At 29.7% G+C, this 57671-nt stretch carries 52 protein-coding genes and 1 riboswitch (1 of these 53 cut by a window edge); of the genes, 9 read left to right on the top strand and 43 right to left on the bottom strand.

All coding sequences use genetic code 11. The features are described 5' to 3' along the window. Window positions 1-52: 52 nt before the first annotated feature. The 19 genes from cbiB to T483_RS0124950 all read right to left on the bottom strand — a co-directional run bounded on the left by cbiB (window position 53) and on the right by T483_RS0124950 (window position 16034). On the bottom strand, window positions 53-1000 hold the full coding sequence (gene cbiB / locus T483_RS0125040) for an adenosylcobinamide-phosphate synthase CbiB (RefSeq protein WP_026889290.1): 948 nt from the start codon (window positions 998-1000) through the stop codon (window positions 53-55). Window positions 1001-1056: 56 nt separating this feature from the next. Next, window positions 1057-1665: a histidine phosphatase family protein gene (locus tag T483_RS0125035; protein ID WP_026889289.1), complete on the bottom strand. Its 609-nt coding sequence runs from the start codon at window positions 1663-1665 to the stop codon at window positions 1057-1059. A 67-nt stretch (window positions 1666-1732) separates the two neighbouring features. After that, window positions 1733-2122 (bottom strand): bifunctional adenosylcobinamide kinase/adenosylcobinamide-phosphate guanylyltransferase, encoded by a 390-nt coding sequence (locus T483_RS0125030; RefSeq protein WP_026889288.1) that lies wholly within the window; start codon window positions 2120-2122, stop codon window positions 1733-1735. Between the two features lie 17 nt (window positions 2123-2139). Continuing rightward, entirely contained in the window at window positions 2140-2898 is a 759-nt protein-coding gene (locus T483_RS0125025; RefSeq protein ID WP_026889287.1) for an adenosylcobinamide-GDP ribazoletransferase, read from the bottom strand. Beyond that, a complete protein-coding gene (locus T483_RS0125020) occupies window positions 2895-3434 on the bottom strand; it encodes a bifunctional adenosylcobinamide kinase/adenosylcobinamide-phosphate guanylyltransferase (RefSeq protein ID WP_026889286.1) in 540 nt (179 codons plus the stop codon). Before T483_RS0125020 ends, T483_RS0125025 begins: the two co-directional genes overlap by 4 nt. A gap of 38 nt (window positions 3435-3472) precedes the next feature. Continuing rightward, window positions 3473-4003, bottom strand: coding sequence for a cob(I)yrinic acid a,c-diamide adenosyltransferase (locus T483_RS0125015; protein ID WP_026889285.1), 531 nt, complete (start codon window positions 4001-4003; stop codon window positions 3473-3475). Window positions 4004-4385: 382 nt separating this feature from the next. Then, complete coding sequence (gene cobT / locus T483_RS0125010) at window positions 4386-5477, bottom strand: nicotinate-nucleotide--dimethylbenzimidazole phosphoribosyltransferase (protein WP_026889284.1); 1092 nt, start codon at window positions 5475-5477, stop codon at window positions 4386-4388. Window positions 5478-5551: 74 nt separating this feature from the next. Next, a complete protein-coding gene (locus T483_RS0125005) occupies window positions 5552-6517 on the bottom strand; it encodes a glycoside hydrolase family 73 protein (RefSeq protein ID WP_026889283.1) in 966 nt (321 codons plus the stop codon). A gap of 638 nt (window positions 6518-7155) precedes the next feature. Beyond that, complete coding sequence (locus T483_RS0125000) at window positions 7156-7335, bottom strand: transcriptional regulator (RefSeq protein WP_026889282.1); 180 nt, start codon at window positions 7333-7335, stop codon at window positions 7156-7158. Between the two features lie 72 nt (window positions 7336-7407). Then, window positions 7408-7896, bottom strand: coding sequence for an NUDIX domain-containing protein (locus tag T483_RS0124995; protein WP_051560564.1), 489 nt, complete (start codon window positions 7894-7896; stop codon window positions 7408-7410). 186 nt (window positions 7897-8082) lie between these two features. Then, window positions 8083-8532, bottom strand: coding sequence for a GNAT family N-acetyltransferase (locus T483_RS0124990; RefSeq protein ID WP_026889280.1), 450 nt, complete (start codon window positions 8530-8532; stop codon window positions 8083-8085). Window positions 8533-8648: 116 nt separating this feature from the next. Then, the gene (locus T483_RS0124985) at window positions 8649-9413 is read right to left on the bottom strand and encodes a cobalt-precorrin-6A reductase (protein ID WP_026889279.1); all 765 of its coding nucleotides are present in this window, start codon (window positions 9411-9413) and stop codon (window positions 8649-8651) included. Window positions 9414-9542: 129 nt separating this feature from the next. Next, window positions 9543-10265, bottom strand: coding sequence for a precorrin-3B C(17)-methyltransferase (gene cobJ / locus T483_RS0124980; protein WP_026889278.1), 723 nt, complete (start codon window positions 10263-10265; stop codon window positions 9543-9545). Between the two features lie 393 nt (window positions 10266-10658). Next, window positions 10659-13046 (bottom strand): endopeptidase La, encoded by a 2388-nt coding sequence (gene lon / locus T483_RS0124975; RefSeq protein WP_026889277.1) that lies wholly within the window; start codon window positions 13044-13046, stop codon window positions 10659-10661. Between the two features lie 128 nt (window positions 13047-13174). Further along, window positions 13175-13738, bottom strand: coding sequence for a TetR/AcrR family transcriptional regulator (locus T483_RS0124970; RefSeq protein ID WP_026889276.1), 564 nt, complete (start codon window positions 13736-13738; stop codon window positions 13175-13177). Between the two features lie 287 nt (window positions 13739-14025). Further along, the gene (locus T483_RS0124965; protein ID WP_026889275.1) at window positions 14026-14397 is read right to left on the bottom strand and encodes a four-helix bundle copper-binding protein; all 372 of its coding nucleotides are present in this window, start codon (window positions 14395-14397) and stop codon (window positions 14026-14028) included. Between the two features lie 246 nt (window positions 14398-14643). Continuing rightward, on the bottom strand, window positions 14644-15039 hold the full coding sequence (locus T483_RS0124960) for a carbonic anhydrase (protein ID WP_026889274.1): 396 nt from the start codon (window positions 15037-15039) through the stop codon (window positions 14644-14646). 92 nt (window positions 15040-15131) lie between these two features. Further along, entirely contained in the window at window positions 15132-15539 is a 408-nt protein-coding gene (locus T483_RS0124955; protein ID WP_026889273.1) for a VOC family protein, read from the bottom strand. A gap of 54 nt (window positions 15540-15593) precedes the next feature. Beyond that, complete coding sequence (locus T483_RS0124950; RefSeq protein WP_026889272.1) at window positions 15594-16034, bottom strand: YiiD C-terminal domain-containing protein; 441 nt, start codon at window positions 16032-16034, stop codon at window positions 15594-15596. A 202-nt stretch (window positions 16035-16236) separates the two neighbouring features. Between T483_RS0124950 and T483_RS0124945 the strand changes: the two genes are divergently transcribed. Next, window positions 16237-16938, top strand: a complete 702-nt coding sequence (locus tag T483_RS0124945; protein WP_026889271.1) for a hypothetical protein — start codon at window positions 16237-16239, stop codon at window positions 16936-16938. A gap of 72 nt (window positions 16939-17010) precedes the next feature. Here the strand turns inward: T483_RS0124945 and amrS are convergent, their stop codons facing one another. Further along, complete coding sequence (gene amrS / locus T483_RS0124940; protein ID WP_026889270.1) at window positions 17011-17997, bottom strand: AmmeMemoRadiSam system radical SAM enzyme; 987 nt, start codon at window positions 17995-17997, stop codon at window positions 17011-17013. 248 nt (window positions 17998-18245) lie between these two features. Between amrS and T483_RS0124930 the strand changes: the two genes are divergently transcribed. Further along, on the top strand, window positions 18246-18782 hold the full coding sequence (locus tag T483_RS0124930) for a manganese efflux pump (RefSeq protein WP_026889269.1): 537 nt from the start codon (window positions 18246-18248) through the stop codon (window positions 18780-18782). Between the two features lie 128 nt (window positions 18783-18910). On the opposite strand, the gene amrA is transcribed toward T483_RS0124930, so the two are convergent. The 3 genes from amrA to T483_RS31800 form a co-directional block, all read right to left on the bottom strand. Further along, the gene (amrA, locus tag T483_RS0124925; RefSeq protein ID WP_026889268.1) at window positions 18911-20317 is read right to left on the bottom strand and encodes an AmmeMemoRadiSam system protein A; all 1407 of its coding nucleotides are present in this window, start codon (window positions 20315-20317) and stop codon (window positions 18911-18913) included. Between the two features lie 21 nt (window positions 20318-20338). Further along, the gene (locus tag T483_RS31805; RefSeq protein WP_196244923.1) at window positions 20339-20494 is read right to left on the bottom strand and encodes a hypothetical protein; all 156 of its coding nucleotides are present in this window, start codon (window positions 20492-20494) and stop codon (window positions 20339-20341) included. Window positions 20495-20584: 90 nt separating this feature from the next. After that, complete coding sequence (locus tag T483_RS31800) at window positions 20585-20725, bottom strand: hypothetical protein (RefSeq protein WP_196244922.1); 141 nt, start codon at window positions 20723-20725, stop codon at window positions 20585-20587. Between the two features lie 426 nt (window positions 20726-21151). Between T483_RS31800 and T483_RS0124910 the strand changes: the two genes are divergently transcribed. Beyond that, window positions 21152-23152, top strand: a complete 2001-nt coding sequence (locus tag T483_RS0124910; protein ID WP_026889267.1) for a KUP/HAK/KT family potassium transporter — start codon at window positions 21152-21154, stop codon at window positions 23150-23152. A gap of 78 nt (window positions 23153-23230) precedes the next feature. Here T483_RS0124910 and T483_RS0124905 read toward each other — a convergent pair whose 3' ends face one another. From T483_RS0124905 to larA, 3 genes are all read right to left on the bottom strand, one after another. Continuing rightward, on the bottom strand, window positions 23231-23599 hold the full coding sequence (locus T483_RS0124905) for a DUF2809 domain-containing protein (protein WP_026889266.1): 369 nt from the start codon (window positions 23597-23599) through the stop codon (window positions 23231-23233). 261 nt (window positions 23600-23860) lie between these two features. Continuing rightward, window positions 23861-25153 (bottom strand): NlpC/P60 family protein, encoded by a 1293-nt coding sequence (locus tag T483_RS0124900; protein WP_026889265.1) that lies wholly within the window; start codon window positions 25151-25153, stop codon window positions 23861-23863. 473 nt (window positions 25154-25626) lie between these two features. Beyond that, window positions 25627-26919, bottom strand: a complete 1293-nt coding sequence (gene larA / locus T483_RS0124895; RefSeq protein ID WP_026889264.1) for a nickel-dependent lactate racemase — start codon at window positions 26917-26919, stop codon at window positions 25627-25629. 417 nt (window positions 26920-27336) lie between these two features. On the opposite strand from larA, the gene T483_RS0124890 reads away from it, so the two are divergent. Both T483_RS0124890 and T483_RS0124885 read left to right on the top strand, forming a co-directional pair. Continuing rightward, window positions 27337-27615: a CD3324 family protein gene (locus T483_RS0124890; RefSeq protein ID WP_026889263.1), complete on the top strand. Its 279-nt coding sequence runs from the start codon at window positions 27337-27339 to the stop codon at window positions 27613-27615. A 288-nt stretch (window positions 27616-27903) separates the two neighbouring features. Further along, window positions 27904-28563 carry a FusB/FusC family EF-G-binding protein gene (locus T483_RS0124885; RefSeq protein ID WP_026889262.1) on the top strand — a complete coding sequence of 220 codons (660 nt, stop codon included), beginning with the start codon at window positions 27904-27906 and terminating at the stop codon, window positions 28561-28563. Between the two features lie 153 nt (window positions 28564-28716). Here T483_RS0124885 and T483_RS0124880 read toward each other — a convergent pair whose 3' ends face one another. The 3 genes from T483_RS0124880 to T483_RS0124870 form a co-directional block, all read right to left on the bottom strand. Beyond that, window positions 28717-29073: a PqqD family protein gene (locus tag T483_RS0124880; protein ID WP_026889261.1), complete on the bottom strand. Its 357-nt coding sequence runs from the start codon at window positions 29071-29073 to the stop codon at window positions 28717-28719. Then, a complete protein-coding gene (locus T483_RS0124875; RefSeq protein WP_026889260.1) occupies window positions 29060-30982 on the bottom strand; it encodes an OPT family oligopeptide transporter in 1923 nt (640 codons plus the stop codon). The genes T483_RS0124880 and T483_RS0124875 overlap by 14 nt, the downstream gene beginning before the upstream one ends. A gap of 327 nt (window positions 30983-31309) precedes the next feature. Beyond that, window positions 31310-31897, bottom strand: a complete 588-nt coding sequence (locus tag T483_RS0124870) for an ACP phosphodiesterase (protein ID WP_026889259.1) — start codon at window positions 31895-31897, stop codon at window positions 31310-31312. Between the two features lie 452 nt (window positions 31898-32349). Here T483_RS0124870 and T483_RS0124865 point away from each other — a divergent pair, with 452 nt between their 5' ends. Then, window positions 32350-32829, top strand: coding sequence for an S-ribosylhomocysteine lyase (locus T483_RS0124865; protein WP_026889258.1), 480 nt, complete (start codon window positions 32350-32352; stop codon window positions 32827-32829). Between the two features lie 140 nt (window positions 32830-32969). Here T483_RS0124865 and T483_RS0124860 read toward each other — a convergent pair whose 3' ends face one another. Both T483_RS0124860 and T483_RS0124855 read right to left on the bottom strand, forming a co-directional pair. After that, complete coding sequence (locus T483_RS0124860) at window positions 32970-33566, bottom strand: maltose acetyltransferase domain-containing protein (protein ID WP_026889257.1); 597 nt, start codon at window positions 33564-33566, stop codon at window positions 32970-32972. Between the two features lie 113 nt (window positions 33567-33679). Continuing rightward, window positions 33680-36706, bottom strand: a complete 3027-nt coding sequence (locus T483_RS0124855; protein WP_026889256.1) for a glycoside hydrolase family 2 TIM barrel-domain containing protein — start codon at window positions 36704-36706, stop codon at window positions 33680-33682. A gap of 399 nt (window positions 36707-37105) precedes the next feature. Here T483_RS0124855 and T483_RS0124850 point away from each other — a divergent pair, with 399 nt between their 5' ends. Further along, complete coding sequence (locus T483_RS0124850; protein ID WP_026889255.1) at window positions 37106-38653, top strand: response regulator transcription factor; 1548 nt, start codon at window positions 37106-37108, stop codon at window positions 38651-38653. Window positions 38654-38689: 36 nt separating this feature from the next. Continuing rightward, complete coding sequence (locus tag T483_RS0124845) at window positions 38690-40480, top strand: sensor histidine kinase (protein ID WP_026889254.1); 1791 nt, start codon at window positions 38690-38692, stop codon at window positions 40478-40480. A 133-nt stretch (window positions 40481-40613) separates the two neighbouring features. On the opposite strand, the gene T483_RS0124840 is transcribed toward T483_RS0124845, so the two are convergent. The 11 genes from T483_RS0124840 to T483_RS0124790 form a co-directional block, all read right to left on the bottom strand. After that, window positions 40614-41546 carry a ketopantoate reductase family protein gene (locus T483_RS0124840; protein ID WP_026889253.1) on the bottom strand — a complete coding sequence of 311 codons (933 nt, stop codon included), beginning with the start codon at window positions 41544-41546 and terminating at the stop codon, window positions 40614-40616. Between the two features lie 332 nt (window positions 41547-41878). Then, entirely contained in the window at window positions 41879-43972 is a 2094-nt protein-coding gene (locus T483_RS0124835; RefSeq protein WP_026889252.1) for a beta-galactosidase, read from the bottom strand. A 54-nt stretch (window positions 43973-44026) separates the two neighbouring features. Continuing rightward, window positions 44027-44860: a carbohydrate ABC transporter permease gene (locus tag T483_RS0124830; RefSeq protein WP_026889251.1), complete on the bottom strand. Its 834-nt coding sequence runs from the start codon at window positions 44858-44860 to the stop codon at window positions 44027-44029. After that, entirely contained in the window at window positions 44850-45746 is an 897-nt protein-coding gene (locus tag T483_RS0124825; protein ID WP_026889250.1) for a carbohydrate ABC transporter permease, read from the bottom strand. The genes T483_RS0124830 and T483_RS0124825 overlap by 11 nt, the downstream gene beginning before the upstream one ends. 113 nt (window positions 45747-45859) lie before the next feature. Next, complete coding sequence (locus T483_RS0124820; RefSeq protein WP_026889249.1) at window positions 45860-47173, bottom strand: ABC transporter substrate-binding protein; 1314 nt, start codon at window positions 47171-47173, stop codon at window positions 45860-45862. Window positions 47174-47491: 318 nt separating this feature from the next. Then, window positions 47492-48496, bottom strand: a complete 1005-nt coding sequence (locus tag T483_RS0124815) for a LacI family DNA-binding transcriptional regulator (protein ID WP_026889248.1) — start codon at window positions 48494-48496, stop codon at window positions 47492-47494. 934 nt (window positions 48497-49430) lie between these two features. Further along, entirely contained in the window at window positions 49431-49895 is a 465-nt protein-coding gene (gene ribH / locus T483_RS0124810; RefSeq protein ID WP_026889247.1) for a 6,7-dimethyl-8-ribityllumazine synthase, read from the bottom strand. A 158-nt stretch (window positions 49896-50053) separates the two neighbouring features. Then, window positions 50054-51256 (bottom strand): bifunctional 3,4-dihydroxy-2-butanone-4-phosphate synthase/GTP cyclohydrolase II, encoded by a 1203-nt coding sequence (locus T483_RS0124805; protein ID WP_080697149.1) that lies wholly within the window; start codon window positions 51254-51256, stop codon window positions 50054-50056. A gap of 62 nt (window positions 51257-51318) precedes the next feature. Further along, window positions 51319-51972: a riboflavin synthase gene (gene ribE / locus T483_RS0124800; protein WP_026889245.1), complete on the bottom strand. Its 654-nt coding sequence runs from the start codon at window positions 51970-51972 to the stop codon at window positions 51319-51321. 25 nt (window positions 51973-51997) lie between these two features. Next, entirely contained in the window at window positions 51998-53083 is a 1086-nt protein-coding gene (gene ribD, locus T483_RS0124795) for a bifunctional diaminohydroxyphosphoribosylaminopyrimidine deaminase/5-amino-6-(5-phosphoribosylamino)uracil reductase RibD (RefSeq protein ID WP_026889244.1), read from the bottom strand. Window positions 53084-53633: 550 nt separating this feature from the next. Next, a riboswitch (FMN riboswitch) is annotated at window positions 53634-53749 on the bottom strand. A gap of 52 nt (window positions 53750-53801) precedes the next feature. Continuing rightward, window positions 53802-55052, bottom strand: a complete 1251-nt coding sequence (locus T483_RS0124790; RefSeq protein WP_026889243.1) for a DUF6398 domain-containing protein — start codon at window positions 55050-55052, stop codon at window positions 53802-53804. Between the two features lie 388 nt (window positions 55053-55440). Between T483_RS0124790 and T483_RS0124785 the strand changes: the two genes are divergently transcribed. Continuing rightward, window positions 55441-56466, top strand: a complete 1026-nt coding sequence (locus tag T483_RS0124785) for an amidase domain-containing protein (RefSeq protein ID WP_242841926.1) — start codon at window positions 55441-55443, stop codon at window positions 56464-56466. Window positions 56467-56788: 322 nt separating this feature from the next. On the opposite strand, the gene purB is transcribed toward T483_RS0124785, so the two are convergent. Then, window positions 56789-57671, bottom strand: partial view of an adenylosuccinate lyase gene (gene purB / locus T483_RS0124780; protein ID WP_026889241.1) — the 3' portion only. Its footprint extends 548 nt past the window's final position; only the last 883 of its 1431 coding nucleotides appear in the window; its start codon lies beyond the right edge, outside the window; its stop codon occupies window positions 56789-56791.

Genomic DNA, 57671 nt, shown 5'->3' with positions numbered 1-57671 from the left:
ACAGTAACCTCTCTATATTATAACAATCGTTAATCACTCAAATTTCTGACATCTAAAATATTATTACTATTAGCCTTCTAAATACTAAAGTGAACACAAACCCTATGAAAGATGATAAATAAAGAACCTTAGCAGTCTTCTTAACATCATTAATATCAATTTCTTTAATTTCATCTCCTATTGTAGGCTTGCTTACAAGTTTTCCAAAATAGTAATTTGCCCCACCAAGTTGTACACCTAATGCACCGGCTATAGCTGCTTCTGGATGTGCACTATTAGGACTTGTATGATTATATCTATCTCTTCTATATATCTTAAAGCTATTTTTATAATCATATCCTAGAAATGCAGAAGCTAATACTATCAACATGCCTGTTATCCTGGCTGGAATAAAATTAAAAACATCATCCAATTTCGCCGGGAAATATCCAAAATCTATGTATTCATCGTTCTTATACCCAAACATCGAATCTAATGTATTCACCGCTTTATACGCAAATGCAAGAGGCGCTCCAAAAATCATAGCATAAAATAAAGGAGCTATGACTCCATCTGCCATATTTTCTGCTATAGTTTCAACAACTGCTCTTATTATTCCCTCTTTACTCAAGCTTGCAGTGTCTCGCCCTACTATAAATGATAGTTGCTTTCTTGCCCCATCTAAATCATTTCTTAATAAGAACTTAACTACTTTATATCCTTCAACAACTAAGGCTCTCGATGATATGCAAAAATATATCAGAATTCCCTCTAAAATAACTCCAAAGTAAATATTAAATTCTCTCGATAATTTAACAATCGAGAATACAATTGCAAATATTATTATCACAGTAAGCATCCATACAATAAGCCCTGCTGCTTTTAAATGCTTTCTAAATATTCTTCTAAACAGTGTTTCAAGTTTTTTAGCTACATATCCAATCCCTCTAACTGGATGAAATGGATTATTAGGATCTCCAATTAATAAATCCAAAATAAATCCTATACTAAGTTCAATCATATAGTTCTCCTCGTCAATTTCTTTCGTATCTCAAAAATAATTCCAATCATATTTTCTTACTGTATTTGAGATACATTCTCTATTTCAAATTGCTCATCTTCTCTTATTTTTATTATCAATTCGTATCCTTCTCCATTGCCAGGCTGCCACTCATAAAATTTTTTCTTATTATCATAAAACGTTTCTAATATTATACCTATACTTCCTCCATGAATCACTCCAAAAGCAGTATCTATATTTTCTTTAATGAGATAATTTATAAGCTCCACAAATCCATCATTAACTCTTTTTCTAAATTCTACTCTGCTCTCTCCGCTTGGACATTTTATATTTCCTTCTTCATCTTCTATCCAAGTTATATACTCTTTTAACAGTTTTATTTCTTCATATGATTTTAATTCAAAATCGCCAAAATCATATTCAAAAAACTTGTTTAAAACTTTATACTTATTCTGTGGACAAATAATTTCTAATGTTTGATTTGCTCTCTTTGCTCCACTTGTAAAGTAAAAATCACACTTTGTATATTTAACTCTTCCAGAAATTCCCCTCAATTGCTCTTTCCCGCTTTCACTTAGCTCAACATCACTTTTACCACAGTATAATTGTCTTTCATTACAATAGGTTTTTCCATGTCTGACCAAATACAACTTAATTTCGCTCATACCTTTATCCGTTATAGTTTTCCCAATCTAATCTATAACTAAATCCACCTCTTTCTTTAAGGGACTATCAAAAAAGCATCTTATTTTTCAATTCCTCTTCAATGCCAAAAAAAATTCTATATACATGAGAAGAATGCTTTGCTAAGAACTGAAGTAAACGCCCGGTTTCTTCTCTCCATATTCTATCAGATTTTTCAATTGGAACAATTCCAGAATTTATTTCATCGCATATTATTATTTTATTTTCTAATAAATCCATTTTGTCTTTTAAAATTCCTATTGGATTAATCCCATTAGAAACGCAGGCTTTTACAAAAACATGTAATCCACATATGATTTCCTTATTATATTCTATATTTTCATCTCTACAGAAAAAAATCTGTTCATGACTCACTTTATATTTTTCTTTTACATAATCTAATTTTCCATTATAGGCTCCACCAAAAATTAATTTCATAAATGCCATCCTTCCCCTTACGGAATTATTCCTAGTATTAATATTCCAACTACTTCACCTATAACCAAAGCAAATCCGGCAACATCTCCAGATATTCCACCAAATTCTTTTCTGCATTTTTCTACTGACAATTTAATTCCTAAACTCATTAATAAAACTAATATTATTCCATAAATATTTAATAAAATTACTGATATTATTAATGTTATTATCAATGTTATTATCATAATAAGCTTATCATAAACATTGGTCCCTTTTTTAAAATAAGTCCCTAAAGTACTTTCTTTTATGGTCGTTCTGCTTAAAAGATAATACGCTACAACACTTCTGCTTATTATTGGAATCAGAATTAACGTATAAAGATAATTACTCTTTTCTAAAATAGAATATACCCCTCCAAATTGTAAAAAAAACAAAATCACTAGGGATATTACTGCGAACGCTCCTGTAGCTGAATCTTTAAGTATTCTGAGTTTCTCTTCCTTACTTCTTCTTGAAAGAATTGCATCGCAAACATCCATAAAACCATCTAAATGCAGCATTCCTGTTATTACAAATGGTACTATGGTAATTATCGAACTCTTTAAAATTATCGAGATATTTAATATACTCGCTAAATAATATATTATACTCCACAAGATTCCAATTATTAATCCAATCAGTGGGTAAAATTTCATCATATTTTTTACTCCATCATCGTCCCATTCAACATATGGAGTTGGAAGTATCGTAAACATGCTTAATGCCATAATAAATCCTTTGTATAATTTCTTCATAAAGTTACTTTCTCCTCATGTTTAATATACTTAATTAATCCGAAGCTACATTCTATAACATTCCCACAATACTTTGTTAAACCTCTATTTATAATAGCTAGTTCTTTCTTGAAATTTTCAGTTATCTCATCATATTGTATTGCATCATTAAATATGTAATCACTCACAATAACAACATTCTTTGCATTATTCATAACTTGCTTTATATCACTTAATATCTTATGAGAAGGATTTTTTATAATATGATTTTCAACAAACATCTCATTAGTCAAGAGGGAAGTTATACTATCTATAAGTACAGTATCCTTGCAATTAATCATATTAATCACACTATCCAAATCTCGGGGGACTTCCATTGTCTTAAAATTCAATCCTTCTCTGCTGTTTTTATGTTTCTCTATTCTCTCTGCATCTTCTTTATCATATGGATTCATAGTGGCGATATATATAACTTCGTTTCTATTTAAAGTTAGAGCTATTTTTTCCCCAACTTCTGATTTACCACTCTTAGAACCTCCAATTATCAAATAATTCATATACTCTCATTCCAGTCTAAAATACTATTAAAAATAAGTTACTTCTCTATACCTATCCTTGAGCCTATTCCTTTCTCATATGGATGTTTTACAGCTTTAATTTCCGAAACATAATCTGCAAGTTCAACTAACTTTTCATTAGGATTCCTACCGGTTAGAACAACTTCTAATCCTTTTGGTTTGTTTTCTAAAAAATCTATTACTTTACCTAAAGAAATTAAATCTAAATTAGTAGATGCAATTATTTCATCCAATATTAATAAATCAAAATTTTCTTCTATAGCTTTCTTAGTAACTTTGAAAAATCTTTCCTCATGCTCTCTTTTAGTCTCTATTTGCTCTTCTTCACTCATAAATTTAAAAAACTTCGTCACCGGAGCCCCTTTAAAAACTTCAAAGTCATTTCCAAGTTTCTCAATAGAATTCAATTCACCCGTCTCATTATCCTTTAAAAATTGTGTTAATAAAACTTTCTTTTGACGTCCAACAGCCCTTATCCCAAGACCCATAGCCGCTGTTGTCTTCCCCTTTCCATCTCCACAATAAATATGAATAAGTCCCAATTCCATAAAACACGCTCCTTCTTTATTCACAGAAATAAATAATTTTTATATTCAAAAATGCTACTTAATTATCACTCTATAACCGTTTGGCAAAACAAATACATTATTGCCAAATGATTAAAACTCAATACCGTCACTTTTTAACTGCCTTATATAATTATATTTTTACAAAGTATACAGTTATTATAACATATTCTTTAAGTTCCATATTAAACCTGATATGATGGCATTTTACTCCCTTGCCTGATGAAAAATATACACCTTATAAAAAACAGATATATTACATATAAGAACATTCCATGGTATTTTGTGACTTGTTATTTATTTTCATATGTGGTATTCAATTATCAATGGCTAATTAAAGACCTTGCCTTTCTTTAAATATTTATTATTTATCCATAGCCTTAAGTTCATCTAAATAGCTGTCATTGATTTCTGCTTCCTCAAAAGTTGCCATATTATTCATTACTGCACATGCAGATTTCATTATTGAAAATGCTAGCGGACATCCGCTTCCTTCCCCAAGCCCCATATCTAAGTTTAGTATTGGGCTTAAACTTAATTCTTTCATTGCAACTTTAAATCCTGATTCTTTTGAATCATGTGAAGTAAACATATAATCTCTAGTTTTTGAGTTTAATTTAAACGCTATAAGTGCAGCAACTGCTGATATAAAGCCATCAATAACAACCGGAACTTTATAATAAGCAGATCCCAAGAATACTCCTGCCATAGCTGCTAAGTCAAAGCCTCCAACTTTTGAAACTACATCTATTGGATCATCTTTTATTGGATTATTTACCTTTATTGCTTTCTTAATAACTTCCTTCTTTTTCTCAAGCGCTTCGTCTGTGATTCCAGCACCTCTTCCTACAACTGTTTCCACTCTTGCGTCTGTTAATACCGACAATACAGCACTACTAGTAGAAGTATTGCCAATCCCCATCTCTCCAACTCCAAGAATTTCGTAACCTAGCTCTTTCGCGTTCTTAACAGACTCTATTCCAATTAAAATTGCTTTTTCTGCTTCTTCACGTGTCATTGCAGCGCCTTTTGCAATATTATTAGTACTCTTTCTTATCTTTCTATTAATTACGCCAGGATAGCTAAAATCACAGTTAATTCCAACATCAACTACCATAAGTTCAGTATTATTTTCTTTTGCGAGAACTGCTACACCTGTTAATCCTTTTGTGAAATTAATTGTTTGAGCTAAAGTCACCGATTGAGGCGCTGAAGCAACTCCCTCTTCAACCACACCATTATCTGAAGACATTATTATAACCATTTTTTTTGTTATGTTATTTTTCACTTTTCCTGTAATACCAGAAAGTTTTATAGCTATTTCTTCTAACTTTCCTAAACTCTTCAGTGGCTTTGCAAGTGATGTCATTCTTCTATCTGCCTCCGCTATTACGTCAGCATCTACCTCTCTTATGTTATTAATAATATCTCTTAATTCTTTAGAATTAGTATTCATTCTATTTCCCCCAATTGTATATGCTATTATTTTTTGTTTTAATATAACATAAATTCATAAACAATGCGTATAATTTATTTTTTACCATTAAAATAATTCATCTCACATTCGAAATCTAAAAGCTGAAGATTTTGTTCCTGAATAACTCCTATTAGAAGCTTTGAATAAATTTCTTCCCCCTTATCATTTTCCACAGTACTATAGCCAGCCTTTTCTATAGCATTGGCCTGATCTAGATAATTAGCAGCCTGGAAAACTCCACTTTGTTTATACCTTTTATTATTGCTAAGAAATTCTCCATAATCTTTTATTGAATCTTCTTTACTATTATATACTCGGAAATAATCTTCAATTTTTTGTTTATAATATTCTGAAGTACTCATTTTAATTTTTTTCCCTGTCCATCCTGAGTCTGCTTTTATTCCAAATAGATTATTAGCTTTAGTGCTTAAATCCGATTTTCCCCACCCACTTTCTAATATTGCCTGCGAAATAGTTATAGAAGGGAGAATCCCATACTTATCATATACCTCAATTGCTTCTGGATATAAATCATTAATAAATCCTTGCTTAGATTCATCTTTTAAATTATTCTTTTGATACCCAATATATTTCAAATCATCTATATACTTATATACCTTTTCTTTTTGTTCTTTATCGAAAGATAGCTTATCTAACACTGTCTCCAAGTCAACGAGCTTATACTGACTATTTCTAATTTTAACGCTTGTACTACTATTGTTATCTACGAACATATTAGCTAATTGATTTATGCTACCATCTGTTGCTTTAGAAAAATCATTTTTATATCTAACACCATCAATAGCAGCCATGAACTTCCAATTTACTTGAAGCTTACCTTTGCTTGCATTATCTGCATCCTGTATATAAATTTTTGTATTTAAATCCTGCAAATTTATACTATTATATTTTGCCATATAGCCGCTATAAACTCCAAAAACAGCAAAGGCAACAATACCAAATGCTATAATATTAAATACAATTTTTTTTAATCCTCTTTTTCTTTTTCTCGTGTTCATAATGATTCTCCCTTTCATCCCACATAAAAATATATAATTACAAATGAATAATCATAGCTTCCCAAAATTCTCTTAATAAACTTGCATTCAGATTTTCAGTAAACCAGACACTCAATAATGGATCATATTATCTAGAACTTATATATTCAAATTATATAATATAAATATAAATTTCAAATAACTATTTTTATTAAACTTCTATTACTTTTTAAATAATATTTCGACAATCACTTATTCTTTTAAATATATTTTTATGCGTAATCACTAAAAGAATCATTAATGAATTAAAAACTAACTTTTTTGACTTAAACATCATATATCCCGCAAAAAATAAAGAGCCTCTTTTTGTAATATTATCATTATTACAAGAGTACTCTTCACTTCAGGCACAATCAAAAAAAATAATAACCAGTATGTCTGTCTACTTTGCATCTACTAAGGAAGCTCAACTCGCATACTCTCACTGATTAAGCGAATCACACCAAATCGTAGATTTGGATTCTCTGCCCACGTCAGCAAATCCTACTAATAGACACGTCTATGTGCAGAATTCACTTCCTTGTCTGCACAAAATATACTCAGCATCTTTGATCTATTATTTATTTTCAGGTGCCTTAATTATTATGTTTACATGTACATTAGTTTGCTGGTTCCCATTTACAACGAACTGGTGATACAATAGCGCTTTCTTTCTTTAATTCCTTGAATGCATTATCAATTTCTTTACGATCTAAACCAGATAATTTTTCAACCTCACCTGCACTTACTGGCTTTCCAGCTTCTCTCATAACTTCTAAAACTTTTTCTTTAACGCTCATTACTTTAACTCCCTTCAGTACGAATTATTTATTTTCTTTGATTATATTCCAAAAAAATAATTTAATCAATAATCACTTTCCAATAAAATCTATTATCGATTTCAAATATTCTTTCTCATGTATACAGAATTCATGAGCTCTTATATTAAATTTTAACTTTTCATCAATTGAAAAAGCCATAATACGGTCATGGCCATCTAAAATCAACTTTTTAAATTCACTAACTGATAACTTTATCATTTTCTCCACTTCATGTCCAATATTAAATTTAGGATCTTTTACATTATATAAATATACTTCACATATTTCATTATTTAAAAAGCTATTTAGATTCATTTTTTCTCTTATGCTTCCAACAAACCTTAAGTTCTTAGAATTAATTTCTATCCCTATTTCTTCTTCGACTTCACGTTTTAATGCATTTTCTATTTCCTCTCCAATATCAACATGACCTGCTGCTGAGATATCATATAATCCTGGAAAATCTTTTTTCTTATATGATCTCTGTTGAAGATATATCCATTTTTCATTGCTAGACTCATCTACAATCCAACAATGCACAACCTTATGTAGAAGTCCCTTTTCATGTATTTGCGAACGAGAAGCTACACCAATTTCATTTAACTCTTCATCATAAAATGACAGCTTTTCTTCACTTTCCGTAAATATCTCCTCCTTTCATCTGTTTTTATTTCTATCAAAAACACTGTTATAGTATATTAACATCTATATAATGAAATTTTTCTATTAAACAATTTTCTTCATGCAAATACTATTACTATCATTTACATATGGACCATAGTTTTCAGTCAACTTATATCCCATACTCTTGTATAAACTAACAGCCGCCTTTTGTCTGCTTCCTGTCTGCAAAACAATATTTTTAATATTACTCTCAATTGCCAACCTTTCAATTTCTTTTACTATAATCTTAGCTACTCCTCTGCACCTATTTTCTAATGATACATATACCCTCTTCACTTCCGCTAAATCCCAATCAAGAAATTTTAAGCATCCACAACCTATTGGTTTCTGGTTAACATATATTATAATTGTCTTTAACTCACTAACCCTATTGTGTGATGAATAATTATTTTGCATCTCTCCATATATTTCGAATAACTCCTCATCAAGTTGCTTCTCTAAAAACTTAAAATCTACATCCTCCGAAGTGGTTCTTCTGACTATATAATCCATTCTTGCCCCCAATTTATATTTTTTAGTATCTGTATTCTAATAAATTTAATTTATCAAAACCTATATTTGTCTAGTAAAATACTACTCTAACTTCAAGTAATTTTTAAATTAATATATCATTTTTTATCTTTCATCAGAAACTCCACTAATTTTTCTTCATGATTAAATACTAATTCATAATTAAATTTTGGTTTCTCTATCACTATTAATTTGATCTTGGCTTCCCGGGCTGCCCTAAGCTTTTCGAGAACTCCGCCTTCTTTACCACTATCTTTAGTCAAAATCGCCTTAATATTATACTGGTAAATAAATGCTTTCTCCAGTTCATAAGATATCGGACCTTGAAGTGCTATAATATCTTTAATATTAATTCCTTTTTCAACTATCTTCTCTAATACTTTAGGTGATGGCAAAATTCTATGTATTACTCTATGGTTAAACTCTAAGTTTACAAACTTAGAAACATTATTTCCGCCTGTAGTATTCAAAATATTTCCATCTATATTTTTTATAATTTCAATAGCCTCATCATAATCTTTAACTCTTACTATATCTTCCCCATTAATACTCTCAAGAGCACCTAATCTTTCATATCTTATATACTTAATCTTAAGATAATTTGCGCACTCTAATGCAGTCTTGGTAACTTCTTGTGCATAAGGATGAGAGGCATCAACTAGTATATCAATTTGATTGACCTCTATCCATTTTAGCATTTCTTCTGCATTCAAAGGTTTTGTGTTTAGCTGCTTTATATTAAATTCCTTGAGTAACTCTCCTCCATACGCTGTAGCAGTTGTAACAGCAATGTCACTAGTGTATTTATTTATTAACGATAAAATTTTTCTTCCTTCTGAAGTTCCTAAGATAAATCCAATCATACTTTCTCCATTCCAGATTGCCAAGACACATTTAAAAAATAATGAGCCAACCATGCTAATTTATTTCAAATTTATGTAGTGCATCATCAACTCATTATTTTCTTTTATATACCTAAATACAAACTATCTCTATCTTTTATTTTCATAACCTCTAGGTGTTATAAATCTTTCATCTTTATAATAACTTTTTGAATTTCCTACTATTACAATAGACATCATATCTACTATATCTTCATCAAAATCTTTGATAGTAAATAATTTATAACTTTGCCCTTCTCTAAGTGCATGTCTTACTACTGCCACTGGAGTGCTATCCTGTCTAAACTCCCTTATTATATCAATACACTCTCTTAAATAGTCAGGTCTTCCTTTACTTTTAGGATTATATAAAGATATTACGAAATCCCCTTCTGCTGCAAGTTTTACTCTCTTCTTTATATCTTCATAAGGCGTCATTAGATCACTTAAGCTAATATTGCAATTATCATGCATAAGAGGCGCCCCAACTACAGAACCTGCTGCACTACTTGCTGTAATACCTGGAATTATCTCCACATCCTCATCTTTTTTAAGTTCAAGTATCAATCCAGCCATTCCATAAATACCTGCATCTCCAGTACTTATTAATGCAACATTTTTATCTTTACATAAATTTAAAGCTTCCTTGCATCTAGCTTCTTCACCTTTCATTCCTGTCGAATATAACTCTTTATCTTTAACTAAGTCTTTTATCATGTCAATATATTTGTTATACCCTACAACAACATCACTATCTTCAATGGCCTTTAATGCTCTTATACTCATATTCTCAATACTTCCAGGCCCTATGCCTATTACTCTTAATTTTCCCATATTTCAACCAACCTCTTTTCGCTTTATTTTTATCCTTCGAATAAAATCTAATTCTTCTTATCATTATCTAATTCTATATTATAGCATTTCGCTATAATATTAGGTAACTAATTATGTGAGATAATATTTGAACTCTTAAAAATGTAAATTATTTATTGCATATTTTTCTTATTGAAACAATATTAATTATGCGATATCCACTACCTAAAATAAAGTATTATATTTTGAAATATTCCGTTTCTCTGCTTATATTTCTATAGTTATGTGATATATTGGCTCCGAATTTAATGGAATCATCTTTTTTTATTATATTTCCCTTTTCGCAAAAGCAAAAAGAGATGTTGCTTCTCCTACTTGTCAATAAGTAGTTTTCACAACATCTCTTAATATTTCTTATTCTTCTGCTGCCTTGAAAGTTCCTTCAATAAATTTATTAGGATTAAATATATGCTCTATTCTTGGTAGTGAAATTCCCAAAGTTTCTCTTAGAACATCTTCTACTGTTTCTACAGCTATAATAGTTAATTGTTCCTTAACTTCTTGTGGAACCTCATTTAAATCAACTACATTATCCTTTGGAATTAACACTTTTGTAATTCCAGCTCTTTGAGCTCCTAATAATTTTTCTTTAAGTCCTCCTATAGGAAGAACTGCTCCTCTTAGAGTTATTTCTCCTGTCATTGCAAGTTTTGAATCTACTTTTATACCTGTAACAAGTGATGCAAGTGCAGTAAATAATGCAATTCCTGCTGATGGTCCATCTTTAGGAACGGATCCTGATGGAACATGAATATGAATATCTCTTTCTCTAAAGTTTATCGCATTAATTGGCAATCTTGATTTTAATAAACTTAAAGAGATTTGTGCAGATTCTTTCATAACATCTCCTAGCTGTCCAGTTAAAACAATTTGTCCATTTCCCAGCATTCCTGTAGCTTCAATGAAAAGTATTTCTCCACCTACAGATGTCCAAGCCAGTCCAGTTACAACTCCTGGAACATTATCATTTTGAGCCTTATCATGACTTGAGACTTTTCTTCCTAGTAAATCCTCTAAATCATCTTCTTTAACCTTAAAAGGTAATTCAACTTTGTTGGATACAATCTTTTCTGATGTAACTCTTGCAAGCGTCGCTATTTGCTTCTTAAGGCCTCTTACTCCAGCTTCTAAAGTATATTCACTTATAATTCTTTCTAAGGCTTCATCTTCTATAACAAGCTGACTACTATTTAATCCATGATCTTCAAGAACCGATGGAATTAAATGATTTTTTCCTATATGGAATTTTTCATTCATAGTATAACTAGAAATTTGAATTACTTCCATTCTATCTAATAGAGGTCTTGGTATAGTATCTAGTGAATTAGCTGTAGCAATAAAGAATACATTAGATAAATCATAAGGTACATCTAAATAGTGATCAGTGAAAGTATCATTTTGTTCTGGGTCTAGTACTTCTAATAATGCACTTGCAGGATCTCCATTATAGCTAGCCATCAACTTATCTACTTCATCTAAAACCATAACTGGATTTATTTCTCCTGCTTTCTTTATACTTTGAATAATTCTTCCTGGCATTGCACCTACATAAGTTCTTCTATGACCTCTTATTTCTGCCTCATCACGCACTCCACCTAAGCTTAATCTTACATATTTTCTGTTTAAAGCTTCTGCAATGCTCTTTCCTAGGCTTGTCTTACCTACTCCTGGAGGACCTACTAATAATAGAATAGAACCCTTTTTATCATTTTTAAGCTGCATAACTGCTAAATGCTGTATTATTCTATCTTTAACTTTTTCTAATCCATAATGCTGCTCATCTAATATTCTTCTTGCTTCTTCCAAATCAATATCTTTAAATTCTTGCTTTTTCCAAGGAAGCTGAATTAATAATTCTAGGTAGTTTTTAATAACATTGTATTCAGCACTATTTGGACTTTGGCTTTCTAATTTTCCTAATTCCTCTAAAGCAACTTCTTTTATTTCATCCGGCATTTGCGCCTCTTCAATTCTACTTAAGTAGTTCTTGTCCTTTTTAGAAGTTGTACTTTTTCCTTCATTCAATTCTTCTTGAATCGCTTTTAACTGCTCTCTTAATACTGTTTCCCTATAATTCTTATTAGCTTTTTCTGTAAATCTTTCTGCTAATTCAAATTGCAATTTCAAAGATTCTTTTTGTTTTAATAAATAATCTATAAATTTAAGACCTCTATCCTTTAATGATTGAGTTTCCAACAAATCATATTTTTCCTCACTTGAAATTTGCATGAAATGAGATAAATATCCTATAAGCTTATTCAAATCTTTTTGCCCTTCTACAGCTAACATAAACTTTTCTGACCCTTTAAAATTCTCACTAATTTCACGAGTAACTTTTTTAATATACTCTACCATTTCGTCCTTACTTTTTTCTGTAAGATCAATAATATCGGGTGCAAATTCGAATTCGGCTTTAATAAATTCTTCCTCAATACTAAATGTTTTAATTTCAACTCTATCTAATATTTTAATTTCTGCTTTATATCCCTTTTCTGTTTTTTCAATTGCATTTACTTGAAATGTAACACCAACTCTATGAAAATCTTCTTCCTTTAACTTACTTTGACCAAAGTTTTGTTTTAAAGGTAATGCAATATTAACTATATCTTCATCTGATAAACTTTCAATTTGAGTTTCACTAAATTTATTAAATTTTAGTGTATGGTACATTCCAGGTAATAACACTATATCTGACACCGGAATTACTCTTCCTATATTATTTTTATCATCTAAATTTATCATAATAATCATCCTTCCTATTAGAACATTCTTAAACGAGCATTCATTTAAAGATTAGTTAAGCAATAGCGAGATACTTCTGCAATTATATTTTCACAAAATCTCTCGCACTAAAAAACAGTCCTTTTAATTTATATAAGTAATGCATCTTGCACTATTCTAATGAGTTCCTTTAGCAACTCAATTTTTTCATTTTCATCAATACATGAATTAATAGCAATTGATTTTACTGGATAAAAAAGTATTGCTCTTAAATTATCATTTTGAAGATTTTTAAAAACTTTTCTTTCTTTCATTTCATCAAGAAAATTATTTAGGTTATTTATTCCCCTCTTAGTCAAACATTGATTTGATAAAGCTGGGCAATTAGCAAATTGGTCTACGAAATGAAAGACTTCTCCATGCTCCCTAATATAAATAAAATACTCTTTAACAATAATTTCAATAACTTGCTGACCATTCCTCTTATTGTTAAGTTTACTGAGTATGTAATCAAAAATATCTTCAGAATATTCAAGATATATGTCTTGTAACATGACTTCTTTATTTTCATAATATATATATACTGTAGCAGGTGACACCCCTGCCTCTTTTGCTATTTTCGAAATAGACGTACCGTGAAAGCCTTCTTTAAGAATTAATTTAATAACTGCTTCCTTTATGTTCTTTTGCTTTTCATCGTCTTTCCTTCTCATTTAAACACCTCTATTATTATATTTCTATAATAAACGAACATTCTTTTATTGTCAATATATATTCCACCAATTTTATCTTATTAAATATTAATTTTCTTTTAAAATCTACATTAAAAATACTAAAACTATAACTTATTTAATTTTTTAATTTACTAATACATTCATCCTAATTCTCAAATTAATATCGTAAAATATTAAAAATCACTATTAAACTTTAAAATAGTGATTTTTAATACTTTCCAAACTTTTATGTTTAAAATAAGAAGTAACTTAAATCAAACAATATCCTACATATTTAATACGTGTCTACATTCGCTAGCACATTGACTACATACATCAGCACATGTTTGACAATGTTCATCATCGAATCTGCCACATTCTTTTGCACAGCTTTCACAAACTGCAGCACATACAGTAGCTATTTCTCTTATATGCCCGCTTCCTCTTGAAATAAAACAAGCTGTTGTAGAGCAAATTTCAGCACAATCTTGAAGTGATTTAATGCAATACATTCTATCTCTAGCATCACTATGTTGTAAACATAAGTTTAAACATTCCTCACATATTTGTACACATTTGCTGCAAGCATCAATGCAATATTGCATTGGGTTTCCTTCCGATATTAATGAATTTGAATGTCTGGTCATAGTTGCTTCCATTTTTGTTTCCTCCTTTATTATTTTATTGATAACAAAATATATTTTCTTCTAACGCACTAAAAATATACTTTGTAATTTCTGCTTAAGTCGCCTATAAAATTCAAAAAGGATGCATTTGATATTTTTTTATATAAACTTTTTAGTTTATACTTGTTATATCTTAAATCTTTGTACTTAATATATTTGCGCATCAAAAACAGGAGCAGATTAAGTAACATCTGCTCCTAATTTATATATGTTCTATATTTAAATTCTTTTATACAAGCTAACGACATGTACTTCCCAAAACTCATCTACCCATAAACCAACTATTGTATCAACGGAAAAATTCCAATTTTTAATCAAATTTGTGGCTTCTTCTATTTGCCTATAATGCACCTCAGCATCCACTGGATTCGCAGCACAGTCATAATGGCCTACCAATCCAATTATTTTGGATTTATGAGCCTTAACTGAAATATTAATCTTATCTTTTAATCTACTTGAATAAAACGGATTCCCTTCTGACACTATCTTGTCCATTCCAGGCTCAGTTATTAAATCTACATACTCCACATTAAAATTTTCTTTTATCCAATTTATTACTGGAATCTGAGTCCTTCCGTCAATACAATTTAAAACTGTCCCAAAGCTTTTTCTCATTCATACCACCTAAAACTATTATTCTTAGGTAAGATATGAATATAAGTTAGCGTTTGCTATCAATCTCTTCAAATAAAGATGATAAATGAAATCTATATTTCATTTTTATCTCTAAATTCAATTTCTGTACCCTCAGGAGCCTTTAGTTTAAATAAGAAACTATCCTCAACTTTATATATTACTTCATTATTTTTAACCCTAAAATTGTTATAACCTAAACTTTTAATCCTATTAAATTCTTCTTGAACATTATCCACTAAAAAGCACATATGAACTATTCCTTCGCTTAACTTACTCCACTTAGAAAGATTTTCTCCCTTCTTGCTGGTTTGTAACTCAATCATGAATGTTCCTAGTTTTAACCATGTATTATAATCTCTAGTATGGAAATTCTTTGTCTCTTCTACAATCTCAAACCCAAGAATATTTTTATAAAATTCAAGCGATTCTTTGTAACTATTAGTTTGAATGCACACATGGTGCATAGCTTTTATTCCCATTATTTTTCCTCCATAATAAATCTATTTATGCTTGTAAATTTATCCATAACTATTCTATTTAAATACAACATATTGTCCCTCGTACTCTGCGAAAATAGTTTCCTTATTTTTAATAACAACCTTAAGATCTAATCTACTCTTGTTGTGTCTCGTGTATGTTTCGAGAAATTCTCTTCTTGTTTCATCACCAAAAATTTCACATTCTGCAGTGAAATCTTCACGTATAGGAGCTCTATAATTTATATTACTTTTTTTAATTACTATCTGAGCCTTTGGGTCAGTTTCTTTAATATTTACAAAAACCATAGACCATCCGCATATTGTCATCAAAGTATTTATACTTCCTCCAAACGCTGTTAATTTATCATTTATATTAGGTTTTAATTTAGCAGCAAGTCTAACTCTCGACTTAGTAAACTCTGTAACACTTATGCCCATAGCTTCTGTAATTGGTATATTGGTATGTAAAAACTGCTCAAACTCATTCTCACTCATTATCTTACCTCCGATGTTCATCTACATGTATTGTAGACAAAATATAATATTTATAAATTTTATCATATAACTCAATTTAAATCCAATATATGACATAATAGTGCAATCAAATGATTATTATTCTAATATTTAAATATAATTGTCTTAACTTGTCAGACATGCTATTGTTATCTATATAAATTCTAATATTAAAGGAGCAATTATGAAAAATATTACACATTATTTATTAGTTTCATTTATTTTAATTTTATTATCATTTATAATGTTTTTTATTCATTATTTAGTATTTGGGCAATTAGAAAACACAATTTATTACTCTTTTATGAGCCTCTGTTTTATCCCTATAAATATATTAGTCGTAACCCTAGTATTTGAGAAGCTTGTAGAAAGACGTACTAAACTTGAGCGTTTAAGCAAATTAAATATGTTAGTTGGATTATTTTTTAGTGATATTGGTTTTACTCTATTGGAAATAATAGTAGCTGGTGATGCGAATATACAATATTTAAATCTAGATTTTACAGACTTAAAAACTTCTAATAATAAACTAAAATCTTATGAACACATAATAGACTTTGAAAAAATTAATTATCCTAGGCTTGAAAAACTAGTTCTCGAAAGTAGAGATATTTTATCTAACCTTATAAGTAATGAGAATATATTAGAGCATGAAACCTTTGCCGATTTACTTATGTCTCTAATGCATTTAAGAGATGAAATTGTATTTTTACAATATAAAACACTGACAAAAGATGACTCTACTCACATAAAAGGTGATATTTGCAGAGTTTATAGGGCATTAACTTCTCAATGGATAAATTACCTTTCTCACTTAAAGCAATTTTATCCTTATCAATATAATGGTGCCATCAAATTCAATCCGTTTACAGTTACTAGCAGATAATAATTAAAGCAGGAGCTTTAAATTCTCCTGCTACGATTTCTATAATCATTAATTTAAAGTTTAAATCTTATTTTACAATATTATGTTTATTGCCTCACCACATTTTTGGCACTTATTGTCTTTTATAAATACATTAGTTGAATAACCATTCCTCTCAATAAGCAGTTCATTGCAATTATCACAATAAGTATTATTATCCACTCCTTGAACATTTCCTATATATACATGTTTCAAGTATTTCTTTGCTTCATTTTGAGCTTCTGTTATCTTTTCTATTTTTGTAGCCTCATTCTCCATTTTGTATCTTGGAAAATATCTGCTTAAATGAAGAGTTATATTTTCATCAACACTAGCTATAAATTCAGCTATTTGCCTTGCTTCTTCTAAAGAATCGTTCTCTTCGCTGACAAGTAAAGTGGTAATTTCCACATGACAGTATTCACTGCACCTTTTTATAGTTTCTAGAACAGGCTCAAGTTTTGCACCACAAATATTATTATAATACCTATTTGTATATCCCTTTAAGTCTATATTCATAGCATCTACATAAGGAAGAAGCTTCCTAAGCGGCTCTTCATTAATATAGCCATTAGTAACAACCATAACACTCGTATCAGTATTATTCTCTTTTATGCCCTTTGCAGCATCATACATATATTCATACCACATGAAAGGTTCATTATAAGTAAATGCAATACCAATATTATTTTCTATGGTTGGGATAATGCCTATTAGTTTTTCAACGCTTATATATTGGGTTTGTGGCTTTCCCTGGGATATCTCATAATTTTGGCAAAAGCTACAAGTCATATTACACCCAAAGCTTCCAATTGATAAAATATCTTTTGATGGTTTGAAATGATATAAGGGTTTCTTCTCAATGGGATCAACTCCCATTGAAGTTACTTCTCCATAATTTATGGCAATAGGGACTTTAGATTTCAACGTTCTAACTCCACAAATTCCAAACTTCTCTTCATCTATTAAACAATTATGTGGGCATATTCTACATCTTACTTTATCTTTAACTTCCTCATAAAACGGTATCTTTTTTTCCACTATTTATCACCTTCTTTAAATAAAGTATATGATATTCACAAATATCTTTGATTTTTAAAACTATACTATCTAACCTGTTTAAATGATTGTTCTTTGCAGGGAAAAATGTATAACATAATATGCTCTCCATCATATAATATACAAAAAGCATAGAATAACATCCTCATCGTAACTACCAAAACTAGTTTTACTCAACTTTTGTTTGTATAAAATTTCATTCTACTTAACTTATTTAAGGGGTGAAAACTATGCAATTACTATATTTATTTTTAATAGCAATTCTTAATAGTATCGATAATTTGGGAGTAGGAATAGCTGGAATCAAAGTAAAATTTTCTAAAAATCTATTAATAGCCTTTCTTGCTTTTGCAGTATCTTTTATAGCCTCTTTATCTGGACAATTTATATCAACCTTCCTTAATGATGAAGAGTGCTCTATCATAAGTATGCTTCTTTTAGTATTAATGGGCATAAAGATGATATACTCATCGCTTTCTAAAAAGCAAAATGATAATTTTGACAAAGTAAAGGAATTGAGCTATAAAGATGCTTTTTCAATAGGCATTGCTTTAGCACTTGATGATATAAGCAGCTCAGTTAGTTCTGCATTAATAGGATATAGTGCTTTTATGGTATCCTTGCCATATTTCATAATTAGTTTAGCTATATTTTTTTCTGGTAATTTTGCATTGAGATTTATCACAAAGCTAAATATAGGAAATAAACCAACTATTTTAGCCGGGCTATTAATGATAATAATAGGAATATCGCAATTTTTTGAATAAATTTGTTTTACCTTATAAATATTAATTACTAAAATTTATATTCTTTTATTATACTAAAAGAGGCGGTTTTCTAATTCTAAAAATAAGTTTTTAGTTAACCCCTCTTTAACCTTAAGTATATTTATTATCTATGCTTCCTTATACCTTACAACTTCAAATCTTTCTATCTTATAATCCTCATCAAAATCTATATCTCCTTTATCACATGCAATTTGCAATTGTTCATCTACTGTTTCTACCCCTTCAAGATCCGGAAGTAACAGTCCTCGTCTCATTCCTAAAGAAACAATTACTCCATATTTTTTAGGATCTAAATCCTCTTTATTACATGGTTCCGAGTCCATAAGAACATCTACAGATATATCAATATCATCCATTTCATCTTCTGAAACTTCTGGAAATCTTGGATCACTCATAGCCGCTTCTATGGAATTTCTTATTATTTCCTCGCCTACAGAACCTGTTGTGGGTGCAATTGTTCCTATACATCCTCTAAGATTACCAAATTTCTTTAAAGACACAAAAACACCATGTCTTTCATTTAAGAGTTCTTTTGGTAAATCAGAAATATCTTCTATACTTTTTCCGTGAGAAAAATAATAGTTTAGATTTTCCCTTGCAAGTTTTACATAGGCATTGCTCTCATTTAACTTTGTCTTTAATTTTTCTTCTTTGTATCTCATTAGCTCGTCTAAATATTTCCTATCTTGCTGCTGTCTGCTAAGTTTCATTACTCCATAGCCCACTCCAAAAGTCCCTTCATATGATAAAAGTTCTCCTTTTATTTCTTTACCTTCCATTGCTCCAAGAAGTATATAAACTGAGTTCAATCCACATTGTCCAGACTCGCTAATCATAGTTCTATTCATATTAAAAGCTCCTAAAACATCACCTTTTTCAAGGTTACCCAAAAGAGCTTTGTCAAATAGTTCCCCATATGGTGAATATGAATATGGTCCTTCCTCTTTAAGTTTATGTGAAAGATCACCACTTGCTATAATAACAGCTTTTCTATTTAATTTTTCTGCTACATTTTTTATCTCCATACCAAATTTATATAAATTAATATCCCCTATCATTGAGTAAGTAATGTGAACTAATTTGTAGTCTTTATAGTATTTATTAATAAAATACAATGGTACTATACTTCCATGATCTAATTCATAATTAACGTTATATCTATGTAATAACTCTGAATCCACAAGGACTGACGGAATTCCCTCCACATGACACGCGGTGCCAAGTTTAACATTAAACTCCTTATCTATAGGAATATCCATCTTTATGTTTGTACATCTAAATTGGCTTAAATCTCCCGAAATTTTTTCCTCATCTGATATGGCTATTGCATCAGAAAACATTGTAGCATGAGGTGTTATAATTATTATTGTATCTGGTTTAATATCTGCTACTTCTCTCCCTATTTTATTACATGCTAAGCTTGTTTCCTCTATTTTCTTTTCTTCACCTTTACCTATGTCAGGTATAATTATTGGTGGGTGTGGCATTAAATAATAACCTAATATATTTTCCATGTTCTCACCTCCTACTTAAAATCATTCTTTTTCCTTAAGTTTTTCGTTTTCTTTAACTTTTTCTAAGTAATTTTTTTGATTTACTATATTTTCTTCGAAATTTTCTACTGCATGTTTAGTGAAATTTCCAACACTCATAATATTCTTAAACTTATTGCCTTCACTATTTCTGTTCATTAGTTAAATTCTCCTTTCTAAATAATTATTTAAGCTAATTTTCTTTAAATATAAAAACTTTTTATCAAAAGCATTTTTAACGAAAATTGCTTATCTTTCAATTTCCTTGTCTTTTTTATTATTGGTGTTTTTAACTTCTTCTCCAGAATAATGGAAATTCTGAATTGCTGTAGTCAAATCACTTCCTAAGCTACTAATGCTTTTTCTTTTATCATAAGGCTTATTCTTCATAAATTTGTCCTCCCAAGTTCTGATTTATCTTAAAAAATTGGGCAAATTATTTTTATAGAAATAATTTTCTGTAAGGAATTATTTCGTTTTTATTATTTCTATAAATATATTTATTATGCTTGTAGCATACTAAACTCATAAGCCAACAGCTTATTATTAACTTTCTTATTAATATTAGTCTAAATCCTTATATGAGGGTTAAAATCCTCTCAATTTGGCATTATTCACTGCATTATCTAATTTTTAATAGTTTGACTAATATTTTTTAACAATGTTATTATAGTTATTATTCTTAAAATAAATATTAATTTATTTCACTTTACATACTTAAAGTAATGATAAAAGTAAATTTAAAGAGTAATTAGGAATCATATACTTAATTTTAGAAATTGTATATAACTATATTTGATGTAAAGGATGATTAATGTGAAATCAACTACGAAACATGGAGATGTTGCAAAACTGAGTGCTGGGGGAATACTTATAGCACTAGGTGTAGTTTACGGAGATATTGGAACTTCACCACTTTATGTAATGAAATCAATTATTGAAGGTAATGGTGGATTGAAGAATATATCTGAAAACTTTATTCTTGGATCATTATCTCTAATTTTTTGGACAATTACAATTTTAACAACAATAAAATATGTCCTTATAACTTTAAATGCAGATAATAATGGTGAAGGTGGGATCTTTTCACTATTTACCTTGGTTAGAAATCGTGCAAAATGGCTTATCATTCCGGCAATGATTGGTGGATCAGCATTGCTGGCCGATGGAACTCTAACTCCTGCTGTGACCGTAACCTCAGCAGTTGAAGGATTAGATTTAATTCCAAGTTTTAGTGCTGTTTTTGGTAGTCAGCTTGATATTGTTACAATTGTAATAATAATATTAAGTGCTCTCTTTTTCATTCAGCACTTTGGAACTGATTTGATTGGAAAAATGTTTGGTCCAATAATGTTTGTCTGGTTCTCTGCATTAGCTGTATGGGGAATCATTGGTATTACCCATGATTGGACATTATTGCGTGCCCTATCGCCATACTATGCAATTAACACTCTTTTTAGCAGTGAAAACAAAGCAGGCTTTTTTATACTTGGCAGCATATTTTTAGCAACAACAGGTGCCGAAGCTCTTTACTCAGATCTTGGGCATGTTGGTAAATATAATATTTATGGTTCTTGGCCATTTGTTAAGATATGTTTATTATTGAACTATTTTGGTCAGGGAGCCTGGTTATTATCAGCTAGACATAATCCTACTTTTACAAACATGGAAGATTTAAATCCATTTTTTCAATTAATTCCATCGTCTTTTTTAATTTTCGGTATAATAATTTCAACTTTAGCAGCAATTATTGCTTCACAAGCGCTAATTTCAGGCTCTTTTACCCTTGTTTCTGAAGCGATTAAGCTAAATTTATTTCCCAGATTACATATTATGTATCCATCTAGCACTAAGGGACAACTTTACATACCTTCAATTAATAAATTTTTATGGATTGTCTGTATTGCAGTTGTTCTCTACTTTGGAAATTCTGCTAGAATGGAAGCAGCTTACGGATTATCGATTACAGTTACTATGTTAATGACTACCATTCTTTTATTTAATTACTTATTGAAGAAAAAAACACCACTCGTTGTTGCTATATTAATCCTTGTTTTCTTTAGTGCATTTGAGTTTTCTTTCTTCATTGCAAATATTATTAAATTTACTCATGGAGGATTTATCGCTGCTTTAATTGCTTTTGCAATCTTATGCATTATGTATATTTGGATTAAAGGTTACTATATTAAGATGCGTTTATTAGAACACGTTCCAATTGAGGATTATAAAACTCAACTTAATCAATTACGTCAAGATAGCGACCGTCCTAAGTATACAACAAACCTTGTATGTTTAACTAGCAGCCAAGATCCTAAACAAATAGAAAGAAAAATAATGTACTCTATTTTAGATAAAAGACCTAAAAAAGCAGACGTTTATTGGTTTGTTAATATTGCTGTTACTGATGAACCTTATGTAGCAGAGTACTCAGTAGATACTCTAGGAACATTATATATTGTTAGAGTTCAAATAAGGCTTGGATTTAGAGTAGATCAAAAATTAAATGTTTTTCTACGTCAAATTTCAACTAACCTAGTTGAAAATGGTGAAATAAAGATTCAATCCAGAAATTATACAACTATGCCTGATAGAAAAGTCGGAGATTTTCGTTTTCTTTTAATTCAAGAACAACTTTCATATGAAACAGCTTTGAATTTCTGGGAAGAATTAATACTTAAAGCTAAATTATTTATAAAAAGATACACTGTTTCCCCAACAAAATGGTTTGGCCTTGAGAATAGTGATGTTGATGTTGAAAAAGTACCTTTATTCATAGGAAAATATAATCATGTAACTTTAAAAAGAACTCCAAAATAGCATTATTAAATTAGTTTTTATTTAAATATAACTGTCCACAATTTAGTGGACAGTTATATTTTTCCTTTCAATCTTTAGTTAATTTCTACAATTTCTTTTTTCTATAGCTTTATATATAAATATAAGAATTGTTCCTATTAAGTATGAAATGATATCACAAAGATCAAAAGTTGATCCAATAATTATTTTAGCTATTTTAAAATCTTCCATGTGCAAAAGAGAAACCAAATTAAAATACTGTCCTATCTCAATTAAGCAAGCAAATATGAAAACATATATTGGTGAAACCTTCTTAGTAAACACTCCGATAAAAAAATAAATTAAACATACAACTAATACATCTCCAATAAAAGGTCTAATTATATTATCATGTATAAAAGTTCCAATATACACTTCTATTAAAAATAAAGCTATGAAAATGTATAAATATTTGTAGTTTACTCTCATATCAATCCCTCCCATTAATCTAACTTAAATTTATAACTTTTAGGCATTTATTTCCACTAATACATATCAGCAGAACAAAATCTCAGCCGACTTTGGAGCTGTAAAACTATTTTCATTATACTTTGTGAAGGCGTTGCCTTCATGGGCAGTTCTTAAAGAATAAAAAATAATAAGGATAGAAGCACCAAATCTCTATCCTCATCATGTATTCTAAATTAATTTATATTTTTCATTATACTTTAATCGCATATAAAAACTGCTTTAAAGTATTCTTCTTGCTGCGTAAAAGTTATATACCGGACCAACCTTAACAACATCACCTGTTTGCGGTGCATGAATCATTTGCCCATTTCCAACGTATATTCCAACATGTCCAGCATGTGGAAACACCAAATCTCCAGGCTGAAGTTGATCCTCACTAACAGGTCGTCCAACATCAACTTGTGTATAAGTTGTTCTCGAAATATCTATCCCTGTAGCATGTTCATAAACATATTCTGTGAACCCTGAGCAATCAAATGTACTTGGTCCTGTTGCTCCCCACACATAAGATGCTCCTAAGTGCTTATATGCCTCATTAAGAACAGCTTGTGCATTGCCTCCAGATGGAGCAGCTACTGATGAACTCGATTTCTGACTACTCTTTGATTGAACACTTGATTGTACATTTGATGATATTACTGATTGCTTCACACTTTCTGCCGCAATCCTATCTTCCTCCTGCTTCTTTTTAGCTGCTGCTGTCTTTCCTTTTTCTATTTTATCATTGATTTCCTTAGTAACAATCGGGCTCTTAATTTGACTATCTCTAATACTAATTAACTGGTTAACTGCTCCTTGAATCTCCGTTGATGAACTATTTGAACTGTCAATTACATCAAATTGATACTTTACAGCTTCTCTTTCAAGTTGCGATAAATACTGTTCATCAAATTTACTTTTTTCTGCTTTGGCTTGATTAGCTAATCCTTCTTCTTCCTTCTTTTTTTGCGACAATTGATTTAAATTATCTTGTGTCTCTTTATTAAGCTTACTAATTTCAGCTTTTTTATCGTCTAAAGATTTTATTTTAGAATTTAGTTCATTTTTCTTATTATTGATATCTTCTATGTAAGACTTATCTTTTCCTACAATCTTACTAACTGCTTGTACTCTTGAGAAAAATTCAGTTGTTGAATCAGAATTAACAACAAAATTTAAATAATTAAATTCCAAGTCTCCTGATGCATACATCACTTTAACTCTTTGCCCTAAAGCCAAATCCAAATCATTGATATCTTTTTTGTATTGCTCAATATCCTTTTTGGTCTTCTCAGTGATTTTATTAATATTGTCTATCTCGATTTTATTTTTATCCACAGTTGCTTGTAACGGTTCCATCTGAGTGTCTAAATCATAAATTTTATTTTCAATATCTTTTATGTTATTTTCTATTTCTGCATATTTCTGTCTTGAAGCATCCAACTGTGAATTATCAGGTGCCGCAAAAGCCGCTATTGAACTACTTGTAGTGATTACTGTTGCTAATATAAGTGCTAAAACCTTATTTTTCATAATACCGTCGGTTGTTACAACCCTTTCCCCCTTTGTCATCCCCTGTTGTACATAATTATAGCACTTTTAGTAACCGTCAACAAACCTCATATATGCTGTGATAATACATTAAATTAGTTTTTCTTCTCCATTCTCCTATTCTCCTTAAAAATTTGGTAAAATCTTCACATCTACTTAAATTCAGGTTTGTAAATATTTTTTATACATTAGCATATTTTATATAAAAATGCAGACTTTTATGATGAGAACATTTTTTAATCCTCTACTACTTTTTCTATAATTTCACTACTACATTTATTACTTCAAAGACCACTCGACTAATATTATTTTGCTTTTTTACATTTGTATTTTTCTACTAGCAAGATCTTTATTTTCATTAGATTTTGGCCTGATAAAAGTAAAAAGCACTAAATCCTACATAGAGAATTTTTGTGCTTTTCTTAAAGTATCTTATATTTATAACCCATATTATTTTAAACTAATTTCGGAAGCGTAGTCGCTCCATGAGGCATAAGGTTAATCGTAAGATTTTTATTTTGATTATTATTATAAGAAATATTAAGTGCCTCCTCTAATGTTCTAACAACAATAATTTTTGTATTCTTCAGCAAATCAGGATCAATTTCTGAAACTAAAATTAACCTATACTTTTCCCCTGTTTCGCAGAAGAAGTATCCTACATATTTTGAGATAGTATAATTTTCTCTAAGATCTCTTTCCCTATCAAGCATATTGTCAAAATTTAATATCATATCATTAATATCTTTAATTTCTCCAATCCCCTCACTGCATTCAGCAAGTACTATAATAGTACCTCCTTCCACAACTGCTTCCTTTGCATTTATCAAAGTTTTTATTGATTGATAAAGATTTATATCTTTTGGTGCCCCTCCCGCACTTGCAATAACTATATCGGATTTACTTTTTATATTAACACCATCGATACTATCCACCAATTTTCTTCCTGCCTCATGAGCTGTTATATAATCTCCAGCAACTGCACCAGCTATATTACCATCAGGCCCCATAATTACATTAAACATGAATGCCGGTTTTACCATAGCAGCTGCTTGCATCATATCATCATGTACCTGATTTTCTATAATATTACCTGAACACACACTTTCTCGTGTCCCACTTCCAAATCCATCATTCAAAGAAAGTGAATGATTAGATGATATTGTTTTAAATGATGCAATACCAGGAAGTATAGATTTTTTTCCTCCTGACCATCCTACAAGAAAGTGATAAATTATAGCTCCTGTAATAACTATATGATCACATTCAACAGCTTTTTTATTTACCATAACAGGAGTTCCATAGCTTGTATCCCCCAGATATACCATGCTTTCTTCATCGAAGCAATCATGGTCGTAAATTTCAAATCTTTTTGATAACTTTTCCCCAAGAAGTATCTCATGTTCTGCTCGCGTATGTTTCCTGTGAGTCCCTTGAGCAGATAGGAATATAATATCTTCATCCTTTACTCCACCTTCACTGAGTTCCTCTACGATTTTATATAGAAACTTATATGGTTTTTGCCAGCTTCTTGTAATATCCGAAACTATTATGCAAACTTTTTCACCTTCATGCACTATATTTTTAAGTCTTTCACTGTCAATAGGATTATACAATGCTTCAGCTATGATTTCTTCTTCTGTCTTATTCTCTTTAAAATCATTGCTTTCAATTATTTCCAGAAGATCTTTTTCTTCAATAAAACCTCTCATTTTATCCTGTCCATATTCCATATTAATCTCTTTCATTCATAGCCCTCCCAAATAACGAAACTATTAACACATTTGAATATTTATTAACATTTTAATAAAGTTTTCCATTTACTTTTAATATAATACAAATTTTAACTGTAGTCAAATTAGAATTTAGAAATAGTATCACATTGATATTACACCACTTTAAATTCACATATATTCAACATCATATTGACTATGATATAATAAACATAAACTTAACATATTGGGGGGTGTTCTTTATGAAGGTATGCCATACATTCAAATTTAAATCAGCTTGCTCCTTGCAAAGACTACACAAAGTCGGCTATGCTTTGTTTGGAGCCTAAGCTGTTAAGTTAGCTGAAATGCGCACATGTTTTAGGTTCTGTAACACATAGCCTTTTTGTATTCTTTGCTTTAATACTTTAGTAATGGTGGAGGAGTAAAGAAATGAAATATGCAAAGGCACAAGATGTGTTACCAGAGGAAATCGTTAAAATAATACAAAAATATGTAGACGGAAAATATCTTTATGTTCCAAGGAGAGATGAAAATCATAAGGCTTGGGGTGAAAAGAGTGGTATAAAGAATAATCTTAAAATAAGAAATAAAGAAATTTATGAAAAATATATTGATGGAGCTACCATTAATGGGCTAACTCAAGAGTATTATTTATCAGAAAAAAGTATAAGAAGAATAATAAGTCAAGAGAAGCACATATGCTCATAATCATTACAGAACTATATATTAGATTGAATGCTTATTTTAAATCATGTTATCATTTTATTTGTTGAGAGCCAATGAAAGTTATCACTTATGATTTAGAAGAAACTTCAAGATCAAATGATTATGAGTATGTAGTCCGTTTTAAACTAGGATGATTATTATTACTTTCAGGTGGAGTAATAATAATCATCTTTTTTTAGTTAGCTGATGGTGAGATAGAGATTTAAGTAATAATATTTATTTATGTGAATAATAAATATTACACATATTAGGAAAGAGGTGCTAAATTTTATGAATGCCTTTATAAAAAAGCATGAATATAACTATATAAAAAGATGTATGCAAGATTTAAATAATGCTTTCAGAAGCTCTACAGATGCCAATATTATCGAAGCTACCAGAGCATATATATGTAATAAAATACTAAATATCTTCCCTAATCTATCTAAGGAAGAAAAAGAATTACTTGATATTACTAAAATAAATGATCCATTATATATTGATTCGTATTTAAACGAGTTACATGAATATGTATATGAAATGCCAACTACTACCAATGCACAGATTAACAAATTATTCAAAAAAGAAAAAAAACTTAAAATACCAAACCTGGATTTACAAGATTCAAAGAATGTGTATTTAGGTTGGCTTGATGAGTCTACTAGAAAATTATTTGTAGCTTATAACATGAATGGTAAGCTTGTAGGTATGACCTGTAAACTTACAAGCAGTAGCTCAAATAACACTCATATGTGTACTCTTTGTAATCGCATAGGTAAAGAAAATGATGTGGCATTTGTATCAGCTATCTGTAAAACAGATAATACTGGTGAAGGTGCCTATAGGTCAATAGGATTTGATATATGTTTAGATAGCGATAAATGTAATGATAGAATTCTATCTGTAGAAAAACTCGAAAGAATTCTAAAAGACGTTAACAATATAAAGTGATAGCTCATAAATTTCATTATAATATTTAAAATGGCTACTTAGCTATTCTTTCTAGGATGTATACAAAAAAATTAAAACCATAGAGAAACTCAAATCTCTATGGCTTTAATTTTATATACTGTAATTTATGACAACTATACTAAAATGTCATATTTAATTTTGAAAATTCACTTTTTCTATATAGTGACAATTAACATCAATATGATTTAAAAATAACAGTAACCTTTCATAAAGTGGATGAACTTTATCACCATATTTTGTTTCTAGACTTTCTCCGATGTCTTTTACATTTTTCTTTCCATCTATCTGCAATAATATCCAGCTTCCATATTCATCTAAAGAAATTTTTTTATACTCTGGAATTCTGAATTTAAGTTTTCTAAAGAACCTTTGGACCCTATGGTCTTGTTTTAAAAGTATAGTCACAATATTATCTTTATCCACTTCATACTCTAAATCATCAGATATTTTATATACTAACGCTAAAACATCTTTATTATTTTCCAGCATTTTTTACCTTACTCTTTAGAATTGGTATTGCAGTTGCTATTACTAAAATTATTAGTAATATGAATGCCATTCCATTAGAAGCAGCAAATCCACTTGGCTCAGCTCCACCTACAAGACCTGATATTTGGAATATTATACCTACAAGTCCAAGTATAGAACCTCCAGCAACTAATCCAGAAGATAAGCTTATACCATTTGAAACTTTAGCTTCTTTTTCCTTTTCAGATTTAGAATTCTTTTCTATAAATAGACGTACCAATGCTCCTGCTAATATTATAGTAGTTGTAGATATAGGTAAATAGAATCCTATAGCAACTGCCATTATAGGAAGGTTTAGCATAAACAAAACAAGTCCCATAACAACACCAGCAATTACCATTACCCAAGGTAATTGGCCTGACATTATTCCAGCAGTTAGTGTAGACATTAAGTTAGCTTGTGGTAATGCAAACGGAACATTATCACCAGTCATTGCAAGTTGATCTGAAAGTAATAATATAGTACCAACAACTACTGCAACACCTAAAATTCCAGCTATTGCAAAGTACTTTTCCATTTCTCTTTTATCGCCACCTATTACAAATGTAACCTTTTGAGATTGTGAGTAACCACCTGCTACTGATATAGCGGTAACAATAAATGTCCCAAATAAAAGTAGTGATTTATTGCTTTCAGGGCTCTTCCATCCCATTACAACAAATAATGATGTCACAATAACTATAGAGGCTATAGTCATTCCTGATACAGGAAGATTTGAAGTTCCTATAGTACCAGTCAAACGGCCAGAAACTATAACAAATAATAATGATAAAAACATTGATAAAATAGAAGCAAGTATTGCCATTACTATATTACCATTAGATGCTACAAAACCACCTACAAATCCTAATATTATACCACCAAGTAATATCATATTTTCAACAGATGAACTCTTTCCGCTATTTGAAGCTTTAGCATTAAGAGTTTCTTTTATAGAAGATATTATAGTCGGAATAAGTTTTATAGCGCCTATTAAACCACCAGAAAGCATCATCCCTGCCCCTATATATTTTACATAGCTACCAGCTATATCTTTAACTTGCATAGCATTTATAGCAACATTAGGATTATTCCACACAGATCCTCCATCTCTTCCAAGACTTGAGAAATAGCCTATTAATGGCATAATACCAAAGTTAGCTAGTATAGCTCCAGCAAACATAGTTAAAGAAACTTCCATACCAACTATGAATCCTATTCCTAATAGTAGCGGATTAACTTCAACTTCAAATTTCCACTTATAAAACGACTCATTTACATAACTTATAACATTGTTAACTAAATTCAAAAATGAACTTGTTATAACAGTTATAATACCACCTATTCCAAAACCAATTCCCATAAACTTCATTGATTCTCCGGCACCTTCTGAAGCAACAAGTGTTTCAGATATAGCCATTGATTCTGGATACATTAATTTTCCGTGTTCTTCAACAATTAAGTAATTGTAAACAAGAGAAGCTATTCCTATACCAAATAAAACTCCAGCTGCTCCAACAGAAAAACCTTCTATGAAACTAACTTTAGAGCCTATTAAAAGAATTGCTGGTAATACGAATATTACACCACTCGCAACAGATTCTCCACCACTTGACATACCTTGAACTAAATTTTTACCAAGTATACCTTTTTGCTTTGCAAATACAGCTATAAATGCAGATCCTATTATAGATCCTGGTATACCAGCAGCGACTGTAAGTCCTGACTTCATTCCCGAGTAGGCCGTTGATGCTGCAAATAAAACAGCCAATATAATACCAATTATCAAAACCGAAACGTTTCCACCCGACTTAGAACCATTAGAAATGTATGGAACATAGTCTTTACCAACTACACCGCCATATGCATCTTTGGACAATTTATTATTCATGAGGACACCTCCTTTTATATTTCACAAGCAATATTATAACACGATTTTCATATAATACTATATTTTTTGTCTTTAATCGCCTATATTTTTTTAAATATTCTCAGTAAAACATTTAACTTTTTTGAATATCTACATATATATATGTCATCTTAGAAATATAAAATCATTTACACTTCAATTTATTTCTAGAGCTTATATTTTAATAAAGTTATGTTTTCCTATAATAAGCGGTAATATTCTGAGTATAAAAATATATAACATATTGGTTTAACTCCCTAAATATATTGTATACTTGATATTAAACTCCAGATACTATTAATCACACAACTAAAGAATTATTTTAAGCTTATTTGAATAATCAATTGCATGTGGATAAAAACATTTAAAATCACTTTCAAGACCTTCATAATTATCAATTAGCTCCTCTATAGGATTTACTAATGGGTGCCTTGTATTCGCAAATCTTACAGCAATTCTATCAACTGCTATTTGAACACCATGTATATCCTTGTAGGAAAGGAGCCAGTTTTCTTCTATAATAAAATTCATCCTTCTTATTAGCTTATCTGGCAGACAGTAAGAAAACTTTCTAAGTATCCCATAAAAATTATCCGCATATTCTTCTAGCGATATTGAAGAATAATCATGCCAATTTTTAGCTAAGAAATGATCATAAAATATATCAATTAATACTCCAGCCAAACGTCTATTAGTATTTGAAATTCTTTTTCTACTCCTTATGAAATCTGGATGGGAGTCCGTAAAGCTATCAAGCTTCTTATGCATAATAATCCCCTGTTTTATGGATTGTTCAAATTCACCTTCCAAAGTTTTACTTACAAAGTCCCCAAGAAAATTTCCTAGCATACTTTCTTCGCTATCATCTGCAAGATATATGTGTGCTAAATAATTCATTTTTTCTCCTTTCAAGTTTTTCTAAATAATGTCTTAAATTTATAATTTGTACTACTTATTGTTTTTTCATTCCTTCATCGAAATAATTCATCTTATATATAGATGTCAAAATTATTAACTAGACTTATTACATGAATTTTACCTCATTCTCATTGCTTTCTTTTATTATATAGTTATTCATAATTAATTACACTCCATAATCAATATTTCACCTTTAAATTATACGAATTTCTTATTATAAGCAATAGAACCATCCTTATTGCTTTTTAATTACTATGTAGTTTGCATAGTTCACTAACTTCTTTTTACCTAATATACAACCATGTTATTGATAATAGAAATTACAAGTGTTAAAATTTAATAGAAACAAATTTAAATAAGGTTCTAATAGATGTAACTATTATAGTATATTATTGAGCATTTATTCTAAATTATATTAAGGAGTGACGTTAATGGAGAAGATAGCAAGTTTTACAATTAATCACCTAGAATTGCTTCCTGGTGTATATGTCTCAAGACAAGATAAGTTTGGTGATACAGTTCTTACAACTTTTGATATTAGAATGACTAGACCAAACTTTGAACCAACTATGAATACAGCAGAGATGCATGCAATAGAGCACTTAGCTGCTACATTCTTAAGAAATCATAAAGATTATGCAGATAAAACAGTTTATTTTGGACCAATGGGATGTAGGACAGGCTTTTATTTGATTTTACATGGTGATTATAAATCTAAAGATATAGTTCCTCTACTTACAGAACTATATAAATTTATGGCTGAATTTGAAGGAGATATTCCTGGTGCTTCTGCTAAAGATTGTGGAAATTATTTAGATATGAATCTACCAATGGCAAAATATTTGGCAAATAAATTTCTTAACGATATCTTGTTAAATATAACTGAGAAAAATTTAGTTTATCCTAATTAATAAAATTAGAATTAAACTTATATGATACAAAAAATAGGATGCTTTGTGAGCATCCTATTTTTTCTTTACTTATATATACTTATAGAATCTCTTAAAGAATATTCATCTAAAAATAATCCATTAGTATTTCTAATACCATATTATTCCACTATCTTATTCTTAAAATAAAACTCTTTATCCTGTTCATTTATTTCCCTTAATACGCGACAAGGATTTCCTACAGCAACTACATTTTCAGGAATGTCATGGGTAACAACACTTCCTGCACCTATAACTGAGTTATCTCCTATGGTAACACCAGGTAAAATGACTGCATTAGACCCTATCCAAACATTATTACCTATCTTTACTGGAATTGAAAATTGAGTTCCTGGCTTACGAAGATCAGGATCTACCGGATGGCCTGTAGGCGTTATTGTTACATTAGGTGCTATCATAACATGCTCACCTATATATACATCAATATCATCTACAATTACAAGATTAAAATTAGCATAGAAACAGTTACCAATGTGTACATTTTTACCGTATGCCATATGTAGTGGTGGTTCTATCCAAACCTCATCCCCCATATCACCTAGTAATTCTTTTAAAAGCTCTTTCCTTTTAATTTTCTCACTTGGACGTGTATGATTATAATCATATAATAATTCCTTGCACTTTTCACGTTCTTCATCAAGACCTTCTCCTATATCGACATATAGCATACCATTTTTTATTCTTTCCCTAATTGTCATAGTAGCCTCCCAATTTATTTTATTAATCTTCTGATTATTCACGTGTATTCTTTTATATAGAAATGTTCTGAATTATATCCTTCAGAACATTTTTAGTACTTTATATAAGTTTATTATATTTTAGAAATTGCAAAACTATATTCTAAATCTTTACTTGAATCGATACAGAATTCAGGTAATACTGGCGCTCCCCAGCTATCATCTCCGCCAACCCCCATTTGTTTACCTATTATATTCACATGAGTAAAATTAACAGATGGTAATTCTTCTATATGAAGTGCATTTTCTAATTCCATGTTGCTGTATGGTAAAACACTAAATTCAAATGGAGCTTTACCATAAGTAAATTTAAGACCTTCATTTTTATCATTTTTAACTACTAGCCACCTAGTTCGTGTTCTGTTTCCACATTCTTGTGGGACTAGGTATCTTGATAAGTTATCTATTGGTGTGCTATCGTAAATCCCTAGTTTAGAACCTTCACATCTATCTATATAGTTTTCTTCCGGTCCCATTCCATACCAACTAAATGAATTAAATTCAGCTAGTAATTTAAAATTCATTCCTAGTATAGGCAATTCAGGTAATCCGCTAACTCCTTTATACTTAACATTTACTTTAATTATTCCTTCTCCAGATACTTCATAAGTTATCTTAACATTAGTAGATAGCACTGTTGGTAATTGATAAGTATAATATAATGTAATCTTCTCATCAAATTCCTCAACTGAAAAATCCACATACTTCTGCCCCATAGTAGCAGCCAGCCATTGACCGCATCTAAATTCATGTTTATTCCCTCTATCATTATCTGTTGTTGCTCTCCAATAGAAAGTTTTTGGTGTTCTCGTTATAAACTCCTTGTTATTATATCTCAAGGATACAATTCCTCCTTCTTGTTTAGAGAATATAACCTTGAAATCTTTTCCGTGAACCCCTATGTTTACATCTCCATGAATGATCTTCATTTTAGACTCTGAATTATGATTATTCATATCTGATTTTTCTTTAATAACCTTTTGTCCAAATGCTACTTCATATCCTTTTTCTGCCCAAAGTGTATCTTGTACTAATCTTAATGATGTTGTAAGTACAATTTCTTCAAGAAAATTATACTTTTCTATTGGAAGTTCAATATATTTTTCTTCTCCTGAAGCTACAGATACATTTAGATAACCATCTCTTACTAGTTTTCCATCTCTTTCAACGATATAGTATAAATCATATTTATCAGTGTTAACAAAAAGATTTTGATTCTTAATAGTCACCCCTTTTGCATCTGGTTCTAATTTTACGTTTTGATATAGGTACTTAACTTCCTGTGCTTTAGGCGATATAGTTCTATCTGCATAAATCAAACCATTTCCAGAGAAATTATAATCTGTTGGACGATCTGTAAAGTCTCCTCCATAAGCTAGAACTTCTTTTCCATCTGGAAGTTTTCTATATAAAGCTTGATCGCCATAATCCCAAATAAATCCACCTTGATACATCAAATATTTATCTTCAAGTTCTGTATATTTCATCATTCCACCAGTTGAGTTACCCATTGAGTGCATGTATTCGCAGCTGATATAAGGTTTCTTTGGATTATCATTAAGATATTCTTCTATTTCTGCTGCCTTTGCATACATTCTACTTTCCATGTCGCTCGTGTCATCAAATTCTCTACATCTAGTTACCCCTTCATAGTGCACTAAACGTGAAGGATATTTTTTTCTAAAGTATTCAGACATTTGATAAATATCTTCACCCGCATAAGATTCATTACCACATGACCAAATAAGAACAGATGGATGATTTTTATCTCTTTCAACCATTGATGATGCTCGATCTAAAACTGCTGCCTGCCATTCTGGAAGACTTCCTGGCACATTCCATGACGGTTCAATCTGCCCCATCTTTTGCCATGAACCATGACTTTCTAAATTTGTTTCATCTATTAAATAAATCCCGTATTCATCGCAAAGCTTGTACCATAAACTTTGATTTGGATAGTGTGATGTTCTAACAGCATTAATATTATGTTGTTTCAAGAACTTAACATCCCATAACATATCCTCTTTCGTAATTGAACGTCCACGTCTTGCGCTGAATTCGTGACGGTTTACACCTTTAAAGATAATACGCTTTCCATTTAGACACATAATTTTATCCTTCATTTCAAAGTGCCTAAACCCTATCTTTTGAGTTACAACCTCAACTAAAGTACCATCTTTTTTCTTTACTAAAATATAAAGTGTGTATAAGTTAGGCTCTTCTGCACTCCATAAGCTTATATTTTGCGCATCTAAATATAAAGTCAGCTCATCAGAAAACGGAACTTTTTCAGATATAGCTATTTTATTTCCTTCTTTATCTTCTAAATATGTTTCAACTGTTGTTTCTGAATTGCCAATCATTTTAAGTTCAGCATTTAACTTTGCATTTTTGAAATCGTCATATAAATCTGTTTTTATAAATATATTCTTTACATGAGTTTCTGGAACTGCATATAAGTATACATCTCTAAAGATGCCTGAAAATCTCCAAAAATCTTGATCTTCTATCCAACTTGCGCTACTCCTTTTATAAACCTCAACTGCAAGTTTATTTTCTCCATCTCTTAAATAGTCAGTAATATCAAATTCTGATGGTGTAAATGTATCTTCGCTATATCCTACAAATTCTCCATTTACCCATACATAAAATGCTGTTTCAACACCTTGAAAAGAAATAAAAGTCTGCTTATTTTTGAGTTCATCTTTAACTTCAAAAAATGTTACATAGCTTCCCACCGGATTATATGTTTTAGAAATATGAGGTGGTCTTAATTCATCATGACCTTCCCAAGGATACATGGTATTAATATATTGGCATTTATCATATCCTTGAAGCTGAATATGACCTGGAACTTCGATATAATCAAATCCATTTATATCAAACTCATCCTTATAAAACTCTTTAATTCTTAATGATGGATTTTCACTATATGAAAATATCCATTTTCCATTTAAATTTTGCTTAAGAGGCATGGCGTCTTCTAATTTAACATCCTCAACTTTTTCATAAAACCAATGATCGGAATGAGCATCTATTCTATTAACTCTAAATATTTCTGGATCTTCTAGCCAATCTAATGACGGTTTATTATTAATCATACTCTTACCTCACTTTCACCTTGTAGAGTTATTGCTTTTTTAAATTAAAGTTGTTAATCGTATTAACTAAATGTAACTCTTTTATAAAGTCACATTTAATTAATACTTAAACATATATGAGAATAAAAAAAATTATGAGCTAATATTATTAGGACACCTTACTTCGTAATCAATTACATTGATTTTTTAATTTATCCTATATCCCGATGTTAGGATTATGTTATTAATTAAATTTATAATTACATTTTATTATCTTTTTAGTAAAAAATCAATTACATTTTACTAAACTTTACTAAAGTTATTTACTACTTAATTGAAAACCTTTAATTTATACTATATAATCAGTAGTAAGCAATATTAAACTATCTTGTGGTAATTTTAGAATAGGGGTGCTAACTATTGAACGAATATAGTAAAATTTTAGTTGTTGATGATGAATTTATTATGCGACAAGGCATAACTCATATGATTGATTGGGAAAAAGAAGGCTTCCAAATTATAGGACAGGCTTCTAATGGTCAAGAAGCTCTCGAAATGATAAAAAAGGATATTCCTGACATTATAATTTCTGATGTTGTAATGCCTCAAATAAATGGAATTGAATTAGCTAAATTTGTACAGGACAAATACCCTAAGATAAGAATTATGATCTTAAGTAGTTATAGCGATTTTGAATATGTTAAATCATCTTTTCAAAATGGTGCTATTGATTATATTTTAAAACCTTCTCTAAATCCTTCTGAGTTATTAAGTACTCTAAAAAAGATTTCAATTAAAATGAAAAGAAATACTTTAGAAGGAAACTCTTTAAGTCTCACCAATAGTGCCTTAAATCGTCTTATATCAGGTTTTGACAATGATCCTGACTTTAAATATTTTGATACGATATTTACTTTTCAATCATTTTGCTTATTGGGTTTAAACGCAAAGAAAATATATGATAATTATAGCAAACGCCTTGAAATTATTGATTTTACAATTTCAGAAATCGGCAAGGAATTTTCTTTAGAAGGATTAAATGCAAATTATAATATACAATTCGCTAACATTGAAAACGAAATCATAGTTGTAATTATAAATTTTGATGATAAAAATTATAATTCTCTATTTAGTAAGCTAGAAAATATTTCAGAAATAGTTTCAAATAGTTTTAAAGAAGCATTTTTTGTATTAAGCAACTTCTTCTATTCTAGTAGAAATATTAAGGATATATACGAAAAGGAATTCCTAGTGTTAACTCAACAATATTTTTACAACAAAAATGTTTCTTTAATGTGTTCTTCCAACTTCAAAACACCATCGCCAATAGAAAAATTTAATTTTAAGCGTTTTTCAGAATCAATTTCTATAATGCAATTTCAGAATGCATTCGAAATGCTAACAATATACGTTACAAATGCTATTGATCAAAGATCTCTTACAGAATTTGAATTAAAAACATTGATTCAAAATTCTTTTTATAATGTGATTACTTCTTTAGAATATTTAAATTTTGATTTAAATAAGCTAAATTCCTTAAAGCAAGAGTGCTTTCATGACATAGATAACACTAAATATTCAGAAGACTTACTTGTGGCCTATGACTCTCTCTTAAATCGCTTTAAACAAATAATAGACACATATGAAAATAAAATAAATTCACATATGATCAATAAAATTATTCAATACATTCATGATCATTACGACGAGCAACTTACTTTAACTAATGTATCTAAGCTATTTAATTTTAATTATTCATACTTATCAACCTACTTTAGTTCCCATAATGAAGAGGGGTTTAATGAATTTCTTAATAAAATTAGAATACAAAAAGCTTGTGATTTTTTAAAACAGGATATTCCTATCTCAGATATAAGCGGAATGGTTGGCTACTCAGATCAAAGTTACTTTTGTAAGGTTTTCAAGAAATTTATCGGACTCACTCCTAGCGCTTTTAGAAAAAAATGATATTAATACTAGTAACAAACGAAAGGACTTTTCATTATGCTAAAATTATCAAAATCAATACATTCTACGAGCCTGTTTTTTAGAGTTGCTTCAGTTGTTCTTATAAGCGTTATTTTAGTATCTATTTCAATAGGAATTATTACAATTAAAATTTCAAAGGATATACTTGCTGATACTTTCAGCAAATCAAATTATAAAGTTTTAACACAAATTAGCAATGAACTTAGTACATTTAATGATAATACAATTAACATTATGAATGCGATTGATTATATCCCTGATTTTCAGCGATACTTATCAGAAAATGAGCTTACTCCACAGCAAAATTATCGAACTTTATACAATATGTTTACAGGCTTCCATAAAATGATCCCTGATAAAGATCTTTATGATATTACTGTACTAGCTGTAGGCGTTAATGGGAATACCTATGTAGCAAGCGATTATGACCATCTTATCCTTGATACTAATGAAGTTTTAAATAGCAGCTTTACAAAAAAAGCATTAGATAATAAGAATACTGTTTTATATCAATACTTAGATCATGGTTTTACAAAACTCACAAAAAACTCTAGTACAATTGTAGCTATAAAGGTTCTGTGTGATAAACTTACAAGAGAACCCTATGGATTTGTATATGTACTTATTAGTGAGCATACATTCCATAAATATTATGATTATTTTGTAGGTAATGGTAATAGCATTTCTATCATATCAAGTGATGGTACTATTGTTTCTTCTAGCCTTTCTTCAAAAATAGGAACGAAAAATTTAGATTTATATAATATATCAAGTGTCATTTTAAATAATAACCTCAAATACGTTAACACTAAATTAGATTCTTCTGATGTAGCAATATTATCAAAACATTTACCAACTTATAATTTTAATATAGTTGGCACGATTGATAAAAATATAGTATTAAGTGAAATATATGATTCTTCTGAAATTATAGCAGTAAGTATATTAATTGCATCAATATTCATTGCTATTACTTTCTTCGTAATACGTAGAACAACAAAACCAATTTCAGCTCTTGTTAAAGTTATGCCTAAAATAATTCATGGTGATTTCAATAATCATATTCCCATTGTTGGAAGCTATGAAGTTCGAGAACTATCTGCTAACTTTAACTATATGTTAGATGGATTAAATACTTATGTCTATGCCCAAATAAAAATGCAGAAAGAAAAGAGAAAAGCCGAAATACATGCTTTACAGATGCAAATTAATCCACACTTTATTTACAATACTTTAGCTTCAATCAAATGGCTTATGTGGCAAGGAAGCACAGAAAAATCTATACAAACTATAGATGCATTTATATCACTTCTTAGAAATACTATTAGTAATAAAAATGAAATGATAACAATACAAGAAGAAATCGAAAATCTAAATAATTATGTTTTAATTAATCATATACGATATGGAGATAATATTAATGTAAATTTTTTCGTAATTCCAAATTGCGAAAACTATGTAATTCCAAAATTAATTTTACAACCTTTCATTGAAAATGCATTTTTTCATGGCTTTAATGAAAGAAATAATGGATCTATACATGTGTTTGTAAATGAACAAAATCAGAATCTAATTTGCGAAATCATAGATAATGGCGTCGGAATGACAGATGAAGAAGTACAAAAGATTCTTAGAGAATCTTCTAAAAAACACGAGCATTTTACAAGTATTGGAATTCAAAATGTTAATGATAGAATTAAACTTCTATATGGCGATGATTATGGTATTTCAATTAGCAGCGAATTAGGTAAAGGCACTACTGTAAGGGTAACAATTCCTGCTCAAAAGGAATTTGTGGAGAATTAGCTTTTAATTTCTTTTATTTTCGTTAACAAGTAATATACATTTATCACAAAAAATAAAAACTATAATATGTTCTGCTAAATTTTAAATGCAACATATTATAGCTTTTTTAATAATAAGACAGCCTTTATATTTCTTAACTTTTTTTCTTTAATTCACCATAGAAAAATTGACTCATTGGAACTTCTACCTGACATATCGAAGCTAGTTCAATTAAATTTCCCGAAAAAACTTCTAATTCATTTTGTCTTCCTGCTTCAATATCTCTTTTTAATGAACTTGTTGATTCTCCCGCTTGTTTATGCATTAAGTGATAAAAATGCTCTTCTTCTAACTCATCAGAAATATTTATTTTTAATTTACGAGCTACAGCGCAAGCTTCTTTTAGTAATATTTTAGTTTGCTTAACTGCTTCATCATTTTTTATAATTTCTGCTGTTGTTGCGTTATAATAAGCAGTTATTATGTTATATGCACAATTTAATATATATTTTTTCCAAATAGCAGCTTCTATATCTTTTTCTATTTTACAAATAATTTCAGCTTCTTGTAACATTTTTTGAATTCTAATTAATACATTTTCTACTTCATCACTTTTTTTCAATCCATATCCTATATGTACCTTACAATAAGGACTTGCATGATGTATTGAAAAATCTTTCTCCGCTCCAGAAACTATATAAATTAGACTATCGATAACTTGGCCCCCATGTACAAGCTTTCTTACTTTTTCAGACACTCCAACTCCATTCATTAATGGAATTATTATAGTATTTTCATTAATCATCGGTATTATTTGTTTACATACTTGTTCCAAAGAAAAATGTTTAACACATATAAAAATATAATCCATTGTTCCAATTTCATTAGCATTATCGCTTGCTAATTTAGGATGAACAGTTAATTCTCCATGAAGATCACTGTATAACTTTAACCCATTATTTTTTATTGATTCTAATCTTTTGCCTCTTGCTAAAAAATACACATTGGAAAAATGCTTTGCAAGCATACAGCCAATATATCCTCCAACCCCACCTAATCCTACAACACAAATTTTGCTATTATCCATAAACAACTTGTCCTTTCACTTTTTATCATTTACTAAAAACGCTTCATCTAATTTATACCTATTTAGTTTAATTATAGTATATCATTAAATTAGTTCATTGTTAATTTTCATTCTTTTCCTCACTTATAAATAAGATAAAATCACTACAAACTTTTAAATTATTTATAGTGATTTTATCTTATTTGGGGGTAATATTTTAATTTTTTAATATATATATATCGAAATTTAATTTCTACATTCTGGTCTTAACTAAACACTTGTCTTACTAGAATTTTAAATGTGAATTTATTATTGCAACATATATACATAAAGAATTTTTCTCATTCTAATAATTAATTACAATTAACTTGCTTTAGTATTTTTAGACCATATTTATCTAATGTGATCTTTCCACTAATTTCTCCATCAGAAATCATATCAAAATATACTTCTTCTCCTAAATCTACCTTCTTTTCTTCTTCAGTGAAATTCATAATGAAAGTATATTTATTATTTTTATTGGAACGCATTTGAGCTGTGACACCTTGTGGCAATTCCCCATCTATAACGCTCTTAATATTTAAATCCTTAATAAGCTTTGAATAAAAATCATTGTTAAAATCTGCTCCCGTTCTTGCTGAAATATAATATGCTTTTCCATATCCATAGTTATTAACTGTTAACGCAGGCATGTCAGCATAAAAATCTTCTTTATATACTCCAAGAACTTCTGCGGTTTCTACATGGATCAATTCACAGTAATCTCTTACTTCATATTGTCTCTTTAATTCTTTAATTTTATCATCTTTAAATTCTATATAATTCACTTCATTATCATATAGTGAATCTATTTCTTCTGACCATATTCCAGTTACTTCTCGAAGTGGTCCTGGAAATCCCCCTAAAAAACAGAGATCATTTTCATCCACCATTCCACTGAAATAAGTGGTTACAAAAGTTCCTCCTGTCTTTACAAATTCATTAATTCTTTTTGCAACATTTGGTCTTATCATATATAGCATTGGTGCTATTACAAGTTTATAATCTGATATATCACAATCCATATTAATAATATCTACTGAAATTCCATTTTCCCAAAATACTTTATAAGCTGCTTGACAGCTTTCTTCATAGCCCTTTCTATATTTTTTTAATCCCTGTGCATCATCGATAGCCCATAAGTTTTCAACATCAAATATTATGGCCACTTCTGATTCTTTAATTGACCCTTGGATTTCTTTAATCTTTTTTAAGACTTCTCCAACTTCTGTAACTTCTCTAAATACTCTTGTATTCTCATGGCCACAATGATCTACAACGGCACCATGAAATTTTTCTGAAGCTCCTCTTCCTTTTCTCCATTGGAAGTATAGAACAGAATCTGCTCCATGAGCCACACCTTGCATTGATGATAATAAATGCATTCCAGGGCGCTTTAATTTATTAGTATCATGCCAATTTACGAGACTTGGAGTACTTTCCATTATTAAAAACGGCTGTCCACCTTTTAACGACCTGTATATATCATGTACAAAACTAACATTAGCTGCAAGCTCTTCAGTGCTTTCAAAATCATTATGCCATGCAGGATAGTTATCCCATGCAGCTACATCTACTTCTTTTGCAAACTTCCAATAATCTAAGCCTGTAAATAAGCCCATACGTGGATAATTCCCCATAAAATTAGCTGTCACAGGTATGTTAGGTGTTATTTCTCTTATGGGGGCAATTTCATTTTTATAAAAATCTATTGTCTGATCTGTAACGAACCGCTTCCAATCTAAATTATGTCCATGAACAAACATCTCACCCTTTTCAGACGGACTTTCGATTTGTGACCAACTGTTAAATCTATGACTCCAGAAACCAGTCCACCAAGCCTCATTTAATTTATCTAAATTATTATCGTACTTTCTTTTAAGCCATTCTCTAAAAGCATCTTGACATAGATCACAGTGACATTCTCCTCCATATTCATTAGAAACATGCCACATAATGAGTGCCGGATGATCTTTATATCTGTCAGCAAGAATTTTATTTATTTCATATGTCTTTTTTCTATAAACAGGTGAGGTAAAACAATGATTGTGTCTTTGACCATGAAGTTTTCTACTTCTATCGCTATTTACTCTTAAAACCTCTGGATATTTTTCTGACATCCATGCAGGTCTTGCACCACTTGGAGTAGATAGAATTACATGGATATTGTTTTCTGCCATATCATTCATAATTTTATCTAACCAATCAAATTCATACTTTCCTTCTTCTGGCTCTATTGCACTCCAGCCAAATATGTTTATTGATACACAATTGCAATTTGCAAGTTTCATAAGCCGCACATCTTCTTTTAACACTTCAGGATAGTTTAGCCATTGATCTGGATTATAGTCACCGCCATGTAAAAATCCATTTATTTTACCATTAAGTACTGGAAATTCCTTCTTCATAAGCTTTCCCTCCAATATTTTATAAAACTCTTATTCTTCTTAATGTCCAATTCTTTATTTTATTGAACCTGTCATTCCTGCAACAAAGTGTTTTTGCATAACAAAGAATACAAATGCAGTTGGTAATGTCGTAATTACTATAGCCATCATTATTAATCCATAATCTGGAGAGTAACTTGACGCTAACTTTGAAATTATAAGTAAAACAGTTTTCTTTTCTGGTGATTGTAGTGCAATCAATGGCCATAAATAAGCATTCCATGCACTCATAAATGTTATAATCGCTGCTGCTGCATAGGTTGTTCTCATAGTTGGGAAAAATATCTTAAAGAAAATTCCAGCTTCCCCCAAACCATCAATTCTTGCTGCTTCTAAAATTTCTTTAGGAAATGATTTTGCATTTTGTCTAAAGAAGAAAATTAAAAATGCGGTACAAACACTAGGCAAAACTACAGCCCATAATGTGTTTACTCCAAGAAAACTTAATGGTGAACTTTTTAAATTTGAGAAAAATTTGAATAATGGAATCATTAGAGCTGAAAATGGAACCATCATAGACAAAAGTAAAATGTTAAATAGTCTATCTCTAGCTTTTGTTCTAAATATTTCAAACCCATACCCTGCTATAGACGAAACAAGAAGTGCAAGAATTGTAGTTATAATTGCGATTTCTGCTGAATTAACTAAGGAAGAAGCAAATCCCAATTCTGGCTTAAAAAGATTATTTAAATTTTCCATAAAGCTATGCCCGGGAATTAGTTTTCCTCTTGTTACATCAACAGATTTATTTGTTGCACTAATAACCATCCAAAAAAACGGAAATATAGAAACAAAAGATGCTATACTCAAAAATATATATTTAAATACTCTATTCATTTTACTTGTCATTCTTATCTCCTCCTATTTTGAATTGGATTATAGCTAACACTACCACTATAATAACAACAAGATAAGCTACTGATGTTGCATATCCAAAGTCTGGTGTATATGTGAAACATAAATCATATATATATTTCGAAATAGTTGTTGTTGCATTGGCCGGACCGCCTTTTGTGATATTCATTGGTTCATCAAATAACTGCAGTGTACCAATTGTTGAAGTAATTGTTGTAAATAATATTATAGGTTTTAATAGTGGCACTGTTATAGATGTGAATTTTCTAAATGGAGATGCCCCATCAATTTCTGCTGCTTCATAAATAGAATGATCAATATTTTGTAAGCCTGACAAATAAAATATCATATTATAACCTGTCCATCTCCATGTTATGGCTATAATAATCAATATCTTAGCCCAAAATGGATCTGTAATCCATTCAATTGGTACTGAAATTAAATGTATATTGATAAGCAATTTATTTACTAAACCATCTGATGCAAATATGCTCTTTATAATAACTGAATACCCAACTAAGGATGCTACACAAGGTAAGAAAATTGCTGTTCTAAAAAAGCCACTAAATTTTAATTTTTTATCATTGAGAACTGAAGAAATAATAAGTGCTAAAATAATCATTATTGGAACTTGGACTATTAAAAATATAAATGTATTTCCAACTGCTTTAATCAAAGTTGCATCTGAAAACATTCTTACATAGTTACTAAAACCACTAAATTTCAAGTTATTACCTTTACCTGATTGTAGTGACATTATCAAAGATTGTATCATTGGAAAAAACACAAATAGTCCTATTAAAAATGTACCTAATGCTACATAAATCCATCCCCAAAAGTTTTCTTTGCTGTTAATACCAGATCCAATTTTGCGTTTCATTTTTTCAACTCCTTTAGGATTTGTAAAAGGCTATTTGCTAAACATGCATTTAAACTTTTAACAAATAGCCTTTATAAATTCATATTTTTCAAATTACGGTTATTTTATCTGTATTATTTACTTACAGCTGCCTCTGCTTGAGCTTGAGTTTTTTGAAGAGTTTCATCTATGTCAGCTCCGTTAACAATAGCTTGCATTCCTTCTGACATAACACTTTCCAATTGATATGTGTAAAGACCATAGTTTACAGATGGAACCTTTTCAGCCCATGCTGATAAATCTTTAAACACTTGTTGATCTCCATAAAATTTTATTGGCTTACTATAATTTCCGCTTGTACTTGCTGATTTTAAGGTACTTACTAAACCAATTGCTGGAACCAAATCATTCATTAAAGCATCATCTGATGCAAAAGTATTTGCTAAAAAGTCAGCAGCTAAATCTGAATTTCCAACCTTATCTAGAACATACCAGCTGCTGCCACCAAGGTTAGATGCATTAACTGATTTTGGATTTGAAGCCATTCTTGGAATAGCTGCTACTGCCCATTTTCCACTTTGGTCTTCAGAAGCTTGTATTGAAGAAGAAACCCAGCATCCACTTGGTACAGTAGCAACGTCACCTTTTTGGAATGCTGCTATAAATGCATCCCATCCAGATACTTGCTTTGTAATACCTGCGTCAACCATTTGCTTATATATATTAATTGCATCTTTTAAAGCTTGATTACCAGCAATATTTACTGTCTTTCCATCTTCTTTAACATACCATGAACCAGCTGACTGCATCATAGCTCTTAGTTGATTTAAATCACTTGGATCTATAGTTATCATAGCTTTTCCAGTCTTAGCTTTAACAGCCTTACCAATTTCTATATATTTCTCCCAAGTAAGATTTTGCATATCTTCTTTTTTGTATCCAGCTTGTTCAATTAAATCTGTTCTATAAAATAATGCTGTGACACCACTATCAAATGGTACTCCATAAGTCTTATCCCCTTGCTGCATGGATTTTAATTTGTAATCCATGAATTTGCTTTTGTCTATTTTTTCACTTAAATCTTTAATCTCACCTGGATAAGATTGCAAATAATTTTGAATTTTATAGTCTTCAATTAACACAACATTAGGAAGCCCATCATATGTCCCTGACGAAAGGCCTGTATTTAATTTTTGTACCACATCATCTTGTGCCATACTTACTACATTAATAGTTACATCCGGATGATTCTTTAAATATTTTTCTTTAGCCATATTAGCTGCTTTTATATTGAATGTATCATCCCAAGCCCAGATAGTAATTGTTTTATCATCTTTTCCTTTGCTTGATGATCCAGTGCTGCCACCACCTGATGATGAACCACACGCCATTAAACTAAAAGCCATCATTCCAGTTACAACTGCAGCCATAACTTTTTTAAGTTTCATAAATTATTCCCCCTTGAAATTAAAGTTTATACATAAGTAATTTTCTAATTTATATTAGTTATGTATTTGTTTACATTGTAGCATTTTCAATATAGTAATCGTTATTGAAATATTGATATCAATTTGTAATAATTTTATAATATTAACATTTGTATTTGTACTTTTTTTAGTTATTAGTACTTTTTTTATTAGCCTAATATAAATGTTTAGCATAGTTTTTTTATTTTTTCTTTATTTAGTCCTTTAAAAGTTTAAATGCTTAGATTTATAGCAAAAAAATAGTAACCCTTTTCTACAAAAAAGGCTACTTCTTAGTTATTATATTCTCTTACAGCTTTCTCTAATTTTAAATTCAGTTGGTATTACTACTTTTTTATTATATTCCCTAGCACCATTTAAATTTTCAAGCAGCAAGTCAACTGCCGCTTTTCCTAAATATTCACTTGGTATTCTTATTGTAGTTAGGGCTGGTATCATATATTTTGCACTAGGCTGATCATTAAATCCAATTATGCTTATATCATCTGGTATTGATAATCCTTCCTCTGAAATTGCTTTGTAGGCTCCAACTGACATTGTATCATTTCCAATAAAAAAAGCTGTTATATTATTTTTAGATTTTAATGCTTCCTTCATAAGATTATATCCAGCTTTAAAAGTGAATCTCTCTGTTTCATATATATATCTATGATTATAGATCCCCTTGCTTTCCATAAATTCTTTATATTTTATATCCCTCTTATCTAAATGCGCATCTCTATAATCTATGTATTCCAATTTCTTTCCACCAATAAAACCAATTTTCCTATGTCCTAAGCCGTACAGGTAATTTAATATTTCATAAGTTGCTTTTTCTAAATCTGCCATCACTGAATCAAATCTATTTTCATCAGGCGAGAAGTCTACAAATACTATATTATCATTGGCACTTGCTAATTTATCCACGACACTTAAAGAGAACTTTCCGATAGCAATTATTCCGTTAACATTCTTAATATCCTCAATACTGCTATCCTCACTTAGCTTTACCAAATTAAAATTATTTTCATTACATTTTTTTTCAGCAGCTAATCTTATTGATAAGTAATATGGATCTCCTAATTCTTCCTCATAATTATACCAGTAAATAATCCCTATATCCTTGTTTTTCTTATTTTTAGCTTTTTTTGTCTTCGCTGAAACATAATCAAGTTCATCTGCTATTTTTAATATTTTTTCCCTTGTTGCATCACTTACATTTAACGTTTCATCAAAATTTAAAACTCTAGAAACTGTTGATATAGAAACTTCTGCAATAGAAGCTATTTCCTTTATAGTGGCCAACTTAACTTCCTCCTTTAGCTCCGCATAGTTTAAAAATTAAACACAATATCTTGCTGAAAATAAATCCAATTTAAGTTTATCTCACAAGCAAAATATAGTCAAACTGTTGTGATGCTTTTCCTTATATAGATGACACTAAATTTAGACTTAGGAGCTAATCTACCGAAAGTAGAAACATTGTTATTTCTCAGGAATATGAAAATTTTGCTGAAAGTGCTAAATTGCAGGTTGCATCACTAAAGCTTGATCCAAATTTCATTGTGACAAGCTTTAGCGGAACCACCTCTAATTAAGAACTTTTAACATCTCATTTTCAAATGCCTGCTGCATAAAAATGTTTCTGCTTTCTAGTTAATGATATATCATAGTATAAATCCAGCTAATAATTGTTTTGTCTCTTTATATATAACGACTAGCGGTCATACTTGTGTTTGAACTTACCAAAATTATAAATATTTTAATTCCAAAAACTATGAAAACTTCAGAAATAATTAAGAGAAAGAGGGGTCCACTTAAACTTATTCCAATCTAAATTGGATAAGCAAAGCGTTTCCCTCTCCCCTCAAGTAGTTTTAGCAACTTACTTTATTTACACTACACAAACAATTTGATTTCTTATGTGAATGTACTTATATAATAAATCAAATATATATCTATGCTATACTAGAAATCATGTCCTATCGTATAAGCCTAACCACTCGTCATACCTGATGTTTCCTATAAATATTTATATATTTATATATGAAAGTATTTTTATACGTACATATATTTCTTTAAAAATATATACCTTTAATCCTATATAAATATATACATATGTTTATAATCTTTAAGTATGTTTTCATAGTCCCATGTAACAGACATATATTCAATTCCGGTGAATATGCATATAAGTTCCATCATCATTTAGGAACCGAACCCTATGCACAAAAATATTTTATCCTATTGTATTAAGTAGGTTAGCCATTTCAATAGCTGAAACTGCACTTTCATATCCTTTATTACCAGCTTTAGTTCCCGCTCTTTCAATTGCTTGTTCTATAGTATTTGTTGTAAGAACACCAAAAATTACTGGCTTTCCACTTTCAAGAGAAACACTTGCAATTCCCTTGGATACTTCTGAGCAAACATAATCATAATGTGATGTAGATCCTTTTATTACTGCTCCTAAACATATTACTCCATCGTATTTAGGGCTCTTAGCCATCTTTTTAGCAATTAGTGGGATTTCAAAAGCACCTGGCACCCATGCAATATCAATATCTTCTTCTTTTACACCATGCCTCTTTAACCCATCTATCGCTCCATCTAAAAGTTTTCCACCAATAAATTCATTAAATCTTCCTACTACTATTCCAAATTTTAATCCTTCTGAAACTAAATTTCCTTCAAATATATTCATTATTTTTTCCTCCAATATTTTATATTATTTATTTTATTTTTTATCAAATTCAATTAGATTTACTGTAATCTAAATACTAGTTGAACTTATAACCACAAGTATTAAAAGTAACTTATTGCTGCTATATTTCTCCAAATAGAGCAGTACGTTATTAGAATTTAATTATCCGATATATCTAGAAAATGATTCATTCTTTCTTTTTTAGTTTTTAAATAAAATTCATCATTTTCATTTAAAGGCATTTGTATCGGAACTCTTTCCACAACTTTTATATCATTTTTTTCTAACCCTTCTATTTTAGCTGGGTTATTAGTAATTAATCTAACATTCTTTATACCTAAGATTTTAAGCATGTCAGCACTTATTTTATAATCTCTCATGTCTTCTCTAAATCCTAAAGCTAAATTTGCATCTACCGTATCCAATCCTTGGTCTTGAAGTGCATATGCTTTCAACTTATTTAAAAGGCCAATTCCTCTTCCTTCTTGTCTCATATACAAAAGTATCCCTGAGTCCTCTTTTGCTATCATCCTCATTGAAGCTTCATATTGTTCTCCACAATCACATTTTCTAGATCCTAGGGCATCTCCAGTTAAACATTCAGAATGAACTCTCACAAGCATTGGTTCATCATTATTTTTAATATCTCCTTTGACTAAAGCCAGATGACATTTTGAAGAATTTTTTTCTTTAAATGCTAGTACTTTAAAATCTCCATACTTAGTCGGAAGATTAGCTTCCGTTTCCATAACAACACTTAAGTGTTCTTCTCTTCTATATTTAATTAAATCTGCTATGGTAACAATTTTTAAGTTGTGCTCTTTAGCAAACTTTACTAAATCATCACGTCTTGCCATAGTTCCATCATCTTTTACTATTTCGCATATAGCTGCTGCACCTTTAAATCCTGCAAGTTTTGCTAAATCCACTGATGCCTCTGTATGCCCAACTCTCTCAAAAACTCCGCCATTCTTAGCTATTAATGGAAATATATGACCCGGTCGTCTAAAATCATCTCTTTCATTTGCTGTTACAAGTTTATTTATTGTACAAGCTCTTTCAAATGCTGATATACCTGTTGTGGTATCCTTATGATCTATAGATACTGTAAACGCCGTCTCATGATTATCTGTATTTTTTTCAACCATTGGATTTAATCCAAGTTTTACTGCAATTTCTTCTTCTACCGGAGCACAAACAAGTCCTCTTGCGTACTTAATCATAAAATTGATATTTTCTCCATTAGCTAGCTCTGCTGGAATTACCAAATCACCTTCGTTTTCTCTTCCTTCATCATCAACAATTATTATCATTTTTCCTTCTTTAATATCTTTTAGTGCCTCTTCTATACTATTAAACATAATACTCCGCTCCTTAATTTTATATTTTATATATACTGAAAATTTCAGATTTATCTATATAATTAAAATCCATTTTCTCTTAGAAATTCCATTGTAATATTACTCTGTTCATTTTTCTGTTTTTCATCTTTTTTGCTAAATAGTTTTTCTACATATTTTCCTATTAAATCACATTCCAAATTAACTTTTGAATTAACTTTTTTATATGGAAGAATGGTATTATCTAAAGTATGAGGTATAACAGAAACCTTAAATACTTCATCATCAACATAAGCAACTGTTAAGCTTACTCCGTCTATTCCAATTGATCCTTTATATATAATGTATCTTAACACCTCTTCAGTAGCAGATATAGTGAACCAAGTCCCATTACTTTCTTCTTTTATAGAAACTATTGTTCCAACACCATCTATATGTCCACTTACAATATGACCACCAAGCCTATCACTTAGTCTCAATGCTCTTTCAAGGTTTACTTTATCACCAGTCTTTAAATTTCCTAAGTTACTTTTAGCCAAAGTTTCTCCCATTACTTCTGCTTTAAAGGAATTTGAGTATTTTTCTTTTACTGTTAAACAAACCCCATTTGTAGCTATACTGTCCCCAACTCTGGTTTCCTTTAAAACTTCACTACACTTAATTTCCATTACTCCAAAACCATTACCCGTGCTGAATTTCTCAAGCACTCCAACTTCCTCAATAATTCCAGTAAACATTCTTTCCTCCTTATTTCTTTACTTTTTATTTATCAACATAGCCATCTACCACTAAGTCTTCTCCAATTGTTCTATAACTAATATCTTTTAATCTGACTGCGTCATCTAATTTAAAGAAACCTTTTCCTGCTATACTATTTCTGCTGTTTTCTCCACCTATTATCTTAGGAGCTATATAAAATCTTACTTTATCTACAATTCTCTCTTCTAATGCCGAAAAATTTAAAGTTCCTCCACCTTCTATAAGTATTGAATCTATCCCTTCTTCTCCAAGTCTCTTAATCAACTCTTTCAAGTTAACCCTATTATCTTTATCTAACACTTCTATAACTTTAATATCCATGGACCTTAATATTTTTTTCTTTTCTTGGTCTGATTTTAAAGTAGTTGCCACTATTGTAGCTTTGTCACTATTTGTAACAACCTTAGATTCTAGCGGAATTCTAAGATTACTATCCACAATAATTCTGATTAACTTCTTTCCCTCATTGATTCTACATGTGAGTTCAGGATTATCCTCAATTACTGTATTTACTCCTACCATAATCGAATGAATCCTATTTCTTAAGTGTTGTGAATCTTCTCTCGATTCTTTAGATGTAATCCATTTTGATTCTCCACTATAAGTTGCTATCTTCCCATCAATTGACATTCCACTCTTTAAAATAACAAATGGAATTTTTGATGTTATATACTTCATGAAAATTTCATTCATTTCTTTACATTCTTTTTCTTTAATACCTACTAAAACTTCAATTCCATGCTCTTTTAACTTTTCCACACTTTTTCCCGAAACTAACTCATTTGGATCTAACATACCTATTACTACCTTTTTAAATTTTTTTTCAATTATTAGATCTACGCACGGCGGTGTCTTTCCGTAATGAGCACAAGGTTCTAAAGTGACATAAATTGTACTTCCCTCCACAGATTTTGTTGCATTTTTCACTGCATTTCTTTCTGCATGAGCTTCTCCATAGCACTCATGATAACCTTCACCTATTATTTCGCCGTCTCTAACTATAACAGCTCCAACTAATGGATTGGGATTTACTTTTCCTATTCCTCTTTTAGCTAATTCTAAAGCTCTCTCCATGTATTTCTCATCCAAAACTTATCATCTCCATTTTTTCATACTACCTCTTATAATATAATCTTCCAAATACTTAACTTTTTATAAGCAAATAAAAAAATCGCAGGCGCCTGTGGTTAAGTTCCGTATTGTGTTTCGCACTCTTTTCATATGTGTAGATTTTTTTACGCATCTGCCTTTTTGAACGCATGTGAGAAAAATTTGGCAGGCGAATATATTTTCTTTTTTTATTCTCTTTACGAACCGTAACTTTCTGAATCAGTCTTTTCTATAACTTATCCACAGATTTCACCTGAATATAAATTCCTAGAGAATAAAAAAACTCCGAGGTTTAAATCCTCAGAGTTTCAAAAAATGTAATTACATTATTTATATCTATAAGTAAAATTTTAAAATTTATCCTATATATTACAATATATATCGTAAGCCAATTCTATCGATCTTATATAATCAACTCAATCTTAAAAATATATTGTAATAAAAAAACCCTGAATTTCATTTAATTCAGGGTACTAAATACGAACAAATAACATTTAAAACTTTAATTTTAAATATAATTTATAATAATTACTCTCTTCTTTCATCCAGACTTTACTGTCGGCTTCGGAATCTAACCGAATCTGCTTTTTAAAGCTTGCGGGCTGTACCGCCGATAGGGAATTTCACCCAACCCCGAAGATTTTTTATTCAATTTACAATAATTATAATATCATTAAATTTTATCATTGTAAAGTAATTAGCTAAAATTTATGATATCAAATTCTTTTTTCTTTTCTTTAATCCATTGAAGCATCTTAGGATCATTCCAAACGTCTAAACCTAAGCTAGCATATTTCATTGCTTCTTCCTCGCTTCCAAATCTAATTAAATTAGGTAAGGAATTCGGAACTCTTTTTTGTTTTAAGATGTATGGTATCACGTACGGGTTTCTCTTATATGCTCTTCTCAAGGCACTTTCCGCCGCTCTAATTTCATCAGTCTTATATAATAACGCCACTCTACTATAGTGTATAGCCGCCAAATTATCCTTTTCATATTTTTCTAATAGGCTTTTTAGTTGTGCATATCTTTTTTCAATTAAAAGCCAGTTAACTACTAAACTTCTAACTACTAATTCATCTTTCTCATCATATTCTAAAATTTCTAAAGCATTATCTATTGCAACTTCTTTTTGACCAGTTTCCCATAAATGGGTTGCTAAACTATACTTAGCTCCAAAAAGAGGCCTTGCTATTTTTAATCTAAGAAGCTCTGCCTGAGCATTTTTTAAATCATCTATTTTTAATGAATTCTTTGCTGCGTTAACTGCTTTTTCTAAAAGCTCTGTCTTCTGGTTATTATTCAAACTAGAATCTTTTGATAATATTATATATGCGTCTGCACAATCTTCATATACTTCTAACGCTTCTCTTGCATATTTCGCCTTATTTTTATAATTTTTTTGTTTCCATGCATACTCAATAATTCTTTGAGCTATTATATAATTTTTATCAACAGCAAATTTAAAAGGAACTGTTGCTTCATCATTAACAGTTTTATCAGCTTTTATTTTATCATTCATAGTTAATGCAACTTCTTCTTTAGCTCTTAGCATAGTACCTTCTGAAGTTTCTGCATCCTTATTTTCGCCTATTATCCATTTCTTATTCTCCTCTGATATATCTAATAAGCTTCTTACTTCCTTTGATTTACTAGAGCCTGTACTACTGCTAACGCCAAACTCTTTATATAAGTCAGCAACCTTAATATATGGCTCTTCTTTTGAATCAAATAAGTTATTTACAGTTCCTATAGCATGCACTATTCCTGCTCCCCATGAAAAGCTCTTCCCCTTTTTAAATTGTTCTTCATAATTTAAAAACAGCGTTTCTGTGGCTAGAACACAAATATTCTTATAATCTTCATTAAGATATTCATTTGAAAAACTCTTTATTTTTTCAATTATTTCTTCATACTTGCTAGCTATTCCGTTAGATAATTCTTGCATTTCTTCTTATAGCTCCTTTATAAAAATCTTTGACAAATTTGATTTTATCCTACAACAATTACAATTTGCAAGTATAGTCACCAAATTTATAATTTTCTTTTTATGTTTATAATATTCTATATAAAAACATTATAAATTCATTATTTATTTCGTCCATATTATATTATAACATATTAAATATATTTGTATCTACTTTTAAATTTTTGTGAATATTTTTGTTGTTTTAATTTATAAATTAGTATTTTATCAGTCTTAATTTACATATATTTTTCTAAAAATTTTAATCATAAAATCTTATCCTAAACTATTAGATAATACAAACCAGATTACTTTATAAAAATTGAATTATATTAACATATCTTTACAGTTTACCTCATAAATATATTTAATGATAACAATTTTAAATAAAGGAAAAGATATGCTAACAAACAGTTTATATAATTTATCCTTTCTACTATCAATGCCTTATGATAATCTTAATCTAATTTCTAAAAATGCGTATGATTTAGATGATACCATATTAAAAGAAATTTATCTAAAAAAATTATTCAACTTTGAATGGGCAAAAAAATTAAACTCTTCATTTAAAGACTATAAATTTGATTATGCCTATGATGTATTAGAACAAGTTCCAAGTTTTGTTAAAGTTAAACTTATTTTAAAAACTTCTTTTATTGTTAACAATTATCCTCAAAATATAAATTCAGTTTCAATAAATAAATATATACTCATTTTAGAATATTTACAAGACAAATGCAAAATACAATTTATAGCAGAGAATGAAGAAAATCCACTTTTATATGAACATATCCTAAACACTGATTTATCAAGCCTAATAAATGGACTTAATTTCGATCAAAACCGCAACATAAATGTATATAAGGATAAACTTTCATCAATTGATTCATTATTTGAAATGTTCATAGCTTCTAACTGGCTTTCTACTAATAACCATGATAAAAAAAGAGCTTCTAAGTTTAATGTCACAGCTGCCTGTAATTATGCTGAAAGATTTTCATTAAATTACAATCCTGAATACAAATCATTTTCTGGAATCGGAGGGGATTGTACTAATTTTATGTCCCAAATAATTCATGCTGGTGGTTTCAATCAAAATGCAACTTGGAAACCATATACTCATGCCTGGATCAGAGTTGAAGAATTATATGAATACTTAATAACACCAAAATTAAGAGCCACTAAGCTTCCAAATGACAAATCATTGGATAGAGGCTGTTTAATTCAATTTTACACTCCGTCTATAGGTCGATATTTTCATAATGGTTTTATTACTTATAGGCTTCAAAATGGTGATTGTCTTTATTGCTGCCATAGTTATGACAAATTGAATTATCCTCTCAGCCAAATTTATCCTAACAGGTATCCAAAACTCAGAGCCTTAAAATTTGATTGATATAACATATCTATTTTAAACTTGAAAGTATATTAATCCAAATGAGATACATGTTTGCTTGAGTTATACTAAAATATAGCTAAAAACAAAAAAGTAGGTTGTATCAAGATTTAGCTTGCTCCAATTTTAATTTGGCAAGCTGAACCTGAACAACCTCACTTATAATTAAATCAATTTTTAATGAGTTAACTAAGTTCATGAACCTCAATTATATATTTGAACTTTCACTTATGACAGCTAATTTTCAAATATATGTTTCATAACTATGTATCTTATTTCTTTGATTTATATATATGCTTAATTTTAATATTGTTTGTCTATATTATACAGTTATCTCACTCTTAATTTTTAATGCGTCTTCATTATTATTAATAATAGGATCTACATATTCATCTATAAACTCAACGACTTGACTTGGTGCTCTTCCAACAAACTTAATTGGGTCTATAATTGCTAGAATTTCTTCTTTAGATAAACCAAATGAATTGTCATTTATTATTCTATCAATCAGGTCATTATCTAAGCCTTCTCCTTTTACCCTTTGAGCAGCTGCCATAGAGTGAACTCTAATCTGTTCGTGTAATTCTTGTCTATCCTTACCTCTTTTAACAGCTTCCATCATTATATTTTCAGTAGCCATAAATGGTAACTCTCTTTGCACATGAGATGCTATAACTTTATCATATACTACCATATTTTCAGCAATATTTATGTATAAATTTAAAACTCCATCTAATGCCAAAAACCCTTCAGCAACAGATAGTCTCTTGTTAGCCGAATCATCTAGCGTTCTTTCAAACCACTGAGTTCCTGCTGTAATTGCTGGATTTAATGCATCCACTATTACATATCTAGCTAATGCACTTATTCTTTCACTTCTCATAGGATTTCTCTTATAAGCCATAGCTGATGATCCTATTTGATTTTTTTCAAATGGCTCTTCCATCTCTTTCATATTTTGAAGCAATCTCAAATCATTACTAAATTTGTAAGCACTTTGAGCAATTTCTGATAATGTATTTAATACGATAGAATCAAGTTTTCTTGGGTATGTTTGACCTGTTACTCCATAACTTTTTTCAAATCCCATTTTTTCTGCGACAATTTTATCTAAAGACTTAACTTTATTCTCATCTCCATCAAAAAGTTCCATAAAGCTAGCTTGAGTACCTGTAGTCCCCTTAACACCTCTAAGCTTTAATGTT

This window comes from Clostridium beijerinckii HUN142 (assembly GCF_000621745.1).
Classification (GTDB): Bacteria; Bacillota; Clostridia; order Clostridiales; family Clostridiaceae; genus Clostridium; species Clostridium beijerinckii_A.
The sequence above is the reverse complement of the archived record's forward strand: the minus strand, read 5'-3'. Positions and strand labels throughout refer to the sequence as shown.

What these genes read in the sequence shown, in the direction of transcription:
- T483_RS0124870 (WP_026889259.1), bottom strand. Translation starts at nt 31,897, where the DNA reads ATGAATTATTTAGCACACATATATCTTGCAGATGATAGCGAAGAAAGT.
- cbiB (WP_026889290.1), bottom strand. Translation starts at nt 1,000, where the DNA reads ATGATTGAACTTAGTATAGGATTTATTTTGGATTTATTAATTGGAGAT.
- cobJ (WP_026889278.1), bottom strand. Translation starts at nt 10,265, where the DNA reads ATGGGAAAATTAAGAGTAATAGGCATAGGGCCTGGAAGTATTGAGAAT.
- T483_RS0124930 (WP_026889269.1), top strand. Translation starts at nt 18,246, where the DNA reads ATGCAATTACTATATTTATTTTTAATAGCAATTCTTAATAGTATCGAT.
- T483_RS0124945 (WP_026889271.1), top strand. Translation starts at nt 16,237, where the DNA reads ATGAAAAATATTACACATTATTTATTAGTTTCATTTATTTTAATTTTA.
- T483_RS0124790 (WP_026889243.1), bottom strand. Translation starts at nt 55,052, where the DNA reads ATGCAAGAATTATCTAACGGAATAGCTAGCAAGTATGAAGAAATAATT.
- T483_RS31800 (WP_196244922.1), bottom strand. Translation starts at nt 20,725, where the DNA reads ATGAAGAATAAGCCTTATGATAAAAGAAAAAGCATTAGTAGCTTAGGA.
- T483_RS0124860 (WP_026889257.1), bottom strand. Translation starts at nt 33,566, where the DNA reads ATGACAATTAGGGAAAGAATAAAAAATGGTATGCTATATGTCGATATA.
- T483_RS0124825 (WP_026889250.1), bottom strand. Translation starts at nt 45,746, where the DNA reads ATGAAACGCAAAATTGGATCTGGTATTAACAGCAAAGAAAACTTTTGG.
- T483_RS0124990 (WP_026889280.1), bottom strand. Translation starts at nt 8,532, where the DNA reads ATGGATTATATAGTCAGAAGAACCACTTCGGAGGATGTAGATTTTAAG.
- T483_RS0125015 (WP_026889285.1), bottom strand. Translation starts at nt 4,003, where the DNA reads ATGGAATTGGGACTTATTCATATTTATTGTGGAGATGGAAAGGGGAAG.
- T483_RS0125025 (WP_026889287.1), bottom strand. Translation starts at nt 2,898, where the DNA reads ATGAAGAAATTATACAAAGGATTTATTATGGCATTAAGCATGTTTACG.
- T483_RS0124885 (WP_026889262.1), top strand. Translation starts at nt 27,904, where the DNA reads ATGAATGCCTTTATAAAAAAGCATGAATATAACTATATAAAAAGATGT.
- T483_RS0125000 (WP_026889282.1), bottom strand. Translation starts at nt 7,335, where the DNA reads ATGAGCGTTAAAGAAAAAGTTTTAGAAGTTATGAGAGAAGCTGGAAAG.
- T483_RS0124875 (WP_026889260.1), bottom strand. Translation starts at nt 30,982, where the DNA reads ATGAATAATAAATTGTCCAAAGATGCATATGGCGGTGTAGTTGGTAAA.
- ribH (WP_026889247.1), bottom strand. Translation starts at nt 49,895, where the DNA reads ATGAATATATTTGAAGGAAATTTAGTTTCAGAAGGATTAAAATTTGGA.
- T483_RS0124820 (WP_026889249.1), bottom strand. Translation starts at nt 47,173, where the DNA reads ATGAAACTTAAAAAAGTTATGGCTGCAGTTGTAACTGGAATGATGGCT.
- T483_RS0124950 (WP_026889272.1), bottom strand. Translation starts at nt 16,034, where the DNA reads ATGAGTGAGAATGAGTTTGAGCAGTTTTTACATACCAATATACCAATT.
- T483_RS0125035 (WP_026889289.1), bottom strand. Translation starts at nt 1,665, where the DNA reads ATGAGCGAAATTAAGTTGTATTTGGTCAGACATGGAAAAACCTATTGT.
- T483_RS0124805 (WP_080697149.1), bottom strand. Translation starts at nt 51,256, where the DNA reads ATGTTTAATAGTATAGAAGAGGCACTAAAAGATATTAAAGAAGGAAAA.
- T483_RS0124955 (WP_026889273.1), bottom strand. Translation starts at nt 15,539, where the DNA reads ATGGGAATAAAAGCTATGCACCATGTGTGCATTCAAACTAATAGTTAC.
- T483_RS0124905 (WP_026889266.1), bottom strand. Translation starts at nt 23,599, where the DNA reads ATGAGAGTAAACTACAAATATTTATACATTTTCATAGCTTTATTTTTA.
- T483_RS0124835 (WP_026889252.1), bottom strand. Translation starts at nt 43,972, where the DNA reads ATGAAGAAGGAATTTCCAGTACTTAATGGTAAAATAAATGGATTTTTA.
- T483_RS0124855 (WP_026889256.1), bottom strand. Translation starts at nt 36,706, where the DNA reads ATGATTAATAATAAACCGTCATTAGATTGGCTAGAAGATCCAGAAATA.
- larA (WP_026889264.1), bottom strand. Translation starts at nt 26,919, where the DNA reads ATGAAAGAGATTAATATGGAATATGGACAGGATAAAATGAGAGGTTTT.
- T483_RS0124830 (WP_026889251.1), bottom strand. Translation starts at nt 44,860, where the DNA reads ATGACAAGTAAAATGAATAGAGTATTTAAATATATATTTTTGAGTATA.
- ribE (WP_026889245.1), bottom strand. Translation starts at nt 51,972, where the DNA reads ATGTTTACTGGAATTATTGAGGAAGTTGGAGTGCTTGAGAAATTCAGC.
- T483_RS0125005 (WP_026889283.1), bottom strand. Translation starts at nt 6,517, where the DNA reads ATGAACACGAGAAAAAGAAAAAGAGGATTAAAAAAAATTGTATTTAAT.
- T483_RS0124890 (WP_026889263.1), top strand. Translation starts at nt 27,337, where the DNA reads ATGAAATATGCAAAGGCACAAGATGTGTTACCAGAGGAAATCGTTAAA.
- T483_RS0124985 (WP_026889279.1), bottom strand. Translation starts at nt 9,413, where the DNA reads ATGATTGGATTTATCTTAGGAACTTCAGAAGGAAGAAAAATTTTATCG.
- T483_RS0124845 (WP_026889254.1), top strand. Translation starts at nt 38,690, where the DNA reads ATGCTAAAATTATCAAAATCAATACATTCTACGAGCCTGTTTTTTAGA.
- T483_RS0125020 (WP_026889286.1), bottom strand. Translation starts at nt 3,434, where the DNA reads ATGAATTATTTGATAATTGGAGGTTCTAAGAGTGGTAAATCAGAAGTT.
- T483_RS0124880 (WP_026889261.1), bottom strand. Translation starts at nt 29,073, where the DNA reads ATGCTGGAAAATAATAAAGATGTTTTAGCGTTAGTATATAAAATATCT.
- T483_RS0124865 (WP_026889258.1), top strand. Translation starts at nt 32,350, where the DNA reads ATGGAGAAGATAGCAAGTTTTACAATTAATCACCTAGAATTGCTTCCT.
- cobT (WP_026889284.1), bottom strand. Translation starts at nt 5,477, where the DNA reads ATGAATACTAATTCTAAAGAATTAAGAGATATTATTAATAACATAAGA.
- T483_RS0124960 (WP_026889274.1), bottom strand. Translation starts at nt 15,039, where the DNA reads ATGAGAAAAAGCTTTGGGACAGTTTTAAATTGTATTGACGGAAGGACT.
- T483_RS0124965 (WP_026889275.1), bottom strand. Translation starts at nt 14,397, where the DNA reads ATGGAAGCAACTATGACCAGACATTCAAATTCATTAATATCGGAAGGA.
- T483_RS0124900 (WP_026889265.1), bottom strand. Translation starts at nt 25,153, where the DNA reads ATGAAAAATAAGGTTTTAGCACTTATATTAGCAACAGTAATCACTACA.
- T483_RS0124785 (WP_242841926.1), top strand. Translation starts at nt 55,441, where the DNA reads ATGATAACAATTTTAAATAAAGGAAAAGATATGCTAACAAACAGTTTA.
- T483_RS0124840 (WP_026889253.1), bottom strand. Translation starts at nt 41,546, where the DNA reads ATGGATAATAGCAAAATTTGTGTTGTAGGATTAGGTGGGGTTGGAGGA.
- T483_RS31805 (WP_196244923.1), bottom strand. Translation starts at nt 20,494, where the DNA reads ATGAACAGAAATAGTGAAGGCAATAAGTTTAAGAATATTATGAGTGTT.
- amrA (WP_026889268.1), bottom strand. Translation starts at nt 20,317, where the DNA reads ATGGAAAATATATTAGGTTATTATTTAATGCCACACCCACCAATAATT.
- lon (WP_026889277.1), bottom strand. Translation starts at nt 13,046, where the DNA reads ATGATAAATTTAGATGATAAAAATAATATAGGAAGAGTAATTCCGGTG.
- T483_RS0124970 (WP_026889276.1), bottom strand. Translation starts at nt 13,738, where the DNA reads ATGAGAAGGAAAGACGATGAAAAGCAAAAGAACATAAAGGAAGCAGTT.
- T483_RS0125030 (WP_026889288.1), bottom strand. Translation starts at nt 2,122, where the DNA reads ATGAAATTAATTTTTGGTGGAGCCTATAATGGAAAATTAGATTATGTA.